At 70.8% G+C, this 42035-nt stretch carries 34 protein-coding genes and 2 pseudogenes; 21 read left to right on the top strand and 15 right to left on the bottom strand.

Annotated elements, in window-relative coordinates; genetic code table 11:
• Positions 1-115: 115 nt before the first annotated feature.
• Positions 116-616, bottom strand: a complete 501-nt coding sequence (locus ABD323_RS16895; protein ID WP_344442432.1) for an IPT/TIG domain-containing protein — start codon at positions 614-616, stop codon at positions 116-118.
• A gap of 687 nt (positions 617-1303) precedes the next feature.
• On the opposite strand from ABD323_RS16895, the gene ABD323_RS16890 reads away from it, so the two are divergent.
• The 4 genes from ABD323_RS16890 to ABD323_RS16875 all read left to right on the top strand — a co-directional run bounded on the left by ABD323_RS16890 (position 1304) and on the right by ABD323_RS16875 (position 10563).
• Positions 1304-1639 carry a DUF5988 family protein gene (locus ABD323_RS16890; RefSeq protein WP_344442431.1) on the top strand — a complete coding sequence of 112 codons (336 nt, stop codon included), beginning with the start codon at positions 1304-1306 and terminating at the stop codon, positions 1637-1639.
• A 334-nt stretch (positions 1640-1973) separates the two neighbouring features.
• Complete coding sequence (locus ABD323_RS16885; protein ID WP_344442430.1) at positions 1974-3248, top strand: beta-ketoacyl synthase N-terminal-like domain-containing protein; 1275 nt, start codon at positions 1974-1976, stop codon at positions 3246-3248.
• 165 nt (positions 3249-3413) lie between these two features.
• Complete coding sequence (locus ABD323_RS16880; protein WP_344442429.1) at positions 3414-9929, top strand: SDR family NAD(P)-dependent oxidoreductase; 6516 nt, start codon at positions 3414-3416, stop codon at positions 9927-9929.
• A 103-nt stretch (positions 9930-10032) separates the two neighbouring features.
• A complete protein-coding gene (locus tag ABD323_RS16875; RefSeq protein ID WP_344442428.1) occupies positions 10033-10563 on the top strand; it encodes an ATP-binding protein in 531 nt (176 codons plus the stop codon).
• 185 nt (positions 10564-10748) lie between these two features.
• Here ABD323_RS16875 and ABD323_RS16870 read toward each other — a convergent pair whose 3' ends face one another.
• Both ABD323_RS16870 and ABD323_RS16865 read right to left on the bottom strand, forming a co-directional pair.
• Positions 10749-11486: a DUF2637 domain-containing protein gene (locus ABD323_RS16870; protein WP_344442427.1), complete on the bottom strand. Its 738-nt coding sequence runs from the start codon at positions 11484-11486 to the stop codon at positions 10749-10751.
• A 67-nt stretch (positions 11487-11553) separates the two neighbouring features.
• Entirely contained in the window at positions 11554-11703 is a 150-nt protein-coding gene (locus ABD323_RS16865) for a hypothetical protein (protein WP_344442426.1), read from the bottom strand.
• A gap of 440 nt (positions 11704-12143) precedes the next feature.
• Between ABD323_RS16865 and ABD323_RS16860 the strand changes: the two genes are divergently transcribed.
• The 4 genes from ABD323_RS16860 (at position 12144) to ABD323_RS16845 (ending at position 17528) form a co-directional block, all read left to right on the top strand.
• Positions 12144-13517, top strand: a complete 1374-nt coding sequence (locus ABD323_RS16860) for a Mu transposase domain-containing protein (protein WP_344442425.1) — start codon at positions 12144-12146, stop codon at positions 13515-13517.
• 249 nt (positions 13518-13766) lie between these two features.
• Positions 13767-14957: a hypothetical protein gene (locus ABD323_RS16855; RefSeq protein ID WP_344442423.1), complete on the top strand. Its 1191-nt coding sequence runs from the start codon at positions 13767-13769 to the stop codon at positions 14955-14957.
• 77 nt (positions 14958-15034) lie between these two features.
• Positions 15035-16489, top strand: coding sequence for a replicative DNA helicase (gene dnaB, locus ABD323_RS16850; RefSeq protein ID WP_344442422.1), 1455 nt, complete (start codon positions 15035-15037; stop codon positions 16487-16489).
• A 595-nt stretch (positions 16490-17084) separates the two neighbouring features.
• Positions 17085-17528: a hypothetical protein gene (locus ABD323_RS16845; protein WP_344442420.1), complete on the top strand. Its 444-nt coding sequence runs from the start codon at positions 17085-17087 to the stop codon at positions 17526-17528.
• Positions 17529-17601: 73 nt separating this feature from the next.
• Here the strand turns inward: ABD323_RS16845 and ABD323_RS16840 are convergent, their stop codons facing one another.
• From ABD323_RS16840 to ABD323_RS16830, 3 genes are all read right to left on the bottom strand, one after another.
• Positions 17602-18174 (bottom strand): Rossmann-fold NAD(P)-binding domain-containing protein, encoded by a 573-nt coding sequence (locus ABD323_RS16840; RefSeq protein WP_344442419.1) that lies wholly within the window; start codon positions 18172-18174, stop codon positions 17602-17604.
• Between the two features lie 590 nt (positions 18175-18764).
• On the bottom strand, positions 18765-19820 hold the full coding sequence (locus ABD323_RS16835) for a hypothetical protein (RefSeq protein WP_344442418.1): 1056 nt from the start codon (positions 19818-19820) through the stop codon (positions 18765-18767).
• A gap of 30 nt (positions 19821-19850) precedes the next feature.
• A complete protein-coding gene (locus ABD323_RS16830) occupies positions 19851-20360 on the bottom strand; it encodes a hypothetical protein (protein WP_344442417.1) in 510 nt (169 codons plus the stop codon).
• Positions 20361-20920: 560 nt separating this feature from the next.
• On the opposite strand from ABD323_RS16830, the gene ABD323_RS16825 reads away from it, so the two are divergent.
• Complete coding sequence (locus ABD323_RS16825) at positions 20921-21340, top strand: hypothetical protein (RefSeq protein WP_344442416.1); 420 nt, start codon at positions 20921-20923, stop codon at positions 21338-21340.
• Positions 21341-21714: 374 nt separating this feature from the next.
• A pseudogene (locus ABD323_RS16820) lies at positions 21715-21809 on the top strand (nuclear transport factor 2 family protein); the annotation flags it as partial.
• 136 nt (positions 21810-21945) lie between these two features.
• Here ABD323_RS16820 and ABD323_RS16815 read toward each other — a convergent pair.
• Positions 21946-22194, bottom strand: coding sequence for a hypothetical protein (locus ABD323_RS16815; protein ID WP_344442435.1), 249 nt, complete (start codon positions 22192-22194; stop codon positions 21946-21948).
• A 397-nt stretch (positions 22195-22591) separates the two neighbouring features.
• Here ABD323_RS16815 and ABD323_RS16810 point away from each other — a divergent pair, with 397 nt between their 5' ends.
• From ABD323_RS16810 to ABD323_RS16800, 3 genes are all read left to right on the top strand, one after another.
• Positions 22592-22873 (top strand): hypothetical protein, encoded by a 282-nt coding sequence (locus ABD323_RS16810; RefSeq protein WP_344442415.1) that lies wholly within the window; start codon positions 22592-22594, stop codon positions 22871-22873.
• A 151-nt stretch (positions 22874-23024) separates the two neighbouring features.
• Entirely contained in the window at positions 23025-23270 is a 246-nt protein-coding gene (locus ABD323_RS16805) for a hypothetical protein (protein ID WP_344442414.1), read from the top strand.
• A gap of 53 nt (positions 23271-23323) precedes the next feature.
• Positions 23324-23518, top strand: coding sequence for a hypothetical protein (locus tag ABD323_RS16800; RefSeq protein WP_344442413.1), 195 nt, complete (start codon positions 23324-23326; stop codon positions 23516-23518).
• Between the two features lie 157 nt (positions 23519-23675).
• On the opposite strand, the gene ABD323_RS16795 is transcribed toward ABD323_RS16800, so the two are convergent.
• From ABD323_RS16795 to ABD323_RS16775, 5 genes and pseudogenes are all read right to left on the bottom strand, one after another.
• Complete coding sequence (locus tag ABD323_RS16795; protein WP_344442412.1) at positions 23676-24101, bottom strand: hypothetical protein; 426 nt, start codon at positions 24099-24101, stop codon at positions 23676-23678.
• A gap of 326 nt (positions 24102-24427) precedes the next feature.
• Positions 24428-24910, bottom strand: a complete 483-nt coding sequence (locus tag ABD323_RS16790; RefSeq protein WP_344442434.1) for an Imm21 family immunity protein — start codon at positions 24908-24910, stop codon at positions 24428-24430.
• 231 nt (positions 24911-25141) lie between these two features.
• Positions 25142-25510: pseudogene (locus ABD323_RS16785) on the bottom strand (ISKra4 family transposase); the annotation flags it as partial.
• A gap of 144 nt (positions 25511-25654) precedes the next feature.
• A complete protein-coding gene (locus tag ABD323_RS16780) occupies positions 25655-26167 on the bottom strand; it encodes a hypothetical protein (protein WP_344442433.1) in 513 nt (170 codons plus the stop codon).
• 317 nt (positions 26168-26484) lie between these two features.
• Complete coding sequence (locus tag ABD323_RS16775) at positions 26485-27123, bottom strand: SMI1/KNR4 family protein (protein ID WP_344442411.1); 639 nt, start codon at positions 27121-27123, stop codon at positions 26485-26487.
• A 144-nt stretch (positions 27124-27267) separates the two neighbouring features.
• On the opposite strand from ABD323_RS16775, the gene ABD323_RS16770 reads away from it, so the two are divergent.
• The gene (locus ABD323_RS16770) at positions 27268-27795 is read left to right on the top strand and encodes a hypothetical protein (RefSeq protein WP_344442410.1); all 528 of its coding nucleotides are present in this window, start codon (positions 27268-27270) and stop codon (positions 27793-27795) included.
• Positions 27796-27837: 42 nt separating this feature from the next.
• Here the strand turns inward: ABD323_RS16770 and ABD323_RS16765 are convergent, their stop codons facing one another.
• Complete coding sequence (locus ABD323_RS16765) at positions 27838-28746, bottom strand: ATP-dependent DNA ligase (RefSeq protein ID WP_344442409.1); 909 nt, start codon at positions 28744-28746, stop codon at positions 27838-27840.
• A 967-nt stretch (positions 28747-29713) separates the two neighbouring features.
• The gene (locus ABD323_RS16760; RefSeq protein ID WP_344442408.1) at positions 29714-30625 is read right to left on the bottom strand and encodes a DNA-3-methyladenine glycosylase family protein; all 912 of its coding nucleotides are present in this window, start codon (positions 30623-30625) and stop codon (positions 29714-29716) included.
• Positions 30626-30783: 158 nt separating this feature from the next.
• On the opposite strand from ABD323_RS16760, the gene ABD323_RS16755 reads away from it, so the two are divergent.
• The 3 genes from ABD323_RS16755 (at position 30784) to ABD323_RS16745 (ending at position 35871) form a co-directional block, all read left to right on the top strand.
• Positions 30784-34224 carry a DNA polymerase III subunit alpha gene (locus ABD323_RS16755; protein ID WP_344442407.1) on the top strand — a complete coding sequence of 1147 codons (3441 nt, stop codon included), beginning with the start codon at positions 30784-30786 and terminating at the stop codon, positions 34222-34224.
• Positions 34221-35363: a DNA polymerase Y family protein gene (locus ABD323_RS16750; RefSeq protein ID WP_344442406.1), complete on the top strand. Its 1143-nt coding sequence runs from the start codon at positions 34221-34223 to the stop codon at positions 35361-35363. Before ABD323_RS16755 ends, ABD323_RS16750 begins: the two co-directional genes overlap by 4 nt.
• A gap of 91 nt (positions 35364-35454) precedes the next feature.
• Complete coding sequence (locus tag ABD323_RS16745) at positions 35455-35871, top strand: hypothetical protein (RefSeq protein ID WP_344442405.1); 417 nt, start codon at positions 35455-35457, stop codon at positions 35869-35871.
• 34 nt (positions 35872-35905) lie between these two features.
• Here ABD323_RS16745 and ABD323_RS16740 read toward each other — a convergent pair whose 3' ends face one another.
• Positions 35906-36598 (bottom strand): HNH endonuclease family protein, encoded by a 693-nt coding sequence (locus ABD323_RS16740; RefSeq protein WP_344442404.1) that lies wholly within the window; start codon positions 36596-36598, stop codon positions 35906-35908.
• 753 nt (positions 36599-37351) lie between these two features.
• Here ABD323_RS16740 and ABD323_RS16735 point away from each other — a divergent pair.
• The 4 genes from ABD323_RS16735 to fxsT form a co-directional block, all read left to right on the top strand.
• Complete coding sequence (locus ABD323_RS16735; protein WP_344442403.1) at positions 37352-37618, top strand: hypothetical protein; 267 nt, start codon at positions 37352-37354, stop codon at positions 37616-37618.
• 188 nt (positions 37619-37806) lie between these two features.
• Positions 37807-38913 carry a helix-turn-helix domain-containing protein gene (locus ABD323_RS16730; RefSeq protein ID WP_344442402.1) on the top strand — a complete coding sequence of 369 codons (1107 nt, stop codon included), beginning with the start codon at positions 37807-37809 and terminating at the stop codon, positions 38911-38913.
• Positions 38914-39209: 296 nt separating this feature from the next.
• The gene (locus tag ABD323_RS16725; protein WP_344442401.1) at positions 39210-39656 is read left to right on the top strand and encodes a hypothetical protein; all 447 of its coding nucleotides are present in this window, start codon (positions 39210-39212) and stop codon (positions 39654-39656) included.
• A partial coding sequence (fxsT, locus tag ABD323_RS16720; protein WP_344442400.1) for an FxSxx-COOH system tetratricopeptide repeat protein occupies positions 39653-42035 on the top strand: 2383 nt, incomplete at its 3' end. The genes ABD323_RS16725 and fxsT, both read left to right, overlap by 4 nt.

The raw sequence follows: 42035 nt of genomic DNA, 5'->3' as shown, positions 1-42035 counted from the left end.
CGCCGTGGCGCTGTCGGAGCTCTTTGCGTTCCGGGGACCCCGGGTGCCGCCGTCCGTCACGGATCGGCGATCACCGGACGGGAGCGGTCCGCGGGGTCCGCGGATCGGGAGCGTCCTACACGTAGGTGTAGGACGCTCCGTTGCTGACACCGGCGGTCGTGACCACCGTGACCTGGACCGTGCCGCTTCCGGGCGGCGAGGTGGCCAGGATGGCGCCGTCGCTCAGAACCGTGAAGGTGCTGGCCGGGGTGGCGCCGAACATCACCGCGGTGGCCCCGGACAGCCCGGAACCGGCGATGAGGACCGGGATGCCGCCCAGGGCCAGGCCGATCGGCGGCACCAGGGCGAGGATGGTGGGCGGGGCCGCCTCCACGTAGGTGTAGGTGGCGGCGTTGCTGGTGCCCGACGGGGTGACCACCGTGACCTGAACCGAGCCGGTGCCCGGCGGGACAGTGGCGGTGATGGCGCCGTCGAACATGACGTTGAAGGTGGCGGCCGGCGTGGTGCCGAACATCACCGCGGTGGCCCCGGACAGGCCGGTGCCGACGAGGATCGCGGGGTTTCCTCCCGTCGTCGGTCCCTGCGGAGGCACGAGCGTGAGCAGAATCGGTGCCATTGCGTTCCTCTTTCCGGTTTCCCGAGCGCGGCGGGCCGCATGATAGGCCCACCGGAAGCGCTTTCATTCGAAGCTAGGTCCGGTTTTCGGGGACAGCAATGGGCTTTCCATATCTGACATGCCGTCAGATGCTGGCAGGCACATATGGGTGTTCGCATGCGCCGGAGTGCGCCGGTGACTACCGGAGGAGATGGCTCTGAGTCGCCACATGAGTACCGTCCGGCGGAGCGCGGCGTGACCCCTTTCAGGCCCTGCGGATAATGGCCGACTAAGGCCCGGTAAACATTGATCAAGCCTTGAGTTCCAGCCCTCCGTGGGACTGGCAAAGATCTTTTTGCTTCGCCATGAAAATGATCAGAGTCGACGCCTCGGCCTCAATAGCTGGCATGCTCGACATGCATTGGTGGGCGTTTTGGCGGGCATCTGAAAAAGTATCCATAATCCACCTACTACAGTCGCCCCATGCATTCTGACCTGCTGATTTGCTAGCGCTGGAGCCTGGGGAAGGGCGAGCGCGCCGAAGTTGTCGCATTCATGAAACCAGCTGCGGATTCCGCCTCGCGCATTGTAGGATCATCCCCGGCCGCGTGTGGTCGACCACCGCTCGATCGCCCCGGGTCGTGCCGCGATGTTGTTGGCGCCACACTGTCTGATGCAGTCATGCTTGGGCGCGCCCCAATCTGCTCCTTGCACTACCTTTCCGAGCTGTTCCGCGCTCTTCACGAGCCTCGGTCCTGGGCTACGGTAATTCCTGGTGATGTCGTTTTCCGGGCAGTGGTGTTCGGATTTCTCGCCTGGGATGAGGTGAGTGCAGTGCGTCGTTTGGTAGTCGTTCTCCTGAGGGGAGGGCCGGATGATCTCCCGCGGGTCCAGGAGGTTCCGGCCGATGAGGTCGACGGCCGGCTGAGCATTCTTCGCGGCAATGGGTACGAGCACTTCGAATTCACCGAGGAATACGATGACTTCGACGGCGAGCCGGCCCCCGTCTACCGCTGGTCCTATCGAACCGCCATCGCGGAGTAGGCCACTGGGGCGTGCGTGAGCGGCCGACAGCCCACCACGACCGCTCGCAGGCCCTCAACGAACACGCCGCGGCCCGGCCCGGCCCGCCTCCGGTCCGGCCCGTCCCGCGTCGACCAGTCCGGGACCCCGCCCGGGGCCCGCGCCAGCCGGGCCCGCACGGCCGGCTCGGCCCCACCTCCTATCTGACACAGAGATGAGCACCGATGAGTGAGTTCGCAGTGATCGCGGTGGCGATCCAGCTTTCCCGGCACGCTTTCGGAGGTGTGCTGTGAGAAGGCACGCTGCCACGACGGGCAGCAGGGGCACGGGCCCGCGCGACACCATGGTCACCGGCATGGGGTTCTGCCTCCCGGGCGACAGCGAGCCGGTGTTCACGGCAGACCAGGTGTGGGACGTGGCCTCCCACGGACGGTCCTGCCTCACCCACAACGGCATCTACTACGGCTCGGTGAACCTGTCCTGGGACGCGTTCGACAGCCGCCTGCCCGACCTTCCGGGGATCTTCTCGCGGCACTACACCGACGCGCACCGCTTCGGCCTGGTGTCACTGGTCGAGGCCTGCGCCGACGCCGAACTGGACATCCGCGCCGGCGACCTGGGCGACGCGGCGGTCCTGGCCGGCCGCGGGGGCATCGACGCCAACATCCCCAGCTACCTCGCCGTCCTGCAGGCCGACGCCAAGGCGACCAGTCCCCAACAGGCGATGGAACTGTTCGTCAGAGCCCAGCAGGCGCTGACGCCTTCGGACGTCGCACTGGTCCAAGGGGGAGTCACCCGTACGACCGGCCCCTGCTTCACCGTCTCCTGCGGCTGCGCATCCTCCGCCGTGCAGATCGGCAACGCCCGCCGCATGATCGCCGACGGCGACATAGACATCGCCGTCGTCACCGGCGTCGACGTCTTCGGCGTCGACGTGATCCACAACGTCCAGCGGCTGCTCCACGGCGCCCAACGCACCTACGACGAGATCCGGGTCGACGGCATGCCCGAGCTCCTCCCGTCGTTCGACCGGATCATGCGGCCCTACGACCGGCGGGCCGACTGCGTGAACCACGGCGAGGGCTCGGTGACCCTCGTCCTGGAGAGCCGCGATCACGCAGACCGACGCGGAGCCCACACCTACGGCCAGGTCCTGGCCCACGGCATGACCCGTGACGGCCTCTCGAACCCCCTGGCCAGCGACGAGAGCGGCGCCTCCCTGGTGGCCGCCATCCGTACCTGCCTCGGCGACCGCTGGTCCATCGACCAAGTGCCCTACATCCACGGCGGCAGCGACGGCGACGTGGTGGTGACCGCCTTCGAGTCGAACGCCGCCCGACAGCTCTACGGCACCGACGTGGCGGACCTGCTGATGACGTCGCAGGAAGCCTGCTTCGGTCACAACGGCGCCCCCGCGGGAGCCCTCGGCGTCGCACTGACGCTGCTGATGATGGAGCGCTCGAAGGTCTGCCCCACCGCGAACTGCGAGGAGCCGGCGGCGAACCTCAGCTTCAACCCCCTGCCCGGCACCGTCGCCCAGCCCCTGAACTTCGACTACGCGCTGAGTTGCAACTACCAGATCGGCGGCGTCAAGAGCGCCCTCCTCCTCGGCACCCCGGACGCCGCCTAGCCACAACGACCGGCGGGAGCGGGCCGCCGCCGCAAGCCGGCCCACCGCTGCGAGCCTCGCCCGGCTCCCGGCTCCCGGCTCCCGTCTCCCGCGCCCGGCCCTCACCCCCGACCGCCCATCCCCAGCCGACGCTCAGCCCGCTCAGCCGACCAGGAGGACCCGTCAGTGAGCCACCAAGACGATCACGCCGGTTCGCACATCGCCGTCGTCGGCATGGGATGCAGGCTCCCCGGCGACATCGACTCGCCCGCCGCGCTCTGGCGCCTGCTCGTGGAGGGACGCGACGCGGTCGGCCACCCGCTGCCCAGCCGCACCCTGGCGCAGTCACCCGAGCACCCGCACCCGACCACGCTCCGTCAAGGCGGCTACCTGCGGGACGTCGCCGGCTTCGACGCCGACTTCTTCGGCGTCTCCGGCAAGGAGGCGGAGGTCCTCGACCCCCAGCACCGACTGCTGCTGGAGGTGGCCTGGGAAGCACTGGAGCACGCCGGCATCGCACCCGACCAACTCGGTGGAACCCCCACCGGCCTGTTCGCGGGCCTGAGCTACACCGACTACATGGAGTCCCTCGCCGGCGCGCCCCGCGAGCTCGAGGGATCGATCCTCACCAACGGCCACTGCGTCGCCGCCGGCCGCATCTCCTACCTGCTGGGACTGCAGGGACCCTGCGTCGCACTGGACACCGCCTGCTCCTCCTCCCTGGTCGCACTCCACCTTGCCTGTCAGTCCCTGCGCGACGAGGAGTGCGACCTCGCCCTGGCCGGCGGCGTCACCCTCATGCTCGGCGCCAGGACCACCCAGTCCTTCGCCCGCATGGGGATGCTCTCGCCCACCGGCCGCTGCCACACCTTCGACACCGCCGCCGACGGCTTCGTCCGCGGCGAGGGCAGCGGCGTCGTCGTCCTCAAACGCCTGCGCGACGCGCTGCGCGAGGGCGACCGCGTCCTGGCCGTGGTCCGCGGCTCGGCAGTCAACCAGGACGGCCGCAGCGACGGCCTGGCCGCCCCCTCCGCCTGCGCCCAGCGGGCCCTGTTCCGCCAGGCCCTGGCCCATGCCGGAACCGACCCCCGCGAAGTCGGCATGATCGAGACCCACGGCACGGGCACACCGGTGGGCGACCCGATCGAGTTCTCCAGCGTCGCCGCCGTCTACGGCGTGGGCCAGGGCCGCTGCGCGCTCGGATCGGTCAAGACCAACCTGGGACACCTGGAACCCGCCGCCGGAGTCGTGGGCCTCATTAAGGCCGTGCTCTGCCTGCAGCACGCACTGGTCCCGCCCAACCTTCACTTCACCCGCTGGAACCCGGCCATCGACGCCGAGGGCACCCGCTTGTTTGTGCCCACCTCCCTGTCACCCTGGCCCACCCAGACCGCCTCCCGACTGGCCGCGGTCTCCTCCTTCGGCTTCTCCGGGACCAACGCCCACGTCATCCTGCAGCAGGCACCCACCCCGCTGGCCCTCCCGGCACCCGCCGGCCCGGTGCGGTCGACCGGCTTCACCGGCGTCCCCACCCACCCCGCCCTCGCAGGCGACCGGGTACCCATCCCCGCACAACGCACCACCGCGGCCCCCCACACCGCCGGCCCCGAGGTCATCCTGGTGCCGGCCGGCTCCCCGGACGTGCTCCCCACAGCCGCCCGCCGACTTGCCCACTGGCTCACCACCGACGGCGCCGACATCCCCCTACGCGACATCGCCCACACGCTCGCCCTGCGCCGCTCACTGGGCCGCGGGCGACTGGGCGTGGTGGCCACCTCGCACAACGAGCTGATCCGTGCCCTGCACGCCTTCGAAGCCGGCCACGCCCACCCGGGCGTCGTGCGCGGCGCCGTGGGCGCCGGCATCAGCCGACACCCGGTGTGGGTCTTCTCCGGCCAGGGCTCCCAGTGGCAGGGCATGGGCCAGACCCTCCTCCAGCAGGACCCCGCCTTCGCCGAAGCCCTCGCCGAAGCAGACACGCTCATCGCAGCCGAAGCCGGCTTCTCCGTCCTCGACGCAGTACGCGCCGCAGACCGGCTGGAGGGCTGCGGCCGTGTCCAGCCGGCCCTGTTCGCCGTACAGGTCGCGCTGGCCGCCACCTGGCGCGCCCACGGAGTGGAACCGGCCGCCGTCATCGGCCACTCCATGGGCGAAGTCGCCGCCGCCGTCACCGCCGGAGCCCTGAGCCTGGCCGACGGCGTGCGGGTCATCTGCCGGCGCTCCGCCCTGCTCACCCGCATCGCCGGCGCCGGCACCATGGCGAGCGTCGCCCTGGACAGCGACGCGATCGAGAACGAACTGACCGCGCTGGGCGCCACCAACTCGGTCTCCGTCGCGGTCATCGCCGCCCCCGGGTCCACCGTCGTGGCCGGCACCACCGCCGCCGTGCGGCAGCTGATCGCCACCTGGCAGTCCCGCGGCATCTCCGCCCACGCGATCGCCGTCGACGTCGCCTCCCACTGCCCCCAGGTCGACCCGCTGCTCGCCGACCTCAGCACCGCCCTCGCCGACCTGGCCCCGCGCGAGCCCGCCATACCCTTCTACTCCACCGTCTTGGACAACCCCCGCGAGACCCCGCTCTTCGACGCCGCCTACTGGTGCGCCAACCTGCGCCGCCCGGTCCGCTTCGCCGCCGCCGTGGCCGCCGCCGCCACCGACCGCCACCAGATCTACATCGAGATCTCGCCCCAACCCGTGGTCACCCAGCCCATCGCACAGAACCTCTCCGGGCTGCTCCACCACCCCGTCATCCTGCCGACCCTACGCCGCCGCGAAGACGAACTGGCCACCTTCCGGACCCAGCTCGCCGCCCTGCACTGCGCCGGCGTCACCATCGACTGGGCCCACCTGTACGCCGACGGCAGCCTCGCCGACGTCCCACCGCTCACCTTCGACCGCCGCCCCTACTGGGCCGACACCACCCAACACCCCACCAACCCGCGCACATCCCACCACGCGGACGCCACCCTGCCGGGCCGGCACACCCTGGTCCCGGGCCCCCAACTGCGCCACCACTGGCAGGCCGACGCCGGAACCGACGCCATCGACTGGATGACGGACCACCGCGTCCACGGCGCCGCCGTGCTGCCCGGCGCCGCCTCCTGCGCGCTGGCGCTCACCGCGGCCTGCGAAGTCTTCGGCACCACACCGTACGAAGTTGAAGCAACCGACATCCACTTCCTCGAACTGATGCACCTGGCCGAGCACACCCCCCTGAGCACCACCGTCACCCAACAAGGAGCCGACCGCGCCGACTGCGACGTCTACGGCCCGGGCAAGGACGGCACCTGGGTACGCCAGGCCCGCGCCGTGCTGCGACGCACCACCACACCCCCACCGGCACTGCCGGTCTCCATGACCGAGCTGGCCGCGCAGCACCCCGTCGCCCTGGACCCCGACGCGCTCTACGAGAGCCTGCGCGCCCGCGGCCTCCAGCACGGGCCAGCCTTCACCGGCATCACCGAACTGCACGCCTCGACGGGAAACGACAGCTTCTGGGCGCGCGTCACCATCCCCGCCACCGCCCGAACCACCCCCCACACCCTGCGAATCCACCCGGTCCTCCTCGACCTGTGCGCACAACTCGTCGTGGCCGTCCTGATCCAGGACCCCGGTCACGGCCTGGTCCTGCCCGTCCACGTGAAGACCCTGCGGATCCTCGGCGACCCCGAGACCGCCGTGTACGCCCACGCCCGACTCACCCCCGCCGACGCCGACGCCATCGTCGGCGATGTCCGGCTGCTGGACGCGAGCGGCAACCCCGTCCTCGACATCGAGTCCCTGCGCTTCCTGCGCCACCGCGCACAGGGCCGCGACGGCGACGTCGACCGCTGGTTCCTCGAACCCCACTGGCAGCCCGCGCCGCGCGACCCGGCAGCCCGCACCACCACGGGGGACTGGCTCGTCATCGGCGAGTCCGACGGCTCGGCCACCGCACTGGCCCAAGCCCTGCGCGCCCAGGGAGCCACCGCCAACACCCTGGACGCCGACGTGGGCGCCGACCGCCTCGACCGCCTGCGCACCTCCCTCACCCACGACTGGAACACCCCGTTCAAACCGCCGCAAGCCGTCGTCCTGCTGTGCGCACCCCCCACCGGGCAGCGCGACCCCGGCACGCAAGCCCTGCGCCGGGTGCGTCGCCTACTCGCCATCGCCCAAGCCGCCGCCGCCCAACCCGAGCCCCCACGCCTGTACGCCGTCACACGCTGCGCCCAGAACCTGGAAGCGGGCCAGCCCGCCGACCTGGGACAGAGCGCACTGCGCGGTCTGGTCCGCGTGCTGACCCAGGAACACCCCGCCCTGCGCGCCACCCTCATCGACACCGGCGCCACCGACCTGGACCTGGTCGCCGCCGCCCGCGAACTGCTCGGCGCCACCACCGAGGACGAGGTGCTCCTGCGCGACGGAGAGCGCCACGTCGCCCACCTGGCCTACACCCCACTCTCCGAGGGCGAACGAACAGCAGCCACCACCCGCACCGTCCGCTACGGCGCCGACCGATTCCAGCTGCGGTGCGCCCGGCTCGGCGACCTCGACGCCCTGGGCCCCGTCCTGACGCCCAGACAGGCTCCCGGGCCGGGCGAGGTCGAAGTGCGCGTCCAGGCGGCGGGCGTGAACTTCCGCGACGTACTCACCTCCATGGGCCTCCTGGCCACCGACGAGAACGCCGGCTACCGCATCGGCTTCGAGGCCGCCGGCCTCGTCACCAAGGTCGGACCCGGCGTCGAGACCGTGCGCGCCGGCGACACGGTACTCGTCGTCGACCTGCGCGGCGGCGCCTTCTCCACCTTCGTCACCGTCCCCGCCACCGCCGTGGCACCCGTCCCCGAAGGGATGGACCCCGAGGCGGCCGCAGGCCTGCCCACCGCGTTCCTCACCGCCTGGTACGCCCTGCGCCACATCGGCGCCCTGAAGGTGGGGGAGCGGGTCCTCATCCACAGCGCCACCGGCGGCACCGGCCTGGCCGCGGTCGCCGTCGCGACCCTGCTGGGCGCCGAGGTACTCGCCACCGCGGGCAGCCCCGACAAGCGCCGCCACCTGCGCGACCTGGGCATCCAGCACGTGATGGACTCCCGCTCCCTGGACTTCGCCGAGCAGACCCGCGCCGCCACCGACGGCCAAGGCGTCGACGTCGTCCTCAACTCACTGTCCGGCCCCGCCATCCGGGCGGGCCTGGAGACCCTGCGGCCCTTCGGCCGATTCGTCGAGCTGGGCGTACGCGACATCCTCGCCGACACCCCACTCGGGCTGGCACCGCTGCGCCACAACATCACCATCAGCGCGGTCGACCTCATCGAGCTCCAGAACACCCGCCCCGACACCTTCGCCACGGTGATGCGCGAGGTCCTCGCCGAGTTCGACCAGGCAACCCTCACCCCCCTGCCCCACCGGACCTACCCCATGGACCGAGCCGCCGACGCGCTGCGCCTGATGGCCGGCGCCGGCCACATCGGCAAGCTGATCCTGACGGTGCCCCAGGAAGGCGACACCACCGCCACGCTCCGCCAGGCGCCGTCCGCGGTCCACAGGGACGGTGCCTACCTCATCACCGGTGGGCTGCGCGGCCTCGGCCTGGCAACCGCGTGCTGGCTGGCCGGCCAGGGCGCTCGCCACCTCGTCCTCAACGGACGCACGACCCCCTCCCCGGCCGCCGAGCAGACCCTCGCGCAACTGCGCGAGCACGGCACCCAGATCACCGTCCTGCTCGGCGACATCGCCGAACAGGGAACCGCCGAGCGCCTCGTGACCGCCGCCACCGCCGATGGCCGGCCGCTGCGCGGCATCGTCCACGCGGCCATGGTCCTCGACGACGCCGCGGTCACCAACATCACCGACGACCAACTCGAACGGGTCTGGCGCCCCAAGGCCACCGGCGCGTGGCGCCTCCACGAGGCCACCAGCGCCCTGGACCTCGACTGGTTCGTCCTGTACTCCTCCATGGCCTCCCTACTCGGCAACCCCGGCCAGGGCGCCTACGCCGCCGCCAACGCCTGGCTCGACGCGCTGGCCACCTGGCGCAGCGCCCAGGGCCTGCGCACGCTGGCCGTCAACTGGGGCCCGTGGGGTGAGGTGGGCGTCGCCCAGGACTTCGCCGCCCGCGGCTACCAGACCATCCCCACCGCGCAGGGCCTGCAGGCCCTCGCCACCCTGTTGACCCACCAGCGGGTGCGCACCGGCGTCATCCCCGGCGAGCCGGACACCTGGATCCCCGCGGCCGGCCGCCACTCCTCGCTGTTCGCCAACCTCACCCACGGCAGGCGGGCGCCGGGAGGGCAGCAGGCCGATGCCCGCGACATCCAGGCCGAACTGCGCTCGGTCGAACCCGGACTGGCCCGACGCACCGCGCTGGAGGACTACCTGGCCGAGCACATCCGAACGGTGCTGCGGCTCGGCAGCGCCATGCTGGACCCCCAGACCCCGCTGAAGGCACTCGGCTTCGACTCGCTGCTGAGGATCGAACTGCGCACCCGCCTGGAGTCGGCCCTGCACACCAGGCTCTCCGCCGACTTCGTCTGGCAGCACCCGACCCTGACCGCGCTGGCCACCGGCCTGGCCGAGCACTTGGGCCTGAGCCTGACCGGCGACGACGGCCCGCCCTCGACCCCTGCAGCGGCACCCGTAGCGGCCCAAGGGGCGGACGCCGTCACCGGCCGCGGCCGGGCCGCCGACCACGACAGTCCACCGACCACGACGAACCCGTAAGGCGCAGAACATCAACACCTTTCAGGCTCTCACCGTCCGCTCCGCCCGTCCGGACACTCAGGTCGACCCGCCGACGCCTCCCGCGCAGATCCAGGTGACGCCGATGACCCCCTCAGAGCGGCCCCGCGCCGCGGAGCACAGCGACGAGACGCACCGCACCCTGGTGTTCCCACCTCGGCCGGAGTGCGTGCGCCAGGTCCGGCGCATGGTCACGGCGGCGCTCAGGGACTGGCGGCTGGAGCACCTGCGCGACGACGCCGAGCTCCTGGCCAGCGAATTAGCGACCAACGCCATCCAGCACGCCCGGGACGAGTGGCCGATCAGGCTCGCGGTCGTCCGCCACGAGACGTCGCTGTCGCTGGCGGCCCGGGGCCACTCGCTGGGGGCGCCGCGCACCGGCGCGGCGACCAGCGATCAGGAGAACGGGCGCGGGCTGCTGCTGATCGCCCACATCGCCGGCTCCTGGCACTGCGAGGTGCACCCGGACGGCAGCAAGACCGTCTCCTGCCACCTGGTCCTGCCGACCTCGGACCGCGAGGAGGCCGCGGTGCCCCAGCAACGCCAGCACCCGGCCGCCTCCACCAGCGCCCACGAGGACCCCCGTCCACACGCAGTCGCCCCGCCACGGACCTAGCGCTACCCCACGGAAGCTCGTGGATGGGTGTGGGTGGCTGGCGCTTCAGCTGGTGGGCGCAGGCTGTCACATGGCGACCTTTGACGCGCTCTCGGCGTTGCACCTTGGCGCAGCCGCCCCAACGCCGGTGCGGCTGCGCCGTTGTCGCATGGGCGCGCCCCGCCAGCGGCGGTGCGCGCGGGTCCTCACCTGGAGCGCCGGTTAACCGTGAAGCCGCGCCCGGGTCGGTGCTCGCCGCGTCGACCTTGATCGAGCTGACGCACGAGCTGGTGCAGGGAGATCAGGCCCGCGAGCGGCGGCAGGCCGGCGACCAGCATGTTGAGCGGGGCGTGGGCGGAGGTGGCGATGCACAAGCCAGCCGCGCCGATGGAGAAGACGATCATCACGATCCAGGAGTGCCGCAGCTGACGCCCGTCGAGCGCCGCACGGACAGCTGAGAGGCAACTGATGAACCACGGACCGTAGATGACGAGCGGCCACAGGACCGACAGCCCGCGTGGCACCTGGGAGCGCGCGAGGTCGTGCAGCGGGTTGTAGGACAGGACCCAGCCCAGCAGGCAGACCGCGGCGACCATGACCGCACTCAGCCCGCCGACCGCGCAGGCCACGATCTGGTCCCACGGGCGGGGCGTCTGGTCGGGACGCCGTCGGTGACGGCGGATCACCGGGGCCTCGGCATGGGCGGGCGCCGGCTCGTCCTCGAAGGGCCCGGTTCGCTCGACGAAGACGTCCTCGAAGACATCCGCCTGCGTCCACGGCCCCATCGCCCCCACAGCCGCGTTGGTGGGCCAGGGCCCCACCGGAGTGGGGCCCGCCTCGTACCAGGTGGGCTCCTCGCCCACCATGACCTGGGGAGGGCGCTCCTGCCGGGCGTAGACGGTGGCGCCGTAGGTGGGAAAGAAGTCGCCTATCGGGTCGTACATGGCAAGCTCCGCATGCTGGTCAGCCCGCGGCACGCGGGTATGGATGTCCAGGCCTGTGCCCGCGAGTTCATGCCCTGGCCGGCATCGGGTCGACGCCGCATCCCGTGGCGAAGTCCCGCTCGAGCTGACGGATCGTCCGCAGGAGGTCGGCCAGCAGATGCGAGCAGTGCGCCAGGACCACCCGCTCGCCGTTGCAGGCCAGGTAGCCGGTCCGCACGTCGCCTGCCGCGTTCAGCCTGTCAGGGACGAACAGCCACCTTCCGAAGCTGCAGATCGGCTCTCGTTCACAGGGCACCGGGTCCCCTGAGGGCACTGAACTCATGCCCCATAAACGAGGGGTCCAACGTCGGGCATGTGCGGCATCCGGGCGTCGTTCGATATTCAATTTCTGTGTGCTCCAGCGGTTCCCCGTACAGCCTCTCGGGCCGCGATCCACCCTCCGCACGAGAATGGCTGCTCTGGTCCCTCGACCTCGACGGATCCAGCATCAAGGATGCTCTCTCAAATTACCCAGTGCGTATGGGTCGAGAGCAAACCTTTCTTCAGAGTGATCTCCTCAGCTTCATGCTACGTTTCCCCATTGTGCTGGGGGGCCCTCACGAATTCGAGGCCTTTCATACGGATGAAGCGCGGCGGTTAGGGGTTTGGATGCTCAGCATGGAGGAATACGAAGAGGCGTGTGCCCTGCGCAGCCAGGGGTGGTCCGTTTCGGCGATCGGCCGGCACCTGGGCCGTGACCGCAAAACGGTGCGGTCCTACCTCAGCGGGCAGCGGATCGCGGGTACCAGGGCGCCCGCCCACAACGAGTACCTGCGGTACGCGTCCTACTGCCAGCAGCGACTCAACGACGATCCGCACCTGCAGGCCACGGTGCTGCACGCCGAGATCGTCAGGCTGGGGTACAGCGGGGGCTACTCGACGTTCACCCGTGCCGTGCGCGGGCACCTGATCCGCCCGCGCTGCCAGCTCTGCCAGGACGACTTCGGATACAGCGCGGTCGGCGGCCACCCGGCCACCGAGGACGTGAGGTTCGACTGGCTCGAACTGCCGGCGGCGCCGGCCCACTGGCACTGCGGCGGCCGCGCCCACGTGCTGCTGGCCTCACTCACCCGGTCGGGCCGCTGGCGCGGCACGCTGACCGAGAGCCGCGAGCTGCCGCAGTTCGTCGAGGCGATGGACCAGGCCATGCGCTGTCTGGGCGGCACCGGCCGCCGCTGGGTGTTCGACCGTCTGCCGCCCGTGTGCTCCGCGCGATCCGGCCGCCTGACCGCCGCCTTCACCGACGTGGCGCGGTACTACGGCACCACGATTGCCATCCGCGCGAAGGATGAACTGAACGACCTGGACGAGGCCCACCGCTCCCTCACCCAACACTGGTGGCGCACCGTCCCCGACAGCATCGACGCGCAGGCCGCGCAGGCCAGTCTCGACCAGTTCGCCCAGCGAGCGGAGGAGCGCACCCTTCAAGGCCACGCCCCCCGGCTCCTGCTGACCCTGCCCCCGCGGCCCTTTCCCGCCCGGATCTGCACCCGGCGCACCGTCACCTCCCAGGGGCTGGTCAACTTCCGCGGCAACCACTACGCCGTTCCCGCGGACCTCGCCGGAGCCGTGGTCGAGGTCCGTCAGCGACTCGACGAACTGCACCTGTCGATCACCACCACCGGCGGTGCGGTCATCGCCCGCCACCACCTGGCCCCGCGCGGGGCCGACCTGACGGTGGCCGGACCGTGCCTGATCGCCACCGTGGAACGCAAGGCCCGCCCGATCCGCCCCGCCCGCCGACGCTGCCCCGCGGGCGCGAGCCCGCGCCCCTACTCCCGAGAGGCACTGGCCGAGGCCGCGGCCCTGTGCGGGCAGGACGCACGGCAGGGTGTGACGGCGCTCGTCACGACGGCACCCGAGCCCGCCACCCACCACCACGCCAACGGCGCCACCGGCCCCTGCCCCGCACCCGCCACCAGGGACACAGGCGGCTGCGACAAGCGCGCGAGGCACCTGACGGCACGCCACAGGCGGCGTGAGACGTCGTGACCTCGCGGGGATCCGCGGCGAGCGAACCTCGCGTTCACCGCGGATCCCCGCAGCGCACCCTCACCGATAGGAGAACCCCGTCTACTCAGAGCCGCACGTCCATCGAGGCGCCCGCGACACTCGACGCCACCGGCCGGACACCCCGTCAGGTACGGCGGAACCGCCCAGCGCCCCACGGGACGCACCGCGCCCGCGGCCCGTTCGCCTCGGGCCGGCCCCGACCCGCACCGCCGCGAGGGCGGTGACCGCGTGAAGGGCATGTCCGACGCGGAGTTCAGCCAGTCCACCGTCCAACGAGCGTGGGAGACGCCGGAAGAGGTGGTCATCCCCTTCGCGCTCGCGCACTCGCCGGGACTCCAGCCGGAGGACTACGGCGTACTGATCCGGCTGCTGCTGCGAGATCCCGACCAGCCGTCGGGGATCCTCGTCCTCGCCGAGGAGTTCAGGCGCAGCGGCTGGAAGATGGGCGCCAGCCGGCTGCGTGGCGTACTGGGGCGCCTCAAGCAGGCCGGCCACGTGAGCCACGAGCGGGACGGCTACGACGAGAGCACCGATCGCCCCGCCTGGGTCTTCCGGGTCTACCGCAACCCTGCCAACAATCCGGCGTACGTCGCCCTCGGGGTGGAGGCTGCGGCGCAGGTCAGGCCGTCAGGTCGGATTCCGACACATGGGGGCCGCGAGGCCGGCTCCGACGCGTCGGATTCCGACATCTGTGCAGGCCAGGCCGATGGTGCGCTTTCCGACGCGTCGCAGGCCGACGGTGCGGTCTACGACACGTCGGATTCCGACATCTGTGCAGCTCAGACCGATGGTGCGCTTTCCAACACGACCCTCCTCCACCCCCCACACCCCCCAGGAGGAGGAGGAACTACCTCCCCCTACCGCAGTCATCTCGCACGAGGCCAGGCGTGCGTGCCACCGCAGCTCCGGCGCGGAGACGACCTGGCACCGGCGTGGTCACCGCCAGTCGACCGCGCGCTGGATCCAGAGCGGATCCAGGCGGCGACGGACTTCCTGCGACGCCTGCCCGGAAGGTGGGCCTTCGGAAAGCTCGACGCGGCGAAGTTCGCCGCCGAGCTCCTGACCAGCGCTCAGGACTCCGGCTGGCAGCTCGACCTGTCGCTCCGCTCATGGCTGATCCGCAACGAGGAGGGCAAGAGCGCCCCGCGCGCCCACCGCGCGCTCCTCCAACACCGGGTACGCAACCTGGAACTGCGCGAGGCCGTCTTCGCCGACGGGGACGCCGACACCGGCGTCGACCAGCCCGCACCAGCCCGGCCCCCCGGCCCGGACCGCCTACCGGACTGGTGCGGCCTGTGCAACAACGGTGAGGAACCGCTGAGCCTGATGATGCGCACGGTGGTGACCGCAGACCTGGACAGCGACCTCGTCGAGCCGTGCCCGCGATGCCACCCCAGGCGGGCGCGCACCGCACGCTGACGCGCGCCTGCGAGCCGTCGCACATCCTCCGTGACGTACCGCGTTACCGGCATGACCCCCGACTAGGAGCTCTGATCATGACTATCCCGCAGCAGCAGCAAAGGGACATCACCGACAGCGACCTGGCTGACCCCGGGGTACCCGAAAACCCGTACGAGGACGCCGGCCGCACCGAGCCGGGCCGGCCCGAGACGCATGCCGAACTGGGCGGCCTGGAACGGGTGCCGCCGCACGACCTGGTCGCCGAGATGGCCACGCTCGGCGCGATGATGCTCTCCCGGGACGTCATCAGCGACGTCGTCGAGGTCCTCAACCCCGGGGACTACTACCGCCCGGCGCACACCACCATCCACCGCGCGATCCTGGACCTCCAGGCGAAGGGCGAGCCGGCCGACCCGATCACCGTGGCCGCCGAGCTGGCCCGATGCGGCGACCTTCCCCGGGTCGGAGGCGCCGGGTACCTGCACCGCTGCGTTGACAACGCGATGTCGTCGGGCAGCGCCGGCTACTACGCCGCGATCGTCTCCGAGCGGGCGATCTTCCGGCGCCTGGGCGAGACCGGTGTGCGCATCGCCGGCATGGGGTTCGCCGGCGAGGGAGACGCCGCCAACGCGGTCGACGCCGCCCAGAGCCAGCTCTTCAACGTCGTCGGTCGCCGCGCTCTGGACGAGATCCGCCCGCTGAGCGCCACAGCGAAGCCGCTGGCCGACCGTATCCAGGCCCGTAAGGACGCCAAGGGCGGGCTCCAGGGCATCTCCACCGGCTTCGCGGACGTGGACTTCCTGACGAAGGGCCTGCGCGGCGGCCAGTTCGTCATCATCGCCGCCCGCCCGGCGGTGGGAAAGTCGACGCTCGCCGTCGACTTCACCCGAGCCTGCTCGATCAGCAACAACATCCCCTCGGTGCTGTTCTCCCTGGAGATGAGCCGCGAGGAGATCGAGGAGCGGATCATGTCCGCGCACGCCCGCATCCCCCACCACCACCTCAAGTCCGGCGAGATGACCGCTGAGGACTGGTCCCGCTTCGCGCGCCACTACCCCGCCTACGAGAACGCCCCGCTGTTCATCGACGACAGCGAGCACCTGAGCGTCGTCGACATCGCCGCGAAGGCGAGGTGCATGAAGCGGCAGCACGACATCGGCCTGATCGTCATCGACTACATCCAGCTCATGAAGTCCGTGGGCCACACCCCCGAGTCCCGCCAGCAGGAGGTCTCCGGCATCTCCCGCGACCTGAAGCTACTGGCCAAGCAACTGGACGTCCCCGTCGTGGGCCTGTCCCAGCTCAACCGCGGCCCCGAGCAGCGCACCGACAAGAAGCCGGTGATCTCGGACCTGCGGGAGAGCGGCTCGCTGGAGCAGGACGCAGACATCGTCATCCTGCTCCACCGCGAGGACATCTACGACAAGAACTCCCCGCGCGCCGGGGAGGCCGACCTCATCGTCGCCAAGCACCGCAACGGACCGACGGCGACGATCACCGTGGCCTTCCAGGGCCACTACAGCCGCTTCGCCGACATGGCCGGGGACTGACCCGCGTTGATGTGAGATCTCGAGGTCCGTGGCGCAACCTCGCGGATCCTCGCGGGTGTGCGGCGGATCGCGGGAATTCGCAGGTTGAGGGTGGCACGTTGGTCCGGCCAGGTCGTGGAATCACCACCGGCGTGAGCCCGAAGGCGCCCGCCACGCCCCAAGACGCCCTCTAGTGGCCCAGGTCAGGCCGTCTTCCTCGCGCCGGCCGGGGGAGCAGCCCACAGACAGTATCGATTAGCCCATATGGGGGTAACTCATAGCATTTGGCATATGTGGTCGGCATATTCCTCGATGCTTGTTCTACGGACGAGACGTGCTGCGGGACCTGGGCCTTGACGGAGTCGGTATCCGACGGTCCGTCCGCGGCGTCTCGACCCGTCCTGTAGTTCCCAGCGGAGAACGGAGTCACATGTCACTGCCCATCACCGGACCCCGCCGCCCCATGACACCCGAGCAGGCAGCCGCCATGCCCCCCGGACTGTGGCTGGCCGGAGCTCTCGGCCCCCGGCGACGCGACGGAGCCGTCGTCCGATGGGGCACCGACCCGGACCACCTCGTCACTGTGCCTGCCGGCGTCCGATGGGACGTCATCGCCATGCCGCACGGCACGGGCACCCGCGTGCTGGAGGAGCTCCTGGGCGCCGCGCAATCCGAGGAGGTCGGACCGGTCCTCGCCGACACCCGCTACGGCTGCTCGTACTGGCTGATCCCCCTGGGGTCCTTCCCGACCTGCAGAGCCATGGCCCCGCAGGTGCAGCTGTTCCTGCCAGGCCAGGGCCTCCAAGTGCCCGACCCCGACCCCGATCCCGACGCCCCCGGAGCCGAGGGGGAGGTCGTGCCGTCGGTCACCTGGGTGCACTGGCCCACGACCACCGGCACCCTGACCCATCCCAGGCGACTCGCGGGCCTGCTCGCGAGCGTGCGCCGCACTCGCAAGCCGTCCCGGTGCCTGGCCGCCACCATGCGCCGGCCTGGGGCATGCTCGCGACGGCCCCCGCATGCACGCACCCGCCCGCCATGGGGCCAGAACACCGGCTGAGCGGCGAGCCGCCGGCCCACCACCCGCTCCCGGCCACCCGAGCCGGTTCGGCCGGCAGCAGCACTGCGCATGCTCACCCGGTGGAGGGCGTGAACCGACGGGCAGTGCGGTGTTGCTGAGCGTGGTCTGGGGTGGCCGCGCCCGACTCCCCGCCGGTGCAGCGAGAGCTGCCGCCGGCCACGTCCCCGCGCGTCACCTCCGGACAGGTCCTCTGCCTGCGGGGGCGCGGAGCGGGAAGGCCGGCGCGGGGCCGCCCACCGACCGCGCACTCGGTGGCGATCTGGTAGATCGGGCCGGAGAGCAGCTGGGCGCTGCCGTTGCGCACCACGTACCCGATGAACTGGATTCCCCCGGCGAGCCCGGCTGGCTGCCCCGGCGGCCGGGTGACCGGCCGATCCCCGGAGCTCGGGCCCCCGGCGAGTCCCGAGCAGTCGAAGAACGCGAAAATGTCAGGATGATCTCTGAAGATGCGGTCGACCACTAGGGCGTCGGTGACCTTGCCCTTGTAGTACGGATAGTCCGACGTGGGATCCAACCAACGCTCGTCGATGGTGTCCAGAATTACCGGATCCAGCCCGTGGCTCCCGCAGATCGACGCGATCATGCTGCCAATAACTCCACCACCGCCGGCGATGAGGACCTTCACTCGACACCTCTCACGCATCATTCGATGCACATGTGCACGATTGGACATGCCGAGTGATGGGCGCTGGGCTCCGACGGCATCTCGCGCCACCATACTCGGTGCATAAGGTCTTAGAATTTTCATGATTGATCGTCAAGCCACTTAGCGGATAGTCCGGTGGCTGAATCTTCGTTGGCCGATGCGTCGACGCCGAACATCCTGCGCGGATTTCCCTCGGCCACGACTCTGCAGGCTGCATAGGGTTTTCAGCATCCGTGCCGTACCCGGTCCCGTCCCGCTCACGAGAGGGGCTGGCACCGCCAGGGCCGAAGCGCACGCTCCCGCCGGCCGCCCTTCCACGGCCCTGGCCGGGCCCGGGGCCGTCAGCCAGGCAGCTGGAACGCGCCCCCACCGTCTCCCCACGCCCGGCCGTGCGCCCGGCCACACCGGCCTCACGCCGGCTCCGAGCGCACCGCCCGCCACCGCACCCCTGTCCTGTGGACGCCGTCACCACCGCGGTCGCCGTGCGCCGACTGCCGGCGGTTCTGCGGTGCCACCGCCACCGCCCACACAAGCCCGGGAGAGGGCCGGAACCCTGATAGTCCCCGTCGTCAGCACCGCCAACCTGACCGTCGAGCGGATCGACGCCTTGCCCGCCTGACGCGGGCGACGCCGATGGCCGTGAGGACCGCGGTGAGCAGAGCGGTGAGGGCGATCAGCGCGAGGGTGAGGTGCGGGAGGCGGGTGGAGGTCGGGGCGAGCTGTGCCGCGACGGGCGGGCCGACACCTGAGCGCGGGAAGGTGATCTCCGCATGGTACGTCTCGTCGAGGAGTCCACTCTTGAGCTCGAAGGTGGCCTCCCACGGCCCGTCCTCCACAGGGTCGGTCACCACTGCCTTCACCGGTTCGGACTGGCCTGGTGCCAGGCTGGTGCCCAGTTCCACGGTGTAGGGGCCCGCGTTGAGCTGTCCCCTGACCTGGGCCAGCTTCAGCGTGCCGGTCAGGTCGAGGGCTCGGCCGCCGGTGTTGTGGACCTGGGCCTGGACGATCGCTCGTCCTGTGGCGTCGCGCTGGGCGGTCATGGTGTCGATGCTGAACTTCGGTGCCGGGGGGTTGTCGCCGTTCACCGATAGGTACACGCGGATGCCGGTGCGGTTCACCAGGGTGACGCCGCTCTTGTGCTCGTCGCCGACCTGTGCCCAGATGACGCCATACCTCTCGCCAGGGGGCGCGTCCTTCGGGATGGCGAAGGTCACCGTGTCACGGACACTGGCGCCGGAGGGGATGTCGATGCCCTCCTTCTCCATGGTGGTCCAGGAGGTCAGCTCGCTTACCGTCCTTCCCGCAGCGCCCACGAAGGCACCGTGCGAGATGTCGGCCGCGTCCGGGTACACGTTGACGTGCAGGAGGGAGGCGGTCTTGTTGGTCACCTCGATGCGTCGGTGCACGGTCGTGCCCGGCGCCAGGTTGTCGATGACGTACTGCCGGGCTCGTGGGTCATCCGCCAGGTCGGCGGGGATGTCGACCAGCCGGACGCCGACACTGCCGACTTGGTCCGTGAGCGCCCCTTGGGGCAGCCCGCCGGCACCGACCGCTGGGCGGCCGGCGCCGGCGGCCAGTGCGAACACGCCCGCCGTGAGCATCGATACGGGAATGAGCCTGCGCACGGTGAAAATCCCCCTACTGATCGGTCCTGATCAGGAGACCGAGTGGGTGACCGTCGAACTGTAGGTCCCGGCAAGGGCGTTGGCGGGCAGCGTGACGGAGATGGTGGGGTTCCAGGTGGCGCTGTTGATGCCGGACACACCGGTGGCGACCTGGACGGGACCTGGCGGGTAGAGCGGAGCCAGGTCGGACTTGGTGACGGTGGCGGTACCCGTGACCGAGGCGTTGGGGCTGCTGTAGCTACTGGAGCCGGGGGCGGACACCGAGATGTTCTGCGGCCCGGTGAAGTCGACCGCGTTGGCGCTCACGGTCCAGCCCGCGGTACCACCGCGCCCATCGGTCACCGAGATCGTTCCAAGCTGGCTGCTGACGGTCTGTGGGCTGCCGCTCACGTTGACCAGGCCCAGGTTCACCGAGCTCGTCGGCACGGTGATGTCGAGCGTGCCGGCTGCGATCTGGACGGTCACCGGGGTCGAGCCGCTGCCGGAGGCGAACGCCGGAACCGGGCCGGCCAGCAGAGCCACCACAACACCAGCGGCCACGGAGGACGCTATGTACCGACGAGTACGCATGCTTTTACCTCACTGAGATGCCAGGGGAATGACCGGAAGCGATGTACTCCCGATCCGTTCGAACAGTTCCCCGGGTTTCTGGGAATTATCGCCACATTGTTCGGAATCACCCGATTGTCTCGAACTTGCCTGTGACCTGTGGCGATGTCTGTCGCCATTGCCTCAAGTTGTTATTTCAACGGACTGGGGATCTCCTGAGCATTCATGTCATGAGCTGTGCTGGAATGGGACTGGATCCTGGTGCCATGCTGGCGATTTTGTTAGCCCTGTCGGGCGTCGTGGCTGTCAATGTCAATGTTTGGTAATTTCAACCGAGTGGGGAATTCCCTGAGCATCGAGCCAGCTCCGGCGCCCGATGACCAGGCCAAGCGTGAGGGCGTGCGGCGCTTTCCGTACGTGCAGTCAGCTTCTGGTGCGCTCGAACGGGGGGTTTGCCGCCGGGGGTCCGCAGTCAGGCGGTCTGTACCCGTACGGTCCTTGGTGGCCGGGCTGGTTGAAGCCGGAAGCGTTGGCTTGGGGAAGGAATTCGCATGGTCGCAAGCAAGAGGATCCGCATGGTCGGCTGGGCCGGGGCTGTGCTCAGCCTCCTCGTGGGAGGCGTCTGCACGGATGCCGCGGGGGCGGCCACCGGCACCGGGACCAAGGTCACCGCCCCCTACGCGCAGGCTGCCGCCGTGGTCAACTCCGACGGCAGCATCAACCGGTCCAAGGGGATCGCGGGCGTCACCAAGCCCGCCGTCGGCCGCTACTGCGTCGAGCTGGAGGACAAGTCGCTGGACGTGACCCGGCTCGTCCCCGTCGCCACCTTGCAGTACACGGCCTTCGAGTACAACATCCGGATCTCGATGTGGCCGGACCCCGTGTGCGGGACCCGCACCGACACCTTCCTCGTCATCACCGGGAAGCCGGGCGTGTGGGAGGACCAGGCGTTCTCCATCGTCATCCCGTAAGCCCGCCGCGGCTGGCAGACCGTCAAAGCGACGTCTTACACACGCTGCGGCGGTCCGCCGTTCTCAGGAGCCGATGCGCCGATTCTGAGGCGGGAAGCGGTCCCAGGCGGGCCGGCTGGTGCAGCACGCTGACCGCGTGGTCCAGCGGGCCGCGGCATCCGACGCCGACCCCGAGCAGGTTCGCGCTGTCGGGTGCTGCCCGCAGGGCCTCGCGCATCGCGGTCGCGACCAGTGGACCCCGCTCCCGCGATGCCGTAGAACTGCGACGGCAGGACCCCCTGGAGCGCTCTTTGGCGTAGGCACCCTCGTGCTACCAAGAGGCCTTGCTTTCATGCACGGCAGCCGCCGCACTCACCCGATCGAGACTCCCGTTCGAGTTCGCCCCCGACGGCCGCTTCCGCCGCATCGAGGAGACCACCCTCCTGCTCGAAGGTTCCGAGGCCGACCGAACCTCGGCAGCGCCCGCTGACCCCCACGCGCCGCTCCGTTCGCCTCCGGCCGCAGCTCGAATGGGACTGCGGCCCTCCTACCGGCCCCTTGCCCCGTCGTTATGGTCGCTTGTGCTCGCCCCCGTGCTCTTCGCTCAGGGCCAGGGGCAGCAGCGGCTACGCCTCGCCCTTGTGGACGGTGAGCCAGAGTGTGAACTGCGGCCCGCCTTGGCTGCTGACCGCGCTCACCTGCCAGACGGGGAAGCGCTCGGCGAACTGGCGGGCGATGTCGAGGGCCTTCGCGGGGGTGTCGGCAACGATGCGGAGCCGATCGTGATCGATCGCACTCGCGTCGGCGGCGCCGGGGCGGGCCAGGTCCGTAGCGCGCTGCTGCAGCTCGGCCTTCAGTTCTTCCTGCGACGGCACCAGTCCACTCCCTACTTCAACGGGTTGACCGGTACAGCGTGCAGCGCGCGGCTGCCCCCTCGCTGCGGTTTCCTCGAACTGGCGGTGTCTTGCGGCGCGATCAGGCCAGGGACGCGCGTGCCGGTGCAGCGCCCACCCGCGGTCGGGGTGAGCGTGACTTCGCGCTCGCCGTTGATGAGGGTAACGGTGGTCGCACCGCGGCCGATGGCATGGTGCCGCGCCTGGTTGCCGAGGCCTCGGACAGGTCCGCGCGTAGCCCCGGCGCGAGATTCCGTTGTCCTAAAGGCTGTCCCGTATGTCGACAGCTGAGGTCTCGCGGCATACTGGCGCTGGTTGTTGACCTTGTTCGGCTGTGGGGGCGTTCGTGTTTGAGCTGCGTTGTGAGGCGGTCCGGTGGGTGGACGATGAGCCGTGGCCCGGAGTGGTCGAGGTTCAGTTCACGGATGCGACGGGACGGTGCTGGTCACTGGTCGACAAGGCTCCGATCTTCGCGGCGATGGGCGAGCTCGGCCCGGACTCGGCCTATCCGGTGGAGGTCACGGTCGCCTGCGTGGTCGCCGAAGGCCACGGCTTGCCGGAGACCGACGAGGTCGTCACCGTCTCCACCTCGCCGCACGGCGTCACGACGCCAGACGGACGAGAGGAGTTCGCGGTGAGGCGGGACCAGCTCATCCGCTGAGGGCGAGGTGCTATCAGTTACGGGACAGCCGTTAGGCCACCCGTTTGCTGAGGTGATGCTGGGCGGAACCGCCCCGGCCCGGGCGCTGCCGTGCACGCAATGGTCGGCGAGACAGCTGACGTCAGCTCACCCGTCCCCTACCGTGGTCAGCATGACGATCCAGCTGGAGCTGCCCGAGCAGCTCGAAGAGTACGTCGCCGAGCAGGCCGCCCGAGCCGGCCTGAGCCCGCAGGACTACGTCATCAGGCTCCTGAGCGCGGATCAGTCCGCCGCCGCGGGCACGAGGGAAGCCCGCATCGACCGTGCCGGCGCCCTCGCTTCCGCCGCCTATCGGGCCTGGAACGCCGCCGGCCGACCCGAGGCCGGGGCGCTGACCACCGACGAGGTCTTCGGGTGACCGACCGCCACCCTGCCCGGTACTCCGTCGAGGTCGCGCGCACGATCCGCTCGATGACTGCCGACATCCGCAAGCGCCTGCACATCGCTGTGCAACAGGCCGAGTCCGACCCGCTGAGTTGGCCGCAAGCCGACCGGTACGACCTGGACACCACGGTCCGGGTCATCACCACCGCCGACGCGATCGTGCACTACGCGATCCTGCCCGAGCCCCCTCACCTGTGGGTCTTCGCCGCCCTACTGCTCTGACCACCACAGCACAACAGCTCCGCGCCTCGGTGGGGAAGCCCACACGACAGTCGCTCGCTGCGCCCACCGTCCGAGTGGCGGGCGCCACCAGCACCGCCCTCAGGGCGCGCGCCCAGCGCGCGCGAGCTCGACCAATTCGCCCTACGGTGAGACACCGTCACCCCGACCGCTGGTCGTGCTCCTCGTTCTCGTCGCGCTGGTGGTACTCGGCGAAGATCAGCTCGACCTCAGCGTCGGTGATGGCCTCCAGCGCGGCATCGGTGGCCGGCGCCTGCTCATGCACGTCGTGCCACAGGCAGTGCTCAGCCAAGACACTGGGGTGCGCGTAGGTCGCCTCGTCCCCTTCATCGAGGCTGTACAGCTCCTGCCCGTCGGCGAAGAAGGACAGCAGCCACACGTCCTCGGCCGGCAGCCGCCACAACGGAGCACCGCACTGCGCCGCCGCCTGCTCACGGGTGCGGTCGATCGCGGCCGCCAGATCCGGCCCGCAGTCCGCCCAGCCCGACAGGTCCAAGGTGCGCAGGACCGTTCGGACATGGTTGGCCTCGACCACCACGTGCTCGCCGTACTCGGTCAGTGCCATCAGGCTCCGTTGTGCCGAGAAAGTCGTCAGGCCCCCATGATGGCGTACGGAGGCACGGTCAACGGCCGTTTGGCGACGGCTTCGCCGGCACCCTGACCAGCGGGCGCGCTGGCGGGTGGGGCGTACTGGGTTCGGTCTGGTTCTGAGGGTGAGCGTCGGCGTCGCATCGTGTGCCGCAGTGTCCCAAGTGCCGGGGTCCGCATGTCCGTGTCTGGGTGCCGGGGCACCCTGCGCACGCGCATCATCCCGTCGGCGCCGAGGGCAGCTGGGCCCTGACGTGGGGACCGGCGCGAACAGTCTGGTCCTTCTCTGCACAAAACGTCCGGTCAGGTCATCTCAACGAATCGGTGGACACGAAAGGACGTGAGACGGTCGGGCTCGATGCTTGCCGACTCGACCCGGTAGCGGCCCGCGGGGAGTTCGAGAACGGTGCTGTCCGTGAGTGTCCCAACCTCAGTGCCAAAGTAGGCGGCGTCGAACATGACAAGGCCGCCCGTGGTCTTCAGTACGGGGCCTTCATCCCACTCGGCTGTGGGAAGTCCGGCCAGGACGATGTCAGCGACACCCTCCTCGCCTTCCGCGTAGCACCAACGGACGAGCACTCGGTGCTCGGGAAGGTAGGCGGTGGCGAGCGGTTCATCCCCGAGGACGAGCGCCTCGGCTTCATCAGGAAGATCGAGGACACCAACGAGTTCCACCACCTCGCAGGCTCGGTCGTAGTCGCCCTCCGTTCCCGACCAGTGCGACAGAGCGTCGCGTGGAACCACGATGAACGGGCCGCCCTCCGTCTCCAGCCACGTCAAGGACATACCGCCTCCAGCTCCAAGATCTCCGGTCAGTCGCGACAGCGTAGGCGCCGGATCGGACACCGCAGCCTCGCGCCCGTGGTGGCCGGGGGTGCACGGTGAGGAGTGCGAACGCCACCGGCCCGGGGTGCCGGTTCGCTCGCCCTGGAGCTCCAGCACGTCGGAGACAGCGTCGGTGGTCATCCGGCCTTGCGGGTCGCCGATCGGCTTGCCGTGGCGGGTTATCGGCGGAGCGATGTCGAGGCGGTCCGCGATCAAGTGGCGGCATGCACCTTCGACGGCGCCGGTGGCGATCGGCCAGCCGCCTGCCAGGGCGGTGTCGTAGTGGAGTTGGTCGAGGTGGCCGGTCAGGTAGCGGTGGCAGGCATCGACGGCTTCGCGTCGAGCGGCGAGTAGTTGTTCCCGGTCGGCTTGGGCGGCCATTTCGTCGGCGGCGCGGGCGGCATGGCCTGCGAGGATCGCGGTCAGGTGGTCGGCCGCCCAGGCCTCGGCCTCGGTGGTGCCCGGTTTGTGGAAGGCGTGGGCGGCGGCCCAGACAGATTCGACGACGTGTACGAAGTCCAGCAGCACGTGAACCGTGACGCCGCGTCGGACTGTCCCAGCTCTAGCGCCTCTACCCGGTTCCGGGCAGCCGCCTCGCGGGCTTCCAAGTCCTCGAACGGCGACCCCATCGCACCGCTCCTCTCCCGCTACAACGGTAGAGACGACCGGACCAGGACGGGAGTGGCCGTCCCACGGGAGCGCCGATTAGGGGCGGATGACGATGGTGCTCAGCGTGCCGTCACCCCAGAGCGTGGTACTCATCATCATCTGGCCGTCCAGGGACGCCACTGTGAACTCCGGAACGAAACGATCAGTGAAGTGGGTCGCGAAGCCGCTCCGCAGCAAGTCCACCTCACTTCTCACCAGGTCCCACTCGTCGAGCAGTTGGACTCTGAACCACACCTCGTACGGCTCACGGTCCGAATCGTCCCCAAGGCGCGCGCGGCCGAGCGCGAGCAGGAACTCACGCTTCTCGTCGAGGAGCCCGAACTCCGCGGCCATTCGATGCCAACCCGTATTGACCTTGTCGGCGAAGTCCGAAGCGTCCGGATCGGCGACCTCGTCCGGGTGCGAGTCGAAGCGTCCGTGCTCAGGGCCGGCGCTTGCAGGCGACACGTACTTCGGCAGTGGGGGCAGTCGTACCTCCTGCTGGACTCGCTCGACGAGTCGGAGCCCGGCGGAGGCGAGCAAGTCACTTATCTCAGCATCAGTCAGCATCACGGCAGCACAGTAACCGCAGCTCACGCCACCCTGTCCGGATTTTCTGGCGATCCAACAGAAGCGCCTACCGCCCCTTGATCACAAGCTTCACTCGAAACGAGCCGCACCCATCCGGGATCCCGCCCATGGCCACGCGCTCCAGAGCCTGGATCCAGATGGTCCGCACAGCTCCGCCAGCCGTCCTGGCAGACGCCCTTGGCGTGAACCCTCAGACGGCGATGCGCTACGCCGAGCGAGCCGGAGCGGACTACCTGGGCTACGCGGCCCCGCGAAGTCCCAGGGACCCGAAGATACGTGAGGGGAGCGCCTGACGATCAGGTCGTGGCCCAGCCTTTAACACGCCAGCCTGGCAGTTCCTTGTCCAGCCGCTCCTCGACGATTCGCCGCCAAGGATCCGAGGGATCGTTTTCGGCAACATCAGCCCAGGCATCCTCCGCCATGTCGGGGTCGATGAACAGACTGTCGAGGTAGGCGTCGAAGTCGTCGGCGACCTTGGTGAAGACATGGCTGCCCAGATACCCCGGCCAGGCGATGGCATGGACGAACGCATGGAGCTGGCCGTGAGTGGCCGGGTTCAGATCCAGGAAGAGGGTGTCGCTTCCGCCGTTGCGGGCGATGGGCAGCAGGCCGGTCAGAGACACGTTCTCAGCGAGCCACCCATTGCGACTGTGCCGATACTCGCCCAGGAGAGTTCCCCAGCCGTACTCACCGGCGTCGTCACGGCCCAACTGATAGATGTCTTCGAAGCCCTGGACCGGTTCTGGTTCACAAGCCGGGAAGCGAACCGAGTAGTCCAGCTTCTCCCCGCCAGCGGCTTCCAGGAACGAGCGGTACGCGGGTGGCAGGGGCAGCCCGATCTCCCGTTCGAGCGCGGCGCACTCGCCTGGGTCGAACGGTCTGAACGGACCGCCCACCAGGCGACCCCGATACCAACGCGAGAGCTCCTCGGACACGGACGGATTGTCGCACCCCGCTACGACAGCCCCAAGGCCTACTCACCCCTCACCAACAGCCGTCCTTACCAACAACTGACAGCCAGAGCCGGTCGTCCTTCCTCGAGGGTGTCGCTGTGAGGCCGGCCGGGCAGGCTGCAGCTCATGGCGACGGACGAGGACCTGAGGGCGGCACGACGACTCGTCACCCAGGTGCGGGAGATCGGTCGGGACTCCGGACGCGAACCGCTGCGCGCGGCCCTGCGCTGGCTCACCCGCGGCCGCCTGGGACGCCGCCGCGGCTTCTACGCCGCACCCGAGCTGGGCACACCCTGGCAGGACACTCCCTCGTCCGAGCGGCCCACCTGGCGCTGCCGCGGCGCCTACCTCCACGGCGAGCCCGTCTTCGAGGTCGACTACCGGATCTGCGCCGACTGCCGCCTGGCGTGGGTCGAGCAGCCGGACACCCGCGAGCAGTACCAGCGGCTGGGCTTGGCCACCGCAGGCCTGGCCCAACTGCGCGCCGAACACCCCGGCCTGTCCTGGCACACCCTGGGCGGGCACATGTTCTCCGCCCGGCCCTTCTGGAACACCGTCGGCACCGAGGTCGCCGGCGCCTACCGCCAGCGGGCACTGTGCCCGCACCTGGAGCTACGGGTTCCGGCACCACGTCACCGACGCGGTCCGGTCTGACCCGGACCGATGGGCCGTCACCGACCCCTGCTCGCAGGCCCCTCACATGAGGTCGTCGCGCACGCGGATGTAGCGGGCGGCGGGGTGCCGGCCCCGGGTCAGGTGGACCTCCACCGCCAGCGGGGTATCGAGCGGCTGAACCATCTCGTCCACCTGAGCGTCGTGCGCCGCCGGCCCGGTGAGGAGACCTGCCAGGCGCTCCCCCAGAGCGTGGGCCTGGACCCGGCCCAGCCGCGGGGTGGTGAGCAGCCGCTGCTGCTCGGGAAGTTCGATCAACAACTGGCGGGGTGCGGCAGCCGGGCCGGTGATCCCCACCAGCAGCGCGTCGGCGGTGTCACCGGTGCGGACCTTGACCCAGCGCGCCGATCGGGGCAGGTAGGGGCGGTCCAGCGGCTTGGAGAGCAGGCCTTCGACTCCCGCGGCGGCCATCGCGGTGGGCCAGGTCTGTGCGAGCTCGCGGTCGCGGGTGCCGATCAGTTGCTGGACCGGCGGCTCCACCGGGGCCAGGAACCGCGTCAGAAGAGTGTGCCGCTCGACCAGCGGGAGCGGACGCAGGTCGCGGTGCGGGGGCGCGGCGAGGATGTCGAAGACCGCGTACACGACTGGTGGCCAGAAGTCGTGGTCGCGTCGACGACGGTGGGCAAGGGCGGCAAACTCCATCCGGTGCCCGTCGATGACCGCGCACAGCTCGCCGTCCAGCACCACTCCGGCCGGCAGACGCTCGAGCATCGCGGTCACGTCGGGCGCCATGGCGGACAGGTCGTTGCCTTCCCTGGAGAGCAGCACGACCCGGTCGGCATGACGCCAAGCCGTCACCCGGTATCCGTCCAACTTGGGCTCGTACCAGGCGCCGGCCGGACCCTCGGCGGGTAGCTGCTCGGCCGCGACCGGGCGCACCACCTCGATCGGTGGGCCGAAGGCCAGCGGCTCATCGGCGGTCCCCCTAGTCACGTGCACCCAGGGCGAGTCAGGCGAATCCAGCGGACACGGGTGGAGGGCAGGGCCATGGCCACGAGGGCCCGGGAAGCGGCGTCGGCGTCGGTACGCAGCCTGTCGAACAGCGGCAAAGCCAGCGCGGCGGTTTCCAAGTCCGGATCAGGCTCTGACGTTGCGTTGGTCGGTTCCGGCAAGCCGCCTGGTGCCGGGACGAGCAGCGGGCACAGAGTCCACCCTTCGCGGGGGCTGGACAGCAGAGCGGGGTCGCTGTGTCGGATCACTTGTGCTCAACCGCGGCACGGCGCCCGAAGGCACGGCGCGATGGTGGCGGCTTGGCGCACTTTCGTGAGGCCTGCGGGGCAGGCCCGGTCACAGCCAGGTGCTGGGGTCGGGGATGGCCTCGCGGATGATCCGCACGGCTGCACTGGCCCGAGCTGGCCGCCGTCCGAGCCGATCCAGGTGCACACGGTGATGAGCCGATCCTGAAGTGCCGCCTGCCGGATATTCGGCGGTGTCTGCTCCCACAGGGGACGGGTGGCGAGTGCGCCACTGCCGCGGTGGGCGGCCATCACGTGAAGGACGGCGGAGGTGAGGGGGTCGGCCGTCCGCGCGATCTGGCGGGTGTGTTCGATGTGCTGCTGCTCGGACAGGCCGGACAGGGCGTGGGCGGGCCTCGAGGAGAGCTGGCCGAGCAGGACCAGCGCCGCCCTGCCAGAGCGCGTCGTCGGCCCGCCGGGCGAGTTCGACCACCAGGTCGCGCCCGGGCGCCGCCGAGCCTGTGCGCACGGTGGCCTCGACCGCGGGGCCTCGACGAGGTCCTCGACGCCTGGCCGACCAGGCGCGGCGGGGACCGCGGTGCCGGGCCGCGGGGCGTCGCGCCCGGCGTCCGACGACGGTGGGTTGGTCACGGTCTGACCGTACGGCCAGCGGCCGGCCGGCGTCCGGCGAGCCTCGGGTGAGGGTGTCGCGGGCGTGGGTGCGGTCATCGGACGCGGTGGTCCTCGGGCGTCAGGCGGGGGCCGAAGCGCGGCGCCCGGGTGCCGGTGAGTGCGATGAGCCGGCAGACGCGGTGGCGTTGCCCGGTGTAGGGGGCGAGGAGCTCGAGCATCTGCTCGTCGGTGCTGCGCGGGCGGCCGGCCAGCGCCCAGCCGACGTGGTTGGCCAGGTGGTAGTCGCCCACCGAGACGGCGTCGGGGTCGCCGTTGCAGCGCTGCAGGGTCTCGGCCGCGGTCCAGGGGCCGATGCCGGGCAGCAGGGTCAGGCGGGTGACGGCGGCGTCGTGGCCCATGGCGGAGGCTTCTTCCAGGCGCGGGGCGAGGCGCACCGCGCGCTGCACGGTGTCGGCCCGCTTGGGGTCCACACCTGCGCGGTGCCACTCCCAGGACGGGATGAGCGCCCACTCGCGTGCCGAGGGCACCGCCCGCAGCTCGGGCAGCGGACCGGGTGCGGGAGTGCCGAAGCGGGTGAGCAGGTAGCGCCAGGAGCGGTGCGCCTCCAGCACGGTGACCTTCTGCTCGATGACTGCGGGGATGAGCGACTCCAGGACCAGACCGCTGGCTCCCTGCCGTAGTCCGGGGTGGCGGCGTTGGACCTCGCGCAGCGCCGGGTGCTGCAGCACCCGGGCGGTGGGGTCGTCGCCGGCGCCGAGCAGCAGCGGCAGCCGTTCGAGGAGCCAGTCGGCGCCCGGGCCCCAGGCGGTGGCGTCGATCTCGGTGCCGGCCGCCGTGATGCGCAGGGTGCCGATCCCGGCGGGTGTGCGCGAGGCCCGCCAGAACGAGCCGTCCGGCGTGGTGTGGAAGGCGGGGTCGCGCGGGCCGTGGCGCAGCGGGAGCAGGACGCGTGCGAGGTCGAGCGGGAAGTCGGGCCGCCACCGACGGTGCCGTGCCGTGTCCATGCGCCCCCCGGGTTCGGTGCTCGGTCTGACCTGCGTTCGGCACGTACTCTACGTGACCGACAATGGGTTCGAACAAATAATCGAACACGCGCTAGGCTGGTGAGACGGAGGGGAAACCGGGACGAGGCGATGGGGGTCGTTATGAGGAGGCGACCAGTGTGTTTACCCATCTGCACGTCGCCTCCGGCTACTCGGTGCGCTACGGCGCCTCCCTGCCCGGCGCGCTGGCCGAGCGGGCCGCCGAGCTGAACCTGGGCGCCCTCGCGCTCACTGACCGTGACACTGTCGCAGGTGCGGTGCGGTTCGCGCAGGCCTGCGCCAGGGCCGGGATCCGGCCGCTGTTCGGCGCCGACCTGGCGGTGCCCCGCCTGCAGCTGCCGGCCGGCGCGGCCGGTGCGCGGCCGCGCAACCCCGCGCGCGGCGGCGCGTTCGTCGACGAGTCCGCCCCGCGCATCACCCTGCTGGCCCGCGACCGCACCGGCTGGGCGAACCTGTGCTCGCTGATCACCGCCGCCTGGGCCGCGCGCGCCGCGGCCGGCGGCGGCCAACCGGTCGTGCCCTGGCCCGCCCTGCAGCAGCACGCCGCCGGCCTGACCGCCCTGCTGGGCCCCGCCTCCGAACCGATCCACGCCCTCGCGCAGGGCCGGCCCGACAAAGCCACCGACCTCCTCGCCCCCTGGCGCGACATCTACGGCCCCCACCTGCGCCTGGAAGCCGTCCACCACCGCCGCACCGGCACCCGACCCGGCTCACTGCGCCTGGCCGCCCGCACCGTGGGCCTGGCCGCCGACCTCGACCTCCTCGCGGTGCTCACCAACGCGGTCCGCTACGCGACCCCCGGCCAGGCGCCGATCGCGGACGTCCTGGACTCCGCCCGCCGACTCACCCCCATCCGGCCCGGCGCGGTGGACAACGGCGAGCGCTGGCTGAAGGACCCCGCGGCGATGGAGGAGCTCGCTGAGGAGGTCGCACGGGCGGCCGGCCGGGATAGCGGCGGGGCGGCGCACCTGCTGGCCACCACCGCCCGCACCGCCGGCGACTGCCGCCTCGACCCGCAGGCCGACCTCGGCATCGGGCGCGTGCACTTCCCCGAGGAGGACCAGATCGGCGCCGCCCCGGGCACCAGCGCCCGCGTGCTGCGCGAACGCTGCCAGGCGGCGATGATCCGCCACGGCTACGACCGCAGCCCCACCATGAACGGACGCCTGCAGGAGGAGCTCCGTGTCATCCAGACCCTCGGCTGGCCCACCTACTTCCTGACCGTGGCCCAGGTCGTCGACGACGTCCGCGAGATGGGCATCCGCGTGCAGGCCCGCGGGTCCGGCGCCGGCAGCCTGGTCGTCCACCTGCTCGACATCTCCTTCGCGAACCCCCTCGACCACGGCCTGATCATGGAGCGGTTCCTGAACCTGCGCCGCCACTCGCTGCCCGACATCGACGTGGACGTGGAGTCCGCCCGCCGCCTGGACGTCTACCGGCGCATCCTGGAGCGGTTCGGCACCGAGCGGGTCTGCACCCTGTCCATGCCGGAGACCTACCGGGTCCGCTGGGCGGTGCGCGACGCCGGCCTGGCGCTCGGCATGCCACCGGAGGAGGTCGACCGCCTGGCCAAGGCCTTCCCGCACATCACCGCCCGCTCCGTCCGCACCGCGCTCGCCGAACTCCCCGAACTGCGCGAGGTCGCCGCCCAGGGCGAACGGTACGACCGACTCTGGGACCTGGTCGAAGGCCTCGACGCCCTACCCCGCGGCACCGCCATGCACCCCTGCGGCGTCATCCTCTCGGATGCCACCCTGCTGCAGCGCACCCCCGTCATGCCCACCGCCCAGGACGGCTTCCCCGGCACCCCCTTCGACAAGGAGGACGTCGAGATCGACGGCCTGGGCCTGCTCAAACTGGACGTCCTGGGCGTGCGGATGCAGTCCTCCATGGCCTACGCCGTCCAGGAGATCGAACGCACCACCGGCCACCGGATCGACCTGGACGACCGCACCCAGGTCCCACTCACCGACCCCGCCGCCTACGAACTCCTGCGCGAAGGCGAGAGCATCGGCGTCTTCCAACTGGAGTCCCCCGGCCAGAAGGAACTCCTCGGCCGACTCCAACCCACCACCTTCGAGGACCTGGTCGCCGAGATCTCGCTGTTCCGCCCCGGCCCGGTCCAGGCCGACATGATCCGCCCCTTCATCGCCGGCCGCCACGGCACCGCGCCCGTGCGCTACCCCCACCCCGACCTCGAGCCATGGCTGCGCTCCACCTACGGGGTGGTCATCTTCAACGAACAGGTCGCCGGCCTGTTCACCACCATGACCCGCACCGACCTGGGCATGGGGGAGGAGGCCCGCCGGGCGCTCGCCAAGCCGGAGCGGATCGCGGCCCTGGAGGCCTGGTACCGCCGGCGGTCCGCGGCCGCCGGCTACCGGCCGGAGGTCATCGACCGGGTCTGGACGATGCTGGAGAACATGGGCGCCTACGGCTTCGCCAAGGCCCACGCCGTGGCGTTCGCGCTGCCGACCCTGCAGTCCGCCTGGTTGAAGGCGCACCACCCGGCCGCGTTCGCCGCCGGCCTGCTGGAGCACGACCCGGGCATGTACCCCAAGAGGTACATCCTGGCCGACGCCCGGCGCCGCGGCGTGCCGATCCTGCCGCTGGACGTCCAGCACTCGGACGCCCGCTACCGCACCGAACCGCTGCCCGATGGCCGGCTCGGCATCCGCATCTCCACCTCCGAGGTGCACGGCATCAGCACCGAGCAGGCCGAACGCATCGCCGGCAACCGCCCCTACCTCGACATCGGAGACTTCTGGGTCCGCGCCCGCCCCTCCCAGCCCGTCGCCGAGCGCCTGGCCCGCATCGGCGCCCTGGACGCGCTCGCCCCTGGAACAGCCCGCCGTGACCTGCTCCTGCAACTCGACGAGCTCCACCGCCAGCACGCGAGCACCACCATCCCCGAGCAGATGCTGCTGACCCAGGTCACCGCACCGGCCGGCGACAGTGGCCTGCCCACGACGACACCCAGCGAGCAGACACGGGCCGAGCTGGAGGTCATCGGCATGGACGCCTCCCGCCACCTGATGGAGCCCTACCACCCGCTCCTCGCCGAACTCGGCGTCACCCCCTCCCACCGACTGAAGGACGTGCCGACCGGGGAGACGGTCCTGGTGGCCGGCGCCAAGATCGCCATCCAGACCCCGCCGATGCGCTCGGGCCGGCGCACCATCTTCGTGTCCCTGGACGATGGCAGTCAGGGGGGCCAGGTCGACCTCGCCTACTTCGACGACACCCACGACCAGGCCGCCTACCCGCTCTTCCACACCTTCGTCCTGCTCGCCCGCGGCACCGTCTCCCGCCGCGGCCGATCCGCCACCATCGTCGGCACCCACGCCTGGAGCCTGACCGACATCGCCAACGCCCACCACCAAGGGGGCACCGCCGCGGTGCGGCGCCTGCTCGCCGGCGAATCCGCCCTGGCCAGCACCGGACCCGTCGGCGCGGCCGATCCGGCCCCCGCGCACCGCGGTGACAAGCCGCCAGGACCGGCGAGCGCGCCGGCAGGAGCCAGCCGGTTGTTCCATGCGAGCCAGGGGAGCGCAGGATGACCGCGGGCGGCAGGCAGGTGATCCTGCACTGGCGCTTCCACCGCGTCAGCTTCGCGATCTACCGGGAGCTGTTCACGGTGCTCGGCGACACTACCCCCGTCGTCCAGGCCCTGCCGCCCGACGGCGCGCTCCTCGAGCTGGCTGGCGCCGTCCGCTACTTCGGGCAGTCCCCGGTGGAGCTCGCCGACCGACTCCAGACCCGGCTCGCCGCCCGCTACGGCCTGGTCACCACCGGCGGGATCGGGCCGAATCGGATGCTGGCCACCCTGGCCGCCGACATCGCAACGCCCGGCACCGTCCACCCGCTGCCTCAAAACCCCGCCGACCTGCAGACCTTCCTGTGGAGCCGTCAGGTGCGGGCCCTGCCCGGGGTCGGCCCCGCGCTGGAGCGCTCCCTGACCTGGTACGGGATCGAGACGATCGGCGACCTGGCCGCTCTTCCACTCGCGACCGTGCAGCGGATCGTCGGCGCGCCCACCGGCCGCCTCCTGCACGAGCGCGCCCGCGGCACCGACCGGCGCACCGTCACCCCGGCCGGACCACCGGCCACCCTCACCAGCACCCACCGCTTCGACCACGACGTCCTCGACCCGGCCGAGGTACGCCGTGCCCTGCTCAGCGCTGCCACCGACCTCGGCGCCAGGCTCCGCAGCTCCGGCCAGATCGCCCGCATCGTCGAGCTGCAGATCACCTGCGCCGACCGCTCTACCATCACCCGCTCACGCACCCTGCGAGAACCCACCGCCCGCACAGCCGAGCTGCAGCAGACGCTGTACGGCCTGTTCTCCGCCCTCGGGCTGCAACGAGCACGCGTGCGGGCGGTGAGCGCCCGAGCCGGCGAACTCGCCCACCGCGCCGGCACGGCCGAGCAACTCACCTTCGACCGCGCCATCGAGGACGCCCGCACCCTCGAGCCGATCATCGACCGCATCGGCCGCCGCTTCGGAGTCACCAGCCTGCGCCCAGCCGCCCTCGCCTCTCCCAAGCAGCGCCCACAGCCTTCCCACGACGCAACCGGGGACCGGCCATCCCCGAGGCCGGCATTGACCCGAACGCCAGCAGGGCGCCCAGCAACGCCGGGTCCGGCACCCACCGCGCCAGGTTCCCGAACGCCAGACGAGGTGCTGGTCGTGATGTGACCCGCCCGCTGCTCCGCCCGGGGCGCCCACTCGGCGCGCCGCCCGGAGCGGACCCCAACCGTCGCCCGACTCGACCCTAGGATCCGAGACCATGTCCGAAGACCAGCCCCTGCCCGAAGACCTCATCGACCTGCAGCGTGCGCGCGGCGCCGCCCGGCGAGCCCTGGACGTTCACGCGTGGGAGATGACGCTGGCCCGGCGCGCGGCCGCCGCAGCTGCCGGCGCCGGCGTCCAGGAGCAGCCGTGGCGCGAGGAGGACCTGGCCCGCGAGGTCGAGCTGCGCGGTGTCTACAGGACCACGGTCGCAGCGATCGCAGCGCACCCGGTGATGGTCCAGGCCGCGGCCGAGCGCCGCGGCTGGGCGGTCGAGGAGAAGCTGCGCGCGCTCGCCCCGACCCCTGAGATCGTGGTGGTGCTCGATGAGGAGCTGGGTCGCGAGGTGGTGGAGGTCCGGATCGCCGGCGTGGCCGTGGAGCGAAACGGTGCGCCGCTGAACCCGGTGGCGTAGGCGACCCGGACGACTCCTGGATCGGGTCGTTGGGTCAGCGGGCCAGTTCGAGGGTGATCGGCTCGTTCGCGCAGCCGGCGGCGAGCTGGTGGAGGCGGTCCTTCTCCGCGGCGTCGACGGTCAGGCCCCAGCGGGTCTTGTCGACGGTCCAGTCGGTGATGTACGTGCAGACGTAGCTGGGCATGGGGAGCCAGTCGGTGACGTCCTTGTCGGCCTTCTGGCGGTTGGAGCGGGCGGTGACGGCGATCAGGTCGCGGTCCTCGCCCAGGTCGTTGGCGTAGGCCTCGCGCTCCTGGGGGCTCCAGGCGGAGGCGCCGGAGTCCCAGGCCTCGGCGAGCGGGACCAGGTGGTCGACGTCCAGGGCGCCGGAGTCGGTGACGGTGACACCGTCGTAGGCGGAGTACCAGCGGCCGCCGGTCAGTGAACAGCCCGGCCCGACCGTGGGGGCCTCCACCGCCTCGGCGATGATCACTTCCTTACGGGTGTTGCAGCCGTCCTTGTCGGCATCGATCCAGTGCCGGAAAGCGGTGCGGACGTAGCCGGTGCGGTCCTCCGGAGCGATGGGTAGTGCCTCGATCCCGTCGTACAGGGTGGTGTTGACGACCCGTCCGGGGGAACGGTGGCCGTGGGCCGCCGCGGCGGAGGCGGGCGTGGTGGTGAGACCCGCCAAGAGCGCCGTGGCGAGAGCGAGCAGGATGGCGGGTCGCAGAACGCGAGCGATGATCATGGCACCGTTCGTAGCAGCACGGCGACGGAGCCTGACGGTTCGTCACTCGTGGGTGGGCCAGCCCGACGCCAGGGTGACGCTCCGTTGTACGGGGCCCGCGCACTTCGGGGTCGGCTCGGCGGCTTCGGACGGCGACATCTCGACGGTGCCTGGCCCGCCGACTCGTCCGGGGCCGCCCTGCTGGCCCTGAATGTCCAGCGCCCCACCCCAATCCACCGTGAGAGGGCCGGACCTCCCCGCAGTGGAGTCTTGCTTGGTAGATGTGGGGCAGCCGGCTGTAGATAGGCACTGGTTGATTTGGTGGGACTACGTGGGATCAGTTGAGTCATAGCCGACTTGGCCCATGGAGCCGATGTGTTGACGCGCAGGCGCATTGTGCGCGCTGTCAACGTTGTGAACTGCTACGGGTGTTCTTGCCGTGGTGCCAGTAGGTCCAGTCGTGGACTCGGAGGGACGATGGCCGGGCAGCGGACACGGAAATTTATCTATCGTCCGTCTTGACAGATCGAACCGATCCCACAACGCGAAAGGAAAAGTTAGAATAATGGCATCGAAGGATCGATATTCGATCGAACCTGAATGATTTTGATCGACTTGTTCGAATATGAACGTGGGTACGTCAATTAAGCCGATGAGTGGTTAACGGGCCCGGGTGATCCCGCTGTAGTGTCGCGCATACGGAGAGCCCCGGCGGGCCTCAGAAACCGAATGCCGGGGCTCTACCACAACACTTATCGATCAAGGAGCTCGCGTATGAGTCCTGACCGGAACCAGTGCCTGCCCATGGTGCACGGGCAAGCTGGTGTCACCGAACCTAACATGCCTGCCCGGATCGCCAGGGGGGCCGGCAAGGCCGTTGACATCCGGGTACTTTTGAAAGGTGGCCTGCTTGTGGCGATTGCCGGTATTTCCTCGCTGCTCTGGCACAGTGCAGCCTCCGGCCTCGGGACGGCCAGCGTGATGTGGGCGGCTGGCCGAATTGCCAACCGCTCCTACATCTACCTGGAACGTCGTATGTGAAGTCGGACCGTCGGTCACCCTCTCGCGCACGATGGCGCGAGGGGAGTGGCCAGCGACCGTTTCCCGGCGGTGCTGCCAGCCCTGCGGGGAATTCGTACGCCCCGACAAGATTGCTGGCCTCTTCGCAACGAAACCCGGCCGCTAGGTCTCACCCGTTCGCGGGACCTGCGGCCTTCCAAGGACGGGAAATGACCAAGGAACCTGCCACCGGCAGGCACCTGGAGTGCGAGCAGTGCCTCAAACCCTTCACGCGCGCGGCCAAGAGGGGCCGGCTGCCGCGCTTTTGCAGCGCGCGCTGCCGTGCGGCAGCCCACCGTGCTGCCCCTCAGGCCCCGCAGCCCGAGCAGGCAATGCTGTACGACCGCGTGGTCCGCCAGCTCACTGAGACACTGGCTGACCATGCCAAGCGCCTGCGCAACATCGCGAAGTCCACCGACCCGCGGATCAGCGACTACGCCGAACTCGAAGCGGTAGGCGCCCTGAGTAGGGAGCTGGAGGACACCGTCATGGCGATCGTCCTTCAGGCTCGGGGCAGGGACATTCGCTGGGCGGACATCGCCAAGGTCTTGGGTGTCAGCACCGAAACCGCCCGCAGCCGTTGGGCGGAGGAACGCGGGGCCCGGCTCGTCCACCGCCGCAGCGAGCGCCGACGCCCGAGTCCAAGCCCGTCCCTCGTCCACAACACCGGCAGACGCCGACGCGCCAGCGATGACACCCAGCCCCCCGAAGCCCGGCTCGCCAGCGCCCTGTCACACGTCCAGCGCGCCTCTGGCAAGACCATGCGCGGGCTGGCAACTGAGGCTCGCGTCTCCCCCTCGTATGTCTCCCGCATGCTCGCCGGCACACGAACCCCGGGCTGGGATATTGTCAGCCGTTTCGCGATGGCCTGCGGCGTGGACCACCAACCTCTACGCGTCCTGTGGGAGGAAGCCCACGGGCATAGGGCATCCCGCCCGTTCTTCGCTGGCCGCCCCCAGGCCGAAGCCCAAGCCCGCGCCGACCTTACGGCCGCTCTGCAAGGCCTCTATCTTGCAGCCCACCAGCCCGACCCGGCCGCCCTTGCCCGCACCTGCGCGAGCCTCACTGCAGACCAGGTCGCCGCCATCCTCGACGGAACCCACTTCTCGTGGCCTGACATCGCCACCCTTGTTACCACCCTGAACGGCCGACCCGACACCATCAAGTCCCTCTGGGAATGCGTCCAACTCGCCCAAAATCCCTGCTGGACACCCGAAAACCCACAGCTGGCCACTGCTCAGGCTCAGGCCACGACCCTCCCTGCGGACAGCTTTTGATGGCTGAGTGGCTGTTGAGGGCAGGCTCCGGGCCCGCCGTCCGCTCTGCCTTCGCCGCTGCCTCCTTGGCGAGCACGTAGTCCTTGGCGATGCCGAGCGCCGCCAGCAACTCCTGCTGTTCCTCCGACAATCTGGACCACCCGGCCAGCGCGCTGGACGAGCACCCATCGGCCGAGCTGATCGCCTTGACGCTTCGGTGCCCTTGATGGAAGTCGGTTGTTTGGGGTGTGGTGGAAGGGGGGCGGGTACTACCGTCTGACGTGTTGTCAGTGTGTCCGGGTGGAGGGGGTCGGGACATGGTTCCGGGCGTTGAGATCGTGGTTGGTTACGTGTTCGCGTGGGCCGTGCGGAAGGCCGGGCGGATCGCGGGTCGGTTGGACGGGGAGGTCGACCGGGCGGTGGACGCGGGTATGGACCGGCTGCACGAGGTGGTCGGGGCGAAGCTCGGGCAGGATCCGGCCCTCGGGATGGTCGTCGAGGAGGCGACCGCAGGCCGCGAGGAGCTCACGGAGCGCACACACCGCCGGCTGACGGATTCGCTGGAGGAGGCCACCGAGCGGGATCCGGGCTTCGCCGAGGCGTTGGCAGAGATCGTTGCGCACCTGCAGTCTCTCCAGGCCGACCGCGACGCCGACACCGCGGACGGGGCGGGTGACCGGATCAACTTCTCCCACGGCACGTTCAACGGCCCCGTACAGGGCAAGGGCGTCCAGCACATCCACTACGGCACCAAGCCGCAGTGACGGGGCAGCACCCGCAGCCCGGGTCCGGCACCGGCCCGGTTGGCGACCACCTCGAGTTCCGTTCCGGCGGCGGCTTCCACGGCCCGGTCCTGGGCAAAGGCACCCAGAACGTCTACTACCCCGCCGCTGCCCAGACCCGCGCACCGTGGCCGCACCAGGTGGGCATGATCCCGCCCACCGCAGCGAGCTTCCAGGACCGCACCGAGCGGGCAAGGCTGCGCCGGGTGCTGGCGGCCGGCGGGACGGCGGAGGTAGAGGGCGCCCGCGCGGCCGCGGGTGGGGTGCTGTCGGGGATGGGCGGGGTCGGCAAGACCCAGCTCGCCGCAGACTACGCCCGCACCGCCTGGCAGGCGGGAGAACTGGACGTTCTCGTGTGGGTGACCGCGACCAGCCGCCAGGCGGTCGTGGCCCGCTACGCCCAAGCCGCCGCCGAACTCCTGGCCGCGGACCCCGCCGACCCCGCCGCCGCTGAGGCATTCCTGGCCTGGCTGGAGCCCGCTCCCCAGCGGCCGTGCCGCTGGCTGGTGGTCCTGGACGACATCACCGACCCCGAGGACCTGGACGGCCTGTGGCCGCCCGCCGTGCCGCCCACCGGCCGGATCCTGGCGACCACCCGCCGCAAAGACGCCGCCCTGACAGGCCACCGACGCCACCTGATTGAGGTCGGCCTGTTCACTCCCACCGAGGCCATCGCCCACCTCACCGACGCCCTCGCAGACCGCGGGCGGACCGAACCCGCCGACCAGCTCGCCGCCCTCGCTGCCGACATCGGCCACCTTCCGCTCGCCCTGGCCCAGGCCGCCGCCTACCTCATCGACACCAAGACCAACTGCGCTGAATACCGCGAGCGCCTGGCCGACCGCGCGGCGCGCCTCGCCGACGCCGCGCCCAAGCGACTGCCGGACGGGCACCCCCACACAGCAGCGACTGCGTGGGAGCTGTCGATCGAAAGGGCCGATGCGATGCCGCCGGCGGGGCTGGCTCGCCCGATGCTGGAGCTGGCCGCGTTCCTGGACCCGAACGGCATCCCCCAGGCGGTCCTGACCGACGAGGTCGTCCTCGCCCACCTCACCGCCCACCGCGACTACACCGGCCGCCACACCACCACCGGCCAGCCGGTCGGCGCCGTCGAGGCGGCGGACGCGCTGGGGACACTGGACCGGCTAAGCCTGATCACCCACACCCCCGAGCACCCGAGCGCCTCCGTCCGCGTCCACCAACTCCTCCAGCGCGCCGTCCGCGACACCATCACCCCCGACCAGTACCAGCGGCTCGCAGGCACCGCTGCCGACGCCCTGACGGCGGCCTGGCCAGAAGTGGAACGCGACACCGCTCTCGCCGGAGCCCTGCGCGCCAACACCGCCGCACTACGGGACTGCGCCGAAGAGCATCTGCTCAAGGCCGCGGCGCATCCGGTGCTGTTCCGCGCCGGGCGCAGCCTCGGTGACAGCGGCCAGGTCGCGGCAGCCCGCGACTACTTCGACCCGCTCGTCGCGACCGCGGCCCGAAACCTCGGGCCAGAGCATCCGGACACACTCAAGGCCCGCTACGAACACGCCCGGTGGCAGGGGGAGGCCGGCGACGCAGCCCGCGCCGCGACCGCGCTCACCGCACTGGGCGACGACCAGACCCGGGTGCTGAGCCCGAATCACCCCGACACCCTCGTTACCCGCCGACAACTCGCCCAGCTACGAGGCGAAGCGGGCGACGCCCCCGGCGCCGCCGCCGACCTCACCGAACTCCAGGCCCGCGCAACAAACATCCTGGGCACCGACCACCCCGACACCCTCCACACCCGCCACCAGCTCGCATGGTGGCGAGGCGAGGCCGGCGACGCCGCCGGCGCCACCACCGTGCTCACCCACCTCCTAGACGACCGGCTACGCCTGCAAGGCCCAGCGCACCACGACACCCTCGACACCCGTGCCGCGCTCGCGCACTGGCGAGGCCAGGCCGGAGACCCGGCCGGCGCGGTCGCCGCCCTCGACGAACTGCAGGACGACGCGCTGAGAATCCTCGGCCCCCACCACCCCGGCGTCCTACTCGCCAGGCACATGCTCGCCTACTGGCGCGGCGAGACAGGCGATGCCGCCGGCGCCGCAGCAGCACTCGCAGAACTCGTGAAGGACCAGATCCAGGTGCTGGGGCCGGACCACCCCCAGACACTCAACGCCCGTGACAACGCGTCCTACTGGCGGTCGGCTGCGGGTGATGCGGCGGGAGCCGCGCCTGCCCTTGCTGAGCTGGTCGCGGATCGGGTGCGTGTGTTGGGGTCGGACCATCCGGACACCCTTAGCACCCGGCATGGCGCTGCCTACTGGCGGGGTAGGGCGGGTGATGCGGCGGGTGCCGCGGCCGCGTTCACTGGGCTGGTTGCGG

The sequence above is a fragment of the Kitasatospora nipponensis genome, assembly GCF_039528135.1.
GTDB lineage: Bacteria > Actinomycetota > Actinomycetes > Streptomycetales > Streptomycetaceae > Kitasatospora > Kitasatospora nipponensis.
This window is presented reverse-complemented; position numbering and strand designations above follow the sequence as displayed.

Bases quoted from the DNA above. Each gene is read 5' to 3' on its own strand.
- ABD323_RS16895 (WP_344442432.1), bottom strand. From the start codon at position 616: ATGGCACCGATTCTGCTCACGCTCGTGCCTCCGCAGGGACCGACGACG.
- ABD323_RS16885 (WP_344442430.1), top strand. From the start codon at position 1,974: ATGGGGTTCTGCCTCCCGGGCGACAGCGAGCCGGTGTTCACGGCAGAC.
- ABD323_RS16875 (WP_344442428.1), top strand. From the start codon at position 10,033: ATGACCCCCTCAGAGCGGCCCCGCGCCGCGGAGCACAGCGACGAGACG.
- ABD323_RS16870 (WP_344442427.1), bottom strand. From the start codon at position 11,486: ATGTACGACCCGATAGGCGACTTCTTTCCCACCTACGGCGCCACCGTC.
- ABD323_RS16860 (WP_344442425.1), top strand. From the start codon at position 12,144: ATGGAGGAATACGAAGAGGCGTGTGCCCTGCGCAGCCAGGGGTGGTCC.
- dnaB (WP_344442422.1), top strand. From the start codon at position 15,035: ATGACTATCCCGCAGCAGCAGCAAAGGGACATCACCGACAGCGACCTG.
- ABD323_RS16845 (WP_344442420.1), top strand. From the start codon at position 17,085: ATGCCGCACGGCACGGGCACCCGCGTGCTGGAGGAGCTCCTGGGCGCC.
- ABD323_RS16825 (WP_344442416.1), top strand. From the start codon at position 20,921: ATGGTCGCAAGCAAGAGGATCCGCATGGTCGGCTGGGCCGGGGCTGTG.
- ABD323_RS16805 (WP_344442414.1), top strand. From the start codon at position 23,025: ATGACGATCCAGCTGGAGCTGCCCGAGCAGCTCGAAGAGTACGTCGCC.
- ABD323_RS16800 (WP_344442413.1), top strand. From the start codon at position 23,324: ATGACTGCCGACATCCGCAAGCGCCTGCACATCGCTGTGCAACAGGCC.
- ABD323_RS16795 (WP_344442412.1), bottom strand. From the start codon at position 24,101: ATGGCACTGACCGAGTACGGCGAGCACGTGGTGGTCGAGGCCAACCAT.
- ABD323_RS16790 (WP_344442434.1), bottom strand. From the start codon at position 24,910: ATGTCCTTGACGTGGCTGGAGACGGAGGGCGGCCCGTTCATCGTGGTT.
- ABD323_RS16780 (WP_344442433.1), bottom strand. From the start codon at position 26,167: ATGCTGACTGATGCTGAGATAAGTGACTTGCTCGCCTCCGCCGGGCTC.
- ABD323_RS16770 (WP_344442410.1), top strand. From the start codon at position 27,268: ATGGCGACGGACGAGGACCTGAGGGCGGCACGACGACTCGTCACCCAG.
- ABD323_RS16760 (WP_344442408.1), bottom strand. From the start codon at position 30,625: ATGGACACGGCACGGCACCGTCGGTGGCGGCCCGACTTCCCGCTCGAC.
- ABD323_RS16750 (WP_344442406.1), top strand. From the start codon at position 34,221: ATGACCGCGGGCGGCAGGCAGGTGATCCTGCACTGGCGCTTCCACCGC.
- ABD323_RS16745 (WP_344442405.1), top strand. From the start codon at position 35,455: ATGTCCGAAGACCAGCCCCTGCCCGAAGACCTCATCGACCTGCAGCGT.
- ABD323_RS16740 (WP_344442404.1), bottom strand. From the start codon at position 36,598: ATGATCATCGCTCGCGTTCTGCGACCCGCCATCCTGCTCGCTCTCGCC.
- ABD323_RS16735 (WP_344442403.1), top strand. From the start codon at position 37,352: ATGAGTCCTGACCGGAACCAGTGCCTGCCCATGGTGCACGGGCAAGCT.
- ABD323_RS16730 (WP_344442402.1), top strand. From the start codon at position 37,807: ATGACCAAGGAACCTGCCACCGGCAGGCACCTGGAGTGCGAGCAGTGC.
- ABD323_RS16725 (WP_344442401.1), top strand. From the start codon at position 39,210: ATGGTTCCGGGCGTTGAGATCGTGGTTGGTTACGTGTTCGCGTGGGCC.